The organism is Bartonella sp. AP11XZML (assembly GCF_042196445.1).
In the GTDB taxonomy this organism is placed as follows: Bacteria; Pseudomonadota; Alphaproteobacteria; order Rhizobiales; family Rhizobiaceae; genus Bartonella.
The window spans coordinates 57,672-115,342 of the sequence record NZ_JBHIQF010000077.1 but is presented as its reverse complement, the minus strand read 5'-3'; the positions used below and the strand labels follow the sequence as shown (position 1 = coordinate 115,342).

At 37.0% G+C, this 57,671-nt stretch carries 39 protein-coding genes (2 of these 39 cut by a window edge); 21 read left to right on the top strand and 18 right to left on the bottom strand.

Features of this window, described 5'->3' with window-relative positions:
- Both ACFIMG_RS07790 and ACFIMG_RS07785 read right to left on the bottom strand, forming a co-directional pair.
- Nucleotides 1-815, bottom strand: partial view of a translocation/assembly module TamB domain-containing protein gene (locus ACFIMG_RS07790; protein WP_375678834.1) — the 5' end (the start) only. It extends 3,844 nt beyond the left edge of the window; only the first 815 of its 4,659 coding nucleotides appear in the window; its start codon is at nucleotides 813-815; its stop codon lies beyond the left edge, outside the window.
- A complete protein-coding gene (locus ACFIMG_RS07785) occupies nucleotides 815-2,779 on the bottom strand; it encodes an autotransporter assembly complex family protein (RefSeq protein WP_375678835.1) in 1,965 nt (654 codons plus the stop codon). The genes ACFIMG_RS07790 and ACFIMG_RS07785 overlap by 1 nt, the downstream gene beginning before the upstream one ends.
- A gap of 408 nt (nucleotides 2,780-3,187) precedes the next feature.
- On the opposite strand from ACFIMG_RS07785, the gene ACFIMG_RS07780 reads away from it, so the two are divergent.
- Entirely contained in the window at nucleotides 3,188-4,720 is a 1,533-nt protein-coding gene (locus ACFIMG_RS07780; protein ID WP_375678836.1) for a YifB family Mg chelatase-like AAA ATPase, read from the top strand.
- Between the two features lie 11 nt (nucleotides 4,721-4,731).
- Here the strand turns inward: ACFIMG_RS07780 and ACFIMG_RS07775 are convergent, their stop codons facing one another.
- Nucleotides 4,732-5,637 carry a transporter substrate-binding domain-containing protein gene (locus ACFIMG_RS07775; RefSeq protein WP_375678837.1) on the bottom strand — a complete coding sequence of 302 codons (906 nt, stop codon included), beginning with the start codon at nucleotides 5,635-5,637 and terminating at the stop codon, nucleotides 4,732-4,734.
- 1,255 nt (nucleotides 5,638-6,892) lie between these two features.
- Between ACFIMG_RS07775 and gyrB the strand changes: the two genes are divergently transcribed.
- The 11 genes from gyrB (at nucleotide 6,893) to tsaE (ending at nucleotide 25,319) form a co-directional block, all read left to right on the top strand.
- The gene (gene gyrB / locus ACFIMG_RS07770; RefSeq protein ID WP_375678838.1) at nucleotides 6,893-9,325 is read left to right on the top strand and encodes a DNA topoisomerase (ATP-hydrolyzing) subunit B; all 2,433 of its coding nucleotides are present in this window, start codon (nucleotides 6,893-6,895) and stop codon (nucleotides 9,323-9,325) included.
- Nucleotides 9,326-9,443: 118 nt separating this feature from the next.
- Nucleotides 9,444-10,226 (top strand): bifunctional demethylmenaquinone methyltransferase/2-methoxy-6-polyprenyl-1,4-benzoquinol methylase UbiE, encoded by a 783-nt coding sequence (ubiE, locus tag ACFIMG_RS07765; protein WP_375678839.1) that lies wholly within the window; start codon nucleotides 9,444-9,446, stop codon nucleotides 10,224-10,226.
- A 2-nt stretch (nucleotides 10,227-10,228) separates the two neighbouring features.
- Nucleotides 10,229-11,815, top strand: coding sequence for a 2-polyprenylphenol 6-hydroxylase (gene ubiB / locus ACFIMG_RS07760; RefSeq protein ID WP_375678840.1), 1,587 nt, complete (start codon nucleotides 10,229-10,231; stop codon nucleotides 11,813-11,815).
- 67 nt (nucleotides 11,816-11,882) lie between these two features.
- Complete coding sequence (gene coaBC, locus ACFIMG_RS07755; protein WP_375678842.1) at nucleotides 11,883-13,304, top strand: bifunctional phosphopantothenoylcysteine decarboxylase/phosphopantothenate--cysteine ligase CoaBC; 1,422 nt, start codon at nucleotides 11,883-11,885, stop codon at nucleotides 13,302-13,304.
- 1,888 nt (nucleotides 13,305-15,192) lie between these two features.
- Nucleotides 15,193-15,912 (top strand): sulfate transporter family protein, encoded by a 720-nt coding sequence (locus ACFIMG_RS07750; protein ID WP_375678843.1) that lies wholly within the window; start codon nucleotides 15,193-15,195, stop codon nucleotides 15,910-15,912.
- A gap of 986 nt (nucleotides 15,913-16,898) precedes the next feature.
- The gene (gene accD, locus ACFIMG_RS07745) at nucleotides 16,899-17,819 is read left to right on the top strand and encodes an acetyl-CoA carboxylase, carboxyltransferase subunit beta (RefSeq protein WP_375611366.1); all 921 of its coding nucleotides are present in this window, start codon (nucleotides 16,899-16,901) and stop codon (nucleotides 17,817-17,819) included.
- A gap of 4 nt (nucleotides 17,820-17,823) precedes the next feature.
- Nucleotides 17,824-19,143 (top strand): bifunctional folylpolyglutamate synthase/dihydrofolate synthase, encoded by a 1,320-nt coding sequence (locus ACFIMG_RS07740; RefSeq protein WP_375675477.1) that lies wholly within the window; start codon nucleotides 17,824-17,826, stop codon nucleotides 19,141-19,143.
- Between the two features lie 44 nt (nucleotides 19,144-19,187).
- Nucleotides 19,188-20,186, top strand: coding sequence for a complex I NDUFA9 subunit family protein (locus ACFIMG_RS07735; protein WP_375678844.1), 999 nt, complete (start codon nucleotides 19,188-19,190; stop codon nucleotides 20,184-20,186).
- A 713-nt stretch (nucleotides 20,187-20,899) separates the two neighbouring features.
- The gene (gene ahcY / locus ACFIMG_RS07730; protein ID WP_375620877.1) at nucleotides 20,900-22,297 is read left to right on the top strand and encodes an adenosylhomocysteinase; all 1,398 of its coding nucleotides are present in this window, start codon (nucleotides 20,900-20,902) and stop codon (nucleotides 22,295-22,297) included.
- A gap of 34 nt (nucleotides 22,298-22,331) precedes the next feature.
- Nucleotides 22,332-24,797 carry an ATP-binding protein gene (locus tag ACFIMG_RS07725; protein WP_375678845.1) on the top strand — a complete coding sequence of 822 codons (2,466 nt, stop codon included), beginning with the start codon at nucleotides 22,332-22,334 and terminating at the stop codon, nucleotides 24,795-24,797.
- A 51-nt stretch (nucleotides 24,798-24,848) separates the two neighbouring features.
- Nucleotides 24,849-25,319 carry a tRNA (adenosine(37)-N6)-threonylcarbamoyltransferase complex ATPase subunit type 1 TsaE gene (tsaE, locus tag ACFIMG_RS07720; RefSeq protein ID WP_375617471.1) on the top strand — a complete coding sequence of 157 codons (471 nt, stop codon included), beginning with the start codon at nucleotides 24,849-24,851 and terminating at the stop codon, nucleotides 25,317-25,319.
- A 680-nt stretch (nucleotides 25,320-25,999) separates the two neighbouring features.
- Here tsaE and trxA read toward each other — a convergent pair.
- The 3 genes from trxA to addB form a co-directional block, all read right to left on the bottom strand.
- Nucleotides 26,000-26,323, bottom strand: a complete 324-nt coding sequence (gene trxA / locus ACFIMG_RS07715) for a thioredoxin (protein ID WP_375611361.1) — start codon at nucleotides 26,321-26,323, stop codon at nucleotides 26,000-26,002.
- Nucleotides 26,324-26,500: 177 nt separating this feature from the next.
- Nucleotides 26,501-29,977 (bottom strand): double-strand break repair helicase AddA, encoded by a 3,477-nt coding sequence (gene addA, locus ACFIMG_RS07710; protein ID WP_375678846.1) that lies wholly within the window; start codon nucleotides 29,975-29,977, stop codon nucleotides 26,501-26,503.
- A 2-nt stretch (nucleotides 29,978-29,979) separates the two neighbouring features.
- Nucleotides 29,980-33,099: a double-strand break repair protein AddB gene (gene addB, locus ACFIMG_RS07705; protein WP_375678847.1), complete on the bottom strand. Its 3,120-nt coding sequence runs from the start codon at nucleotides 33,097-33,099 to the stop codon at nucleotides 29,980-29,982.
- A 317-nt stretch (nucleotides 33,100-33,416) separates the two neighbouring features.
- Here addB and ACFIMG_RS07700 point away from each other — a divergent pair, with 317 nt between their 5' ends.
- The gene (locus tag ACFIMG_RS07700; RefSeq protein ID WP_375645451.1) at nucleotides 33,417-33,533 is read left to right on the top strand and encodes a type II toxin-antitoxin system RelE/ParE family toxin; all 117 of its coding nucleotides are present in this window, start codon (nucleotides 33,417-33,419) and stop codon (nucleotides 33,531-33,533) included.
- A gap of 542 nt (nucleotides 33,534-34,075) precedes the next feature.
- On the opposite strand, the gene ACFIMG_RS07695 is transcribed toward ACFIMG_RS07700, so the two are convergent.
- The 3 genes from ACFIMG_RS07695 to ACFIMG_RS07685 all read right to left on the bottom strand — a co-directional run bounded on the left by ACFIMG_RS07695 (nucleotide 34,076) and on the right by ACFIMG_RS07685 (nucleotide 38,920).
- Nucleotides 34,076-35,650: a peptide chain release factor 3 gene (locus ACFIMG_RS07695; protein ID WP_375678848.1), complete on the bottom strand. Its 1,575-nt coding sequence runs from the start codon at nucleotides 35,648-35,650 to the stop codon at nucleotides 34,076-34,078.
- Nucleotides 35,650-37,311: a lysine--tRNA ligase gene (locus ACFIMG_RS07690; RefSeq protein ID WP_375678849.1), complete on the bottom strand. Its 1,662-nt coding sequence runs from the start codon at nucleotides 37,309-37,311 to the stop codon at nucleotides 35,650-35,652. Before ACFIMG_RS07690 ends, ACFIMG_RS07695 begins: the two co-directional genes overlap by 1 nt.
- A 373-nt stretch (nucleotides 37,312-37,684) precedes the next feature.
- On the bottom strand, nucleotides 37,685-38,920 hold the full coding sequence (locus tag ACFIMG_RS07685; RefSeq protein ID WP_375678850.1) for an argininosuccinate synthase: 1,236 nt from the start codon (nucleotides 38,918-38,920) through the stop codon (nucleotides 37,685-37,687).
- A 170-nt stretch (nucleotides 38,921-39,090) separates the two neighbouring features.
- Here ACFIMG_RS07685 and ACFIMG_RS07680 point away from each other — a divergent pair, with 170 nt between their 5' ends.
- Nucleotides 39,091-39,732, top strand: coding sequence for a LysE family translocator (locus ACFIMG_RS07680; protein ID WP_375612781.1), 642 nt, complete (start codon nucleotides 39,091-39,093; stop codon nucleotides 39,730-39,732).
- A 790-nt stretch (nucleotides 39,733-40,522) separates the two neighbouring features.
- Here ACFIMG_RS07680 and rlmN read toward each other — a convergent pair.
- The 6 genes from rlmN to lptC form a co-directional block, all read right to left on the bottom strand.
- The gene (gene rlmN, locus ACFIMG_RS07675; RefSeq protein WP_375678851.1) at nucleotides 40,523-41,749 is read right to left on the bottom strand and encodes a 23S rRNA (adenine(2503)-C(2))-methyltransferase RlmN; all 1,227 of its coding nucleotides are present in this window, start codon (nucleotides 41,747-41,749) and stop codon (nucleotides 40,523-40,525) included.
- 41 nt (nucleotides 41,750-41,790) lie between these two features.
- Nucleotides 41,791-42,294 (bottom strand): invasion associated locus B family protein, encoded by a 504-nt coding sequence (locus ACFIMG_RS07670; RefSeq protein ID WP_375611465.1) that lies wholly within the window; start codon nucleotides 42,292-42,294, stop codon nucleotides 41,791-41,793.
- 1,822 nt (nucleotides 42,295-44,116) lie between these two features.
- Entirely contained in the window at nucleotides 44,117-44,581 is a 465-nt protein-coding gene (ptsN, locus tag ACFIMG_RS07665; protein WP_375606109.1) for a PTS IIA-like nitrogen regulatory protein PtsN, read from the bottom strand.
- A gap of 911 nt (nucleotides 44,582-45,492) precedes the next feature.
- Complete coding sequence (gene lptB, locus ACFIMG_RS07660; RefSeq protein WP_012754448.1) at nucleotides 45,493-46,287, bottom strand: LPS export ABC transporter ATP-binding protein; 795 nt, start codon at nucleotides 46,285-46,287, stop codon at nucleotides 45,493-45,495.
- Between the two features lie 6 nt (nucleotides 46,288-46,293).
- On the bottom strand, nucleotides 46,294-46,893 hold the full coding sequence (locus ACFIMG_RS07655) for an LptA/OstA family protein (protein ID WP_375612778.1): 600 nt from the start codon (nucleotides 46,891-46,893) through the stop codon (nucleotides 46,294-46,296).
- Between the two features lie 76 nt (nucleotides 46,894-46,969).
- Nucleotides 46,970-47,614 (bottom strand): LPS export ABC transporter periplasmic protein LptC, encoded by a 645-nt coding sequence (gene lptC / locus ACFIMG_RS07650; protein WP_375678852.1) that lies wholly within the window; start codon nucleotides 47,612-47,614, stop codon nucleotides 46,970-46,972.
- Between the two features lie 183 nt (nucleotides 47,615-47,797).
- Here lptC and ihfB point away from each other — a divergent pair, with 183 nt between their 5' ends.
- The 7 genes from ihfB (at nucleotide 47,798) to ACFIMG_RS07615 (ending at nucleotide 53,710) form a co-directional block, all read left to right on the top strand.
- Entirely contained in the window at nucleotides 47,798-48,076 is a 279-nt protein-coding gene (gene ihfB / locus ACFIMG_RS07645; RefSeq protein WP_273790186.1) for an integration host factor subunit beta, read from the top strand.
- A 7-nt stretch (nucleotides 48,077-48,083) separates the two neighbouring features.
- Nucleotides 48,084-48,380, top strand: coding sequence for a lipopolysaccharide assembly protein LapA domain-containing protein (locus ACFIMG_RS07640; RefSeq protein WP_273790185.1), 297 nt, complete (start codon nucleotides 48,084-48,086; stop codon nucleotides 48,378-48,380).
- A gap of 172 nt (nucleotides 48,381-48,552) precedes the next feature.
- Nucleotides 48,553-49,485, top strand: coding sequence for a class I SAM-dependent methyltransferase (locus ACFIMG_RS07635; protein ID WP_375678853.1), 933 nt, complete (start codon nucleotides 48,553-48,555; stop codon nucleotides 49,483-49,485).
- A gap of 2 nt (nucleotides 49,486-49,487) precedes the next feature.
- The gene (locus tag ACFIMG_RS07630; protein WP_375678854.1) at nucleotides 49,488-50,342 is read left to right on the top strand and encodes a TrmH family RNA methyltransferase; all 855 of its coding nucleotides are present in this window, start codon (nucleotides 49,488-49,490) and stop codon (nucleotides 50,340-50,342) included.
- Nucleotides 50,332-50,835, top strand: coding sequence for a signal peptidase II (lspA, locus tag ACFIMG_RS07625; RefSeq protein ID WP_375678855.1), 504 nt, complete (start codon nucleotides 50,332-50,334; stop codon nucleotides 50,833-50,835). Before ACFIMG_RS07630 ends, lspA begins: the two co-directional genes overlap by 11 nt.
- A gap of 1,125 nt (nucleotides 50,836-51,960) precedes the next feature.
- Nucleotides 51,961-52,734, top strand: coding sequence for a Bax inhibitor-1/YccA family protein (locus ACFIMG_RS07620; RefSeq protein ID WP_375678856.1), 774 nt, complete (start codon nucleotides 51,961-51,963; stop codon nucleotides 52,732-52,734).
- A 112-nt stretch (nucleotides 52,735-52,846) separates the two neighbouring features.
- On the top strand, nucleotides 52,847-53,710 hold the full coding sequence (locus ACFIMG_RS07615; RefSeq protein ID WP_375678857.1) for an endonuclease/exonuclease/phosphatase family protein: 864 nt from the start codon (nucleotides 52,847-52,849) through the stop codon (nucleotides 53,708-53,710).
- Between the two features lie 5 nt (nucleotides 53,711-53,715).
- On the opposite strand, the gene polA is transcribed toward ACFIMG_RS07615, so the two are convergent.
- The 3 genes from polA to coaE form a co-directional block, all read right to left on the bottom strand.
- Nucleotides 53,716-56,643 carry a DNA polymerase I gene (polA, locus tag ACFIMG_RS07610; RefSeq protein ID WP_375678858.1) on the bottom strand — a complete coding sequence of 976 codons (2,928 nt, stop codon included), beginning with the start codon at nucleotides 56,641-56,643 and terminating at the stop codon, nucleotides 53,716-53,718.
- A gap of 299 nt (nucleotides 56,644-56,942) precedes the next feature.
- Entirely contained in the window at nucleotides 56,943-57,650 is a 708-nt protein-coding gene (gene dnaQ, locus ACFIMG_RS07605) for a DNA polymerase III subunit epsilon (protein WP_375628525.1), read from the bottom strand.
- A 4-nt stretch (nucleotides 57,651-57,654) separates the two neighbouring features.
- On the bottom strand, nucleotides 57,655-57,671 hold the 3' portion of the coding sequence (gene coaE / locus ACFIMG_RS07600) for a dephospho-CoA kinase (protein WP_375678859.1). The gene runs 571 nt beyond the window's last position; only the last 17 of its 588 coding nucleotides appear in the window; the start codon falls outside the window, past its right edge; the stop codon is at nucleotides 57,655-57,657.

Genomic DNA, 57,671 nt, shown 5'->3' with positions numbered 1-57,671 from the left:
ACACTTGCAAGAATAACATTACCATCTAAAATAGAATGATGATCGGACTCTAAAGAAAGTTTGATAACCAAATCATCAAAAGTACCATCACCTTTCACGACGAGACTTAATGCTGGACGTTGTTCAATGTTAAAAATATTCGCCAAAATACCATTTTGTGGTTCGTTAGCAGAAATATCAATTTGAGCTGTACGATTACTATCAGATATCTTGGTGAGAACAGAAAAAGAACCCGGTGCATCTAAACGATGCGCCGCTATATCGACATCAAAATTACCACCAGCCAAGGTGAAATTGCCTTTTAAGGACATATCAGCAGAAAAACCAAAAAGATTCTGTTCAAATGTCACATGTTGAGCTGTAAGCGTATTGATAGAAAGAGCAAGCGGCAATTTTGGTAAAGAGAACTTACCCGTCTCAAGGAAAGAAACAAAAGAAGAATTGCCTTGCGGTTTGCGTAAAAATGTAACCTGTTCTGCAGAAAGCTGGTTAATATCCATCCGCCCTCTCAGCAACGCTAGACGATTCCAATCCATTTTAGCATTGGTAATTTTAAGCCAAACCCCTTTTTTATCACTGACAGTAATAGTATCAATTGATGTTTGAGAAGACAGTGTCCCTTGCATATTGTGTAAACGAACTTGACGATTAGGCGCTGAAAGCTTTCGTTCAATTAAAGAAACAAACCATGAGCGATCATCTGTTTTCATTTCGCTAGAGGGAAGAATGTCTCCTCTTTGCGCAAAAACAAAACCACCCACCCCAAAAAACAAAAATACAAAGAAGAAAGCTGATAAACGTACACCTTTTTTCATTAAAATGCTTGCCCTATACCCACATAAAAACCAATGCGAGGGTCACCCTTCTCTCTCTTTAAAGGAAAGGCTAAATCAACGCGTAAAGGACCAAGACCCGTCATATAACGTCCTCCTATACCGGCTCCCCATTTAATTTTTTGAGAAAAATCAAAATTCGCCTTTTCCCCTACTAAACCTCCATCAAGAAAACTGACAAACCCTATTTTATCATTTAAAGAAACACGCAATTCTGCTGACCCCTCAATAAGCGCCCGTCCACCAACAACCCCATCATTTTCTGTTTTGATACCAATATTACGGTAAGCATAACCACGAACAGAGCCCCCACCACCAGCAAAAAAAAGCGTATTTGCGGGTACTTGTGCTGTATCATTCCCAAGAATTGTACCAAGCTTTGCCCGCGCAGCAACAACAAAACGATCCCCTTCATCCAACGCCCAATAAGAACGACCTTCTGCTGTTACTTTTGCAACAAAGTTGCTAAAACGCATCTCATAAAAAGGCTCAATGAAAACTTCACCATATAAACCTTTTGTTGCATTAAACTTATTATTACGACTATCGTAAATCAAGCCGCTAGGGAAACCGATTGTTGTAAAATTACGGCTCCCAAAATAGATATCACGTGAATAACCATTTGAAACTTCTACAGCAGCCTGTCCCGATAGATTACCATTAAAAATATGCGTAATACCTAATTTTCCTTTGATGGCTTTTGTCGTATAATTTTCTAAAACATCTTGTTGTATTTTTAATTCTGACCTGAAATCTGTATCTGGCGTGAGTACACCGGGCTTTACAAATGTGCCACCGAAAAGATAATCAAAATTTTTAAAATTATATGATTGCTTTTTATTGCTACCAACACCACTTATTTTTGTTTCAATTTTAAGAGTCTCTGCATGACCAAAAAGATTGTTATGCATCCAATAAGTCTCAAAACCAGCACCGTCTAAAGTTGAATAGCTACCGCCTACACCAAAACGACGCGGTTTACGTTCTTGTACAACAAGTGCAAGTGGTAAACGTCCATCTAGATTAATAGTATCAGCCTCACGTATATTGATAGCACGAAAAACACCAAGGCGCGCAAGACGTTCATTTGCCTTAGCTAACGCATCAGAATCGTATATCTGCCCTGGTTTCAATCCGGTCATCCACGCGATATAAGCTGAATCTACACGTGGTTTCTTACTTATATTACGCACATTTAAAGGACCATAATAAGCCTTTTGTCCAGGAGCAACAACAATCCGTCCTTCAACACGCAACGCAGCATGATCAGCCACGACCTCACTCTTCATAATTTTAGCTTTAGCATAACCTTGTTGCCGCCATCCTTCTATCGCCCATTTTTCTGCTTTCAAAATGGTTTCAGATTTAGCAATAGCCCCAACTTTATAGCCCAATTCTTCAATTGTGGGCATTTTATGCGCTTTACGTTTTTCAAACGGAGCTACTTTATCAATATTGGCAATACTAAAAACATATTGTGGACCAGCATTAATTGTAATAACGATATTCGATTGTGCTGGAAGTTGAGTTACCGGACTTAAATCAGCGACTTCTAAACCATTAATTTTAATGCTAATAACACCACCATAGCGTCCATCAGCATAAAGAGCAGAAAGAATTGCTCGATAATCTGAACGCGCCTTGGCGAGCAAACCAGAAGAACTGGCGGATGCTTTCTCTTTATCAGCAACAAGAGAAGAAACAGATTTAACTATTTTTATACCTTCTAATGGTGCACCTGGCGGTGCAACAACATCAACTTTATAAAATTTCTCTGTACTTTTGGCATAATGTGAAGAAGAATTTGTTTTCTTTTGACCAAAAAGAGGGATGCCGAAAAAATCAAATGCAGCAAGTGGCTGTGGAAAAGAAAAAGTAAAACACAAGCCTATAAATACACAGCGCACAGTCCCTGATTTTAACAAAATTCTTGTCTGGTATACCATAAAATCAGATACCTTATAATACACTTTGCATCTACTACGCTTTAAATAATATAAAAATAAGAAAGGTAAATATAATTACTTTGCACATTTTACACGTTTTATCACATCAAATAACACTCTGCGATACATAACGTTATCCTCGCCTTATATTTTCATAAAATTTTGCACTGTTGTATAACACGAACAGCCTCATTCTTTTTTTCTTAACATATTTATTTAGCTTATTATAAATGTTTTATTGCGTCCCATATCATCATGGTTAAATTTGTACAAATGACTTTCCATGGGAATGCTAAAAAACTGCCCACGTATATAGTTCTCTCTATAAAAAAAGCTATAGAGATGCTTCTTGATTTTTATAAATAGATATGATTGTCTCTACCAAGTCTAAAGGGGGAAAATAAATAAATGATCGCACGTATTACAACTGTTGCTTTTCGCGGTCTAGAAGCAGTCCCTGTCGATGTACAGGTTATGATTTCGTCTGGTAAAATAGGAATGGCTATTGTTGGATTAGCTGATAAGGCAGTTGCAGAAAGCCGTGAACGTGTACAAGCAGCCCTCCACGCTTGTGGACTTTCTATGCCTACTAAACGAATTACGATTAATCTTGCACCAGCTGATTTGCCTAAAGAGGGATCGCATTATGATTTGCCAATCGCCGTAGGCTTAATGCTTGCTATGGGAATCCTCCCTCCCGAAGTAGCTCAAGACTATATCATTTTAGGAGAATTATCACTGGATGGTTCACTTACCGCCGTTAATGGTGTTTTACCAGCTGCCATGACAGCTTTATCACTCGATAAAGGACTGATTTGTCCCTTCCAATGTGGACCTGAAGCAGCATGGGCAAATGCAGAAATAAATATTCTTGCCCCAGAGACTCTGCTCACTATAGTCAACCATTTCAAAGGAACCCAAATTCAAAAACGTCCACAACCGCGCCAATATACTATCGAAACTGAACTTCCAGATCTTTGCGAAATCAAAGGACAAAAAACAGCCAAACGTGCCTTAGAAGTTTGTGCTGCTGGACGCCATAACCTTTTGTTTGTAGGTCCCCCTGGTGCTGGAAAATCTATGCTAGCGCAACGCTTACCTTCCATTTTGCCACCTCTTGATAGCCGTGAGCTTTTAGATGTCTCTCTGATTGCTTCTATTACAGGAGAAACGGTTCATAATACCATTTCACTTCATTGCCCCTTTCGTTCCCCACATCATTCTGCTTCCATGGCCGCAATGATTGGTGGAGGGCTTAAAGGACGACCGGGAGAGGTCTCCCTTGCTCATAATGGTGTGTTATTCCTTGATGAATTGCCTGAATTTTCTCCACAGGTTCTTGATTCTCTTCGTCAACCTTTAGAAAGTGGGGAGTCAGTTATCGCCCGCGCTAATCACCATATTAGCTATCCTGCTCGCTTCCAACTTATTGCCGCAATGAATCCTTGCCGTTGTGGTATGGCAGGCGAAAAAAACCATGTTTGCCCTAAAGGGATACGCTGTCAAATCGATTATCAGTCCCGTATTTCTGGTCCTCTGCTTGACCGAATTGATTTACGGATTGATGTCCCTGCTTTGACGGCTATGGACCTTATGCAACCAGAACAATCAGAAAAAAGCTGCGACGTTGCCAAACGCGTCGCACGGTGCCGTACCATTCAAGCTAAACGTTTTTCAACAATGGGGTTTGATCATATTAGTACCAATGGCGATTGCCCTGCCAAAATTATAGAACAGATTGCCATTCCTGATAAAAGTGCGACCATACTCTTACGAGATGTGAGTGAAAAAATGCACCTCTCCGCACGCGCTTATCATCGCATTCTCAAAGTTGCACGCACAATTGCTGATCTTGACGGATCAGATACTCTTTCACGCTATCATCTCGCAGAAGCTATTTCCTATCGACTAGGCGCAGAAAGATTAACAGCCCTTAATTAAAAAACTACTCATCAATAAAAACTTATTGGAAAATAACGCAAATAAAGTTCTGTAAGTTTACCATCCTCTTCTAGAGATTTCAGCGCATAATTGAGTATATCAACCAATTTTTCATTCTTTTTTGCAACAGCAAGCTGCATTCCTTGCCCCAATAACTGTGGCGCCATATATGCCCCCCCAACAAAATGGCAGCAATCAACAGATTTTTGTTTTTTGAACCATAATGATAAAGCAAATCCATCATCAAAAATAAGGTCAATTTTACGCTCTTGTAATGCTTTATAGAGCTCTTCTCTCTTTTTAAACCTTTGCCATTTGGCTTTAGGAAAATAATATTGAAAGAGTTTTTCGTGAACACTTTTAGACAAAACACCACTGGTTAAATGTATCAATTGATCGCTTATTGGCTCATCGAGATTTAAACGTCGAGAAGCAACAAATCGCGCTGGAAAGCGCAAATATGACTTTGTAAAAACAAGATCTTGCTGGGTTTTACTTGTTTCTTTTAAACCCGCAATAATGACTTCTGCACCACCATTTTTAACATGTTCTACAAGCTCTTTCCAAGGAATCACTTCTATTTCACAAAGCTTCTCTAATTTTAATTTTGAGCAAATAGCGCGCAATAAATCGATATTATAACCTGTAAGATACCCCGATTGATCAATAAAATTAAAAGGAGGAAAATCAAAAGTTGTTACAAAACGCAAACGAAAGATATCCGTTGTATCAGGTTGTACCAAGTGTTCATGCGAATCAAAAAAAGAAGGCAGCCTTTCAGCTTCTGCGTAAGAGGAAAATAGAACCCCCCCTGCTACAAATAAAATACGAATAAAAATATTGTATGGATTATTGAATAAAAAGTACTGTAAACGCAATTGAAGATGTTTCACATATATAGATTTTTTTATTTTCAAAATCTCTCCCCCATTTTTCAAAACTAAGATGCAACACTTCTTAACTATTATCTAACGCACTTCACCAAAATATCTGGCGTTTAATAAATAAAATTCTTGCTATTTTTGAAACCATTGAAAATGCTTAGATTCCTGATGTTAATTTTCCAAAATGAATATATAAAAAGTAATTTTAGAGAAAAGCGATTTAATTTTTTAATATAAGAAATAAGCTGTATATACTTTAGTGGTACACTTTATTTTATCAAAATATCCCGCGTACCTTAAAATATTAAGACCATTTCCTTGCGTATCACAACCTGGGAAGTATATAGATATATTGAAGAAAAGAGTAAAAATACCCCTCAAATGCCGAGGGTTTTCTCAACATTAAGGTTGCATCAACATTTAAGAGCTGAAAAATAAAATGATGATTCTGATTTGCACTTTATTGTCACGATGGGGAAAGATGGGGGACATAAATCTTGTAGTATTCACAGGGCATTTTGCGTTATACTATTCAAACATCGTTGTAAAATGAGTTTGGGAACATTGAGAGATGCTCCTTAAAAAAGCGCGTGAATAAACAGTACAATGGCGTTTTGTTTTGAATGAGCGATGCAACCTCACGAGAATGCAAGAAACAAAAGCGTAAGATAATTCGTCATTACCCTCATTATTCAAAAACATCACCGTAGACGTTTTTTTAAATTGTAAAGTTGAATATAAAAGATGATCGTGGAAACGTGTTTTTACATTTACGCATTTATATTTTCCTCAAATGAAGCTTTTTTCACATTTTAAAGATGACGCAAACCAATATACACAATATTTTCGCCTCAATCTAACATACAAAAGTTTGAACTGCTTAGAGAGCTCGCAACCATTGTTTTAAATATATGGTAGAATTAGGATTGAAAAATTGATTTATGGATAAAACAAGTGAGACCTTTATTAGTGTAACACAAAAATGCATAACTAATTCTGAAACATTACGCATATGCAAAAATAAACAAAGTAAATAGCATCGTTTATGAAACAGCTTTTTGTATAAGTCATAAGTGTTTATTCGCCTTATATCACCGCCCTAGTGTTTTACAGCATAACAGTACACTATCATTTTATCATTCTCTCCATTATATATCGACAGATATTGAATCTAGATCTGATATACGGTAAATGTTTAATGTGGTTATTCCATAAATAACTGATCAGAACATTGAGCTTTAAAAAAGCGGATAAAATATTGAAATTGAACACAGGAATGGACTAACTTATGAGTGATGAAATAACCTCACCGGCACAAAGCCATGACTATGATGCCGCTTCTATCAAAGTTCTCAAAGGTCTTGATGCTGTACGCAAACGTCCTGGGATGTATATCGGTGATACTGATGATGGATCGGGTTTACACCATATGGTCTATGAAGTTGTAGACAATGCTATCGATGAAGCTTTAGCCGGTCATGCTACTCTTGTAAACGTCACACTCCATGCTGATGGTTCTTGTTCTGTTCGTGATAATGGACGTGGAATTCCAACAGATATCCATCCAACAGAAGGTATTTCTGCCGCTGAAGTTATCATGACACAGCTTCATGCCGGCGGGAAATTTGATCAAAACTCTTATAAAGTTTCAGGTGGATTACACGGTGTTGGTGTCTCTGTTGTGAATGCACTCTCTGTTTGGCTTAAATTACAAATCAGACGGAATGGTAAAATTCATGAAATATCATTTACCCATGGGGTGGCCGATGCTCCATTAAAAGTTGTTGGAGATTGTGATCAAGAAAGTGGAACAGAAATTAGATTTTTACCAAGTTCTGAAACCTTTACTATGGTTGAGTTTGATTTTGAAACTTTAGAGCGTCGTTTACGGGAATTGGCCTTTCTAAATTCTGGGGTTCATATTCTTCTTGTTGACGAGCGTCATGCTGACATTCAATCAGTTGAATTGCATTATGAAGGCGGATTAATAGAGTTTGTTAAATATATTGATCAATCAAAAAAAGCGCTCCTAGACACGCCTATTTACATTGCAAGTGAAAAAGATGGTATGAGCGTTGATGTTGCCCTATGGTGGAATGATTCCTACCATGAAAAGGTCTTGTGTTTTACCAATAATATTCCTCAGCGTGACGGTGGAACCCATTTGATAGGTTTTAGAAGTGCTCTTACGCGACAAATTAATGGCTACGCTGAATCTTCAGGTATTGCCAAAAAAGAAAAAGTGAACCTAACTGGTGACGACTGCCGTGAAGGATTAACAGCTATTCTTTCTGTCAAAGTTCCTGATCCTAAATTTTCTTCACAAACAAAGGACAAATTGGTTTCTTCTGAAGTGCGCCCTATTGTTGAAAGTTTGGTCAATGAAGGGCTTTCGATATGGCTGGAAGAACATCCTAATGAAGCAAAGCTTCTCATTAGTAAAGTGGTAGAAGCTGCAACAGCACGTGAAGCAGCACGCAAAGCACGTGAACTCACAAGGCGAAAAGGAGCGCTTGATATCACTTCTCTACCAGGAAAGCTTGCCGATTGCCAAGAACGAGATCCTGCAAAATCAGAAATCTTTATTGTCGAGGGGGATTCGGCTGGCGGTTCAGCAAAAAGTGGGCGCTCACGTCAAAATCAAGCAATTTTACCCCTTCGTGGTAAAATCCTCAATGTTGAACGAGCACGTTTCGACCGCATGCTCTCATCTGATATGATTGGAACACTTATTACAGCTCTTGGAACGTCTATCGGTAAAGATGAATTTTCACCGGATAAATTACGTTATCATAAGATTATTATCATGACGGATGCGGACGTTGATGGAGCCCATATTCGTACTCTGTTGCTCACTTTCTTTTTTAGACAAATGCCCGAGTTGATTGAACGTGGACATCTTTATATTGCTCAGCCTCCTCTTTATAAAGTATCGCGTGGAAAATCTTCCCAATATATTAAAAATGAAGCAGCGTTTGAAGAATTCTTGATCGATACTGGATTAGAAGAAACAACACTTGAGCTTTCAACGGGAGAAGTTCGTGCAGGAGCTGATTTGTATCAACTCGCTAAAGATGCTCGTATATTACGTCAACTTTTAAATGGTCTTCATACCCGTTATGATCGCAATATTGTTGAGCAAGCAGCAATTGTTGGTGCTTTTAATCTCGAAGCCCTTGCAACACCAGAAAAAGCGCAAAAAATAGTAGATTCTGTAGCACACCGCCTTAATCTGATTGCTGATGATATGGAGCAAGGTTGGAGTGGACAATATACAGCAGATGGAAGTTTATGTTTTGAGCGTATTTTGCGTGGTGTTAAAGATGTTGTTACGCTTGATGTGGGACTTATAAATTCAACTGACGCACGCCAAATTGATCGCATTTCTCAAAATTTTATCGACATATATCATCCTCCTGTTCTTTTACGTCGCAAAGATAAAACAGAGCGTATTTTTGGTCCTATGAGCCTTTTAGAGAGCATTTTTACAAACGGTAAAAAAGGTGTTACTCTTCAACGTTATAAAGGTCTTGGGGAAATGAATGCTGAACAACTTTGGGAAACAACGCTTGATCCCAATGCACGTTCTCTTTTACAAGTAAAGATTAATGATGCAACCGATGCAGATTCACTTTTTTCTCGTCTCATGGGTGATGAAGTTGAACCTAGGCGTATTTTTATTCAAGACAATGCCTTAAGCGTTGCCAATCTTGATATCTAAAGGTACTCTTCTGTTTTTGGCTGTGTAAATATCGTAGTTTTATACGTTGTTTTTTCGTAGTTGAACATTCCCTCTCTATTTCATTTACGATAAAAGAAAAATAAGGAAGATCATATACATGGCAATTGAAACAGAACGTGTAGGAACCAAGGGTGGCATGGAGCACTCTTTTGGTTTTACAAGAGTAGATGAAACACAAAAACAATCCATGGTGGATGGTGTGTTTCATTCTGTTGCTGAAAATTATGACAAGATGAATGATATCTTATCCTTAGGGCTACACCGTGTGTGGAAAAATTCCATGATTGCTTGGCTTTCCCCACCAGCACTTTCTCATTGGAAAGTTCTTGATGTCGCTGGCGGTACAGGTGATATTGCTTTTCGTATTCTTAATGCTTCACGCCAAAAAGCCCATGCTACAGTACTTGATATTAATGGCTCAATGCTCAGCGTTGGCAAAAAACGCGCACAAAAAAATGGTCTTGCCCCTCTGATTGATTTTGTTGAAGCCAATGCAGAAAATCTACCTTTTGAAGATCAAAGCTTTGACGCTTACACGATTGCTTTTGGAATTCGCAATGTTCCTCATATTGATCAAGCTCTTAGAGAAGCTTTTCGTGTTTTAAAGCCCGGTGGACGTTTCTTATGTTTAGAATTTTCAAATGTCGAGATGCCTTGGCTCGATAAAATTTATGATCTTTGGTCTTTCCATGCTATCCCTAAGCTAGGTCAATTTATCGCAAATGATGGCGATGCTTATCGTTATTTGGTTGAATCTATCCGCAAATTTCCTAAGCAAGATGATTTTTCCCATATGATCAAGCATGCGGGGTTTTCGCGGGTATCGTACCGCAATCTCACCGGTGCGATTGCAGCGCTGCATTCAGGTTGGAAAATTTAAAAATGGTGCAAATTTTCCCTTACTTTCAATTGATGCGTGCAGGATGGGTTTTAACACGTGAAGGTGTTTTAAGTGCTCTTCCTCATGATGGTCTTCAAGGATTTCCAGCGCTATGTCATCGTATAGCGAGTGCATTAGCACGACGCAAAACAAAAAAGAAACAGCGATCTGAAAATATTTCATATGCCATTAATAAGCTTGGACCCTCTTACATAAAACTTGGTCAATTTCTTGCAACAAGGCCTGATATTGTCGGCCGTGATATTGCGGAAGATTTGTCACAGCTACAAGATCGCGTCCAAACATTTTCTTGCACTGCCGCTATTGCTCAAATTGAAAGTTCTCTTGGTCGCTCTATTGATGATTTATTCGTAAATTTTTATCCCCCCATTGCCGCCGCTTCTATTGCTCAAGTTCATCCAGCTGAATACAGTGATGAAACTGGCCATAAGAAAAAATGTGCTGTAAAAGTTATTCGTCCCAATATCAGAGCACGTTTTTCTAAAGATCTTAGAGGATTCTATCTCATTGCTCATTTACAAGAGCGCTATATCCCTGCCTCTCGAAGGCTTCGTCCTGTTTGTGTGGTGGATACTTTAGCACAAACAACACGACTTGAAATGGATTTACGCTTAGAAGCAGCAGCTATATCTGAAATGGCTGAAAATATTCAACATGATACAGGCTTTCGGGTTCCACGTATTGACTGGGAACGGACAGGACGTAATGTTCTTACAATGGAATGGATTGATGGTATAAGAATATCCGAAACTTCCAAACTCAAAGAAGCAGGATTTGATTTGAAGGCGCTTGCTATTACGCTTATTCAATCTTTTCTTCGTCATACATTGCGTGATGGTTTTTTTCACGCCGATATGCATCCTGGTAATTTATTTGTAGATGAAAAAGGATGTATTGTTGCTGTTGACCTAGGCATTACAGGAAGGCTTGGTAAAAAAGAAAAGCATTTCCTTGCTGAAATTCTTTATGGCTTTATTACCCGCGATTACCATCGGGTTGCACGCGCCCATTTTGAGGCAGGTTATGTTCCTTCACACCATAATATCGAAAGCTTTGCGCAAGCCAACCGCGCTATTGGCGAACCAATTCACGGACAATCAGCACAAAGCATTTCCATGGCTAAATTGCTCACTTTATTGTTTGAAGTCACTGAATTATTTGACATGCAAACGCGACCTGAACTTTTATTGTTGCAAAAAACGATGGTTGTTGTGGAAGGCGTTGCCCGCACATTAGACCCCACTTTTAATATGTGGAAAGCTTCTGAACCCGTTGTCAAAGAATGGATTAGTAAAAATTTAGGACCCGTAGGCGTTGCAAAAGACTTTAGTGAAGGAGCACAAGCTCTCCTTTCGCTGGCACGCAAAACACCACAATTGGTTCAAAATTTCCAACGTATAGAAGAAGATTTCAATCAAATGAGAAAAACAGGTTTTAATCTTTCTCCTGCTACCCTCAAACAACTTGCTGTGGAACAAAGTCATAGAAACCGTTATGGTCGTTATAGTCTTTTTATCATTGCACTTTGTTGCGCTTGTCTTACTTTTTACTTTTTTCATCTTTTCTAATCTCCTTAATATGCTAAAATATCAACAATGAAATCATTGCAATCATTTTATTTCTTGGAGGTATTTTATGGCCAGTATTACCATTCGTAACCTGTCTCCTGAAACCAAAGAAGCTTTACGCATACGCGCCGCGCAAAATGGTATTTCTATGGAAGAAGAAGTCCGACGCCTTTTAAGCAATCCCACTCCTCTCACCACACAACCCCTTCATACTAGCGCTGTTGAAATGCAATCATTGAAATCAAAATCTCTCCTTCTTATTATTGGTGGAAGTATTGCATCCTATAAAGCACTTGATTTGATTCGCCGTTTACAAGAACGTGGAGCACATTTAAAAGTTGTAATGACAAAAGCAGCGCAAAAGTTTATTACGCCTTTAGCCGCTGAAGCTTTAAGCGGTGGTACTGTATATACTGATTTATTTTCACGCGAAGAAGAACACGATATCGGACATATCCGTTTAGCACGTAATGCTGACCTTATTATTTTAGCCCCTGCTACAGCCAATCGCATTGCAAAAATAGCCAATGGCATAGGAGATGATCTGACTGATTGCATTCTTTTAGCGGCACGCTGTCCACTCTTAATTGCACCCGCCATGAATCCGTCCATGTGGGCGCATCCTGCCACTATTCGCAATGTTGCACAACTGCGCGCAGATGGCGTTCATATCATCGGACCAGAAATCGGAAATATGGCTGAACGTGACGAGATAGGATATGGACGCATGAGCGAACCTTTAACTATTGTTGCTACCATAGAGGCTCTTTTGAATGGGCATGAAAAACCTCTCTCTGACCGCCATTTCATCGTTACCTCTGGCCCTACCCATGAACCAATTGATCCAGTACGTTATCTTGCTAATAGGTCTTCAGGTAAACAAGGCCATGCCATCGCAACCGCTCTTGCGCATTTGGGTGCAAAAGTAACACTTATTTGTGGACCTGTTAATCTTGCAGACCCACAAGAAGTAAAAACCATTCATGTTGAAACAGCACAACAGATGTTACAAGCCGTTCAAACCGCATTGCCTGCTGATGGTGCTATCTTTGTTGCCGCTGTTTGTGACTGGCGCAGTCAAACGCAGTCTTTACACAAAATTAAAAAGAATGCTCATAAAATACCACCATCCCTTCATATGGTTGAAAATCCTGACATTTTAGCAACGATTGGACACGCTCCAAACCGCCCCTCATTGGTCATTGGTTTTGCTGCTGAAACATGTGATATCATTGCCAATGCGCAAAAAAAATGTGTTGAAAAAGGAGCTGATTTCATTCTTGCTAATGATATTTCTCTTCAACTAGATGGTACAAGTGTCATGGGTGCTGATACAAATCAAGTTTATCTCGTAAGTAGAAAAAAAGTTGAACAATGGCCCCATATGAGTAAACAACACGTAGCGCAAAAATTAGCAAACGTGATTGTATCATTTCTTGCCCCCAAAACACCTACTCCTCATGAGGAAAATATACCCCTTTGCAAATAAGAACTCTTCAAACGCGTTGATATTAAAACACCTTATAAAATAGAACTGACAATATGTGTCTATCCATCTCAATTAGTATATAATATTTCTGGTTTATAATGATAATATCGCATTGTTCATATTAAATTAGAATCCCAGATATCATAAGATTCTCTCATTCCCAATCTCTCTCATGTTGAATCAATAAAAATCATTTTCTTGCACGTTGTAAACAAGGATAACTGTATGAATACAAAACGTTTCAGAAAGAACTAAAAGCGCTTATAATGGACCGTCTCAAGAACCAAGGGCTTGTCTCGGACAACACTGAGGATGATGGTGCCAGCGTGCTCTTTTTATTAAGCGTAAAGTTAGTGATGCCCTATAAGTTTTATATTATTCACGAGAGCTTTACCCATATACCATTCACAAACGCTGTTGCGAAATGGGTGTGATGAGCCGTTGGGAAATGTTTTTTTAAAAAATCCTATCTCACCCTAGCCTTCATAAAAGCAGGATCTATTGCACCACTGTCTCGCCAGCTTATAAAAAAACAAGCTATCATTCACTTTGGCTACCATCAATTTTGACAAAGCTCTTGCACTGGATAAAATTTATAAAAAGCATTTTCTTTATTCAATGTTTTTATCCCCATATTGGTCATATTTATAATATGCAAATAAATGATTTTGATTGTTTCATGATGAGAGCAGCTAATGAGAAAATATGACAACTTTATTTTGAGCTCTTATTCGCTATGAAAAATAATGTATAAATCAATGATATTATAACATCTCAATGCAATTTGAAGCATATCTCACACTGACGCTTATAAAGAGTGTAGACAAAATTCACTGCACCACTGTCTATAAGTTTATGAAACTGAAGCCTTTATTATTTTCCTCAGTGATCGGTCTTTAAGATTAAATGTGTGTGTCCTCTCTTCAGAATACCAAGACCACAAAAACTAGAATTTTATCCATGATATCCTCACATTGTGATGTTTCATGAGAAGCATTTTTATTCCTTTATCGAAAGCTTTGTATCCATACATTGGTCTCGCCTATAATGTGTACGTAAATAATTTTTTGATGTTGAATAGAGTCTTTGAAATTAAAGAATATTTCTATATTTGGGATTTTATTCAAGTTGAAAATGATCAATTCTCTTCGATAAATTAGTGGTGTTATTATCTAAAAATTATTTGATACAATGCACCACTTGTATGAAAAGTGCTTCAATGAATGCTTACTTCATTGCACTTATAGCTTTTAAAATTCAAAATCTCATCATTTTTAAGCATCCGTGGTTTTTCCCTTTCTTTGCTTCTTCTCAAAAAACTGCTCTTCTATGGGATCGGACGGTCAATCGCCTAAGCTTATTTTTTCCACTTCTATCATATTAATCATTCTGTTGCCCAAAATTAGAATATCTACGGAGCTACTACGTTACCCCTATTCCATTGAACTCAATATTTTTTTGAAAGCGAGGGGCAAAAGCATGCCGCCAAATAGTAGAAAAGTACAGAATTTTAGGAATTGTGCAAAACAATTAAGCACTTAGATAAACGAAGTTAGATAACTCTACTGAATAAATAGAAGTAAACAACTTTTCTCCCAAATAGTTCTTATTCCTTAATTTTTTACATATATCATATAAACGGAATAATCTACACTATGTACAAAAATACTAAAAATTTCTTCTACAACAGCTACTTTTTAAATTCTTCTTTGTTTTTAAAAATCAAAATTTCTATTTATTCAAACTTTATTTTTAACAAAGAAACTTTAACCGTTTTTTATAATGTTCTTGAAAAAAATCTTGTAATTCAAAGAAAGAAAAAATTACACTGTACATACTTTAAATATATTTCTTGTTTTTTTTGCTTCTTTCCTTAGTTTATTAATCTATGATTTTTACTGCTGCTTATCGTGCTTTACAACGTCTTCTGACCTCGCAATATCGTATTATGATACTGAAAGCATTGGGGGTTACTTTTTTCATTCTCACCATTTTATGGTTATGTGTGCACCAACTTTTTGTGTCTTACTTTTGGCCCTGGATTGCTCAATTTCTTCCTGGACTTCCTAGTTGGGCGGGATGGATTGGTTTTAGCATGCTTATCATTTTTAATCTTGGTTTGGCTCTTTTGTTGGCTTTTTTGATTGCACCGATCTCAGCTATGATTGGTGGTTTTTTCATTGACTCTGCTGCTGAAATCATTGAAAAAGAGGATTACCCAAACGAGCCTATTGGACAAGCTTTGCCGTTTCAGCGTTCTCTTATCATTTCCTTTAAATTTGTTATTTTAAGCCTTCTTGGTAATGGAATTGCTTTTATTTTATTCTTCATACCAGGTATTAATTTAATTGCTTTTTATCTTATTAATGGTTATTTGCTCGGTCATGAATATTTCTTGTTTGCGGCTTACCGTTTTCGAACAGAACAAGATGCCCTTGCTTTTTTACATACTCATTACACAGCGGTTTTTGGCGCAGGATTATTGATAGCGCTTTTTGTTTCGATTCCAATTCTTAATTTAGCAACACCGCTTTTTGCAGCCGCCTTTATGACATATTTACACAAAATGCTTTCCCAAAAGACCATGGCACGCATTACACAAAAATAGTGTTCCTTGACTTTAAGGTTAATAAAACTTGCCAGCCAAAGAAAGCATAATATAAAATTTTATGCTTTATCTTTTATTAAAGCAATATATTGATTTATAATGATAACTTATCGTTTCACAACATGAGTGAAAAACCTAAATATTATGAGGGTTTCTCATTTTAATCCTATTCATATTGGATCAATTGAAATCGTTTGTTAATATGTCATAAATGGAGGTGGTGTGCGGATAAAAGTACTTTCAAAAAGGCGTGAAATATCTTTATATGAATCCTCTTAATGCAAACATTATCGTCGTATTGAAAACTGAAAAAGAATATGATGGTGCCGCTTTGTACCTTCTATTTCAGTAAAAACGGATAGCATAATGTTTTTTATACCATTCATGGAGAGTGTATACTCTTCATAAGAGAGTTTTGGAAATTATTGAAAGATATCTGTGTAAAACAAGCACGTAAATGAGTAATATAATGGTATTTTGAGCGTATTCTATTTTAATTGTAAAAAGCGTGCGCTTTAAAGAAACCTTTTGAAAAAAATCTTGCTCTGATGTTAGCGTTTCGCTAATATAGCGTTATTGTATTCATTATCTTTAATGGATTATTTTAGCCTTGTTAGCGCCTTATACTATAAGGTTTCTTTTCTTCAAAACTGTTGATACGAATGATTAATTGGATATTCATTTTTATTAAAAAATAAGGCGTTTGTTAACCATCGCAAGGAGTAAATTTTAACACCAAAGTAAAAAATACAAACATGTAAGTTCTTAAAACTTATGAGAAATTTATTATAGGGAATACTCTTCATGATGCATATGATTGTTATAATATGGGAAAAATTAAAAATTAAAAAACAAGCTATACGTACACTGATAAAAGTATTAAATAGACTCCTTTGTTCAACCGGTAAAGCAAATGTGACTGCTTAAGTTCTATATTCTTTCAAATCATGCAAAAGATGCACAATATTTAAAGGAAGGTTATAAAGATGAACTGGATTACAAATTATGTTCGTCCTAAAATTAACTCTATATTGGGGCGCCGTGAAATTCCAGAAAATCTATGGATTAAAGATCCTACCAGTGGTGAAATGGTCTTCCATAAAGATCTGGAAGCTAATCAATTTGTAGCTCCCAATTCTGGTCATCATATGCGTATCAGTGCTAAAAATCGTCTCATGCATTTTTTTGATGATGGTGTTTATACAGCTCTTGAAAATCCAAAAGTTGTAACAGATCCTTTAAAATTTCGTGACGAAAAACGCTATATTGACCGGTTAAAAGATTATCGTTCTAAACTTGGGGTTGATGACAATATTTTAAGTGCACGTGGTACGATTGAAGGCTTACCAATTATTGCAACTGTTCAAGATTTCGCCTTTATGGGTGGATCACTTGGTATGGCTTCAGGAGAAGCTATTATCAAAGCTTTTGATACTGCCATTGCTGAAAGGCGTCCGCTGGTTCTTTTTGCTGCTTCTGGTGGTGCACGCATGCAAGAAGGAACACTCTCGTTGATGCAAATGCCCCGTACAACAGTAGCAATTGAAATGTTGAAAGAAGCAAAGCTTCCCTATATTGTTGTGCTGACTAATCCAACCACCGGTGGTGTTACTGCTTCTTACGCCATGCTTGGTGATATTCACATTGCCGAGCCTGGCGCTATGATTGGTTTTGCTGGTCCACGTGTGATTCAACAAACTATACGCGAAACCCTACCAGAAGGTTTTCAAAGTAGTGAATATCTGCTTGAACATGGTATGATTGATATGGTTGTATCGCGTTTAGAAATGAAAACAACAATTGCGCGTATTTTACGCTTGATGATGAAACGCCCTGCTGTTTTTAACCCTTCCGATCCATCCCCAACAGACTCTCAAACATCGCTTTCTAGGACAAAAGCAGCTTAAGTTTATGCAACAAAGTCAAATACAAAGGGTGGTGGATGATTTACTAAAAAATTATCCGAAAAAATTTGATCTTTCTTTAGAGCGTATTGTTCACCTTTTAGAGCGTCTTGGTAACCCACATTTAAAACTTGCCCCTGTTATTCACATCGCTGGAACAAATGGCAAAGGATCTGCTTCAGCAATTTGCCGTGCTCTTTTGGAAAGTGCAGGATACCGCGTTCATGTTTATAGCTCACCTCATCTCGTCAACTGGAATGAACGCTGCCGGTTAGGTCAAAAAGGAGGTGGTCAACTTGTTACAGAAAACCAATTGGCTGAGACAATCCGTGAAATTATAAAAGTAAATCGTCAAGAGCCGATTACTATTTTTGAAATTTTTACAGCCGCTGCCTTTATGTTGTTTAGTATACATCCAGCTGATGTTGTCATTTTAGAAGTTGGATTGGGAGGACGTTTTGATGCTACCAATGTCGTTAACAAACCAGCTGTATCGCTTATTATGCCCATTGATTATGATCATGAGAGCTTTCTTGGAAATACAATTGCTCAAATCGCTTTTCAAAAAGGAGGGATTATCAAACCAAACGTTCCTGTAGTCATTGGGAAGCAAAATTATGAAGAAACTCTTGCTACTTTAATACCCCTTGCTAATAAAAATAAAGCATTTTATGCTCTCTTTGATCAAGATTATCAAAGTTATAAAGAACATGGACGTATGGTTTTTCAAAACAATCAAGGTCTCATGGATCTTCCCCTTCCTAACCTTATTGGAGACCACCAAGTTGCCAATGCTGGTGCATCTCTTGAAGCAGTTTATCAAGCGGGTTTTCAACTTTCAGAACAAACCATAAATGACGCTTTAAAAAATATTTATTGGCCCGCACGAATGCAGCATCTTACCCAAGGACTTTTGGTTGATCAACTATCTCCTGATATTGATTTATGGTTAGATGGTGGTCACAATCCTGCTGCAGGAAAAGTTATTGCGGCAGAACTTACACAATGGAGAAAAAAAACAGATCGCCCCATTATTATGATTGCTGGCATGCTTAATACCAAAGATGCTGTCGGTTATTTTCGTCCTTTAGCTAACCTTGTCGATAAAGTATATACGATACCGCTGCTTGACAATAATGCCAGTATCTCTCCAACAGACTTAGCTGAATCAGCCCAAAAAGTAGGAATCCCTGCTGCCCCAAAAGCGCACCTACAAGATGCTTTGCATAAAATTAAAATGGAATATAAAGAGGCTATTGTCCTTATTAGTGGTTCTCTTTATCTTGCGGGTGATATTTTGCGTGACAATAAAACACCACCGTGCTAGATAATTAGCTATTTTTAAAGCTTTGAAAGATAGACTTTTTAATCATGCAACTTGATTGTGCACTTTATCAACATCCTAAACTCATTACTGTTTTTGGCGGATCCGGTTTTGTAGGACGACATGTCGTTGAAACTTTGACTAAGCGGGGATATCGCGTTCGCATCGCTGTTCGTTGTCCACAAAAAGCTTATTATATGCTCCAAATAGGAGAAGTAGGACAAACCCAAATGCTTAAAACAGATATCAAGCATCGTGCCTCTGTTGCACGCGCATTGCTTGGAGCTGATGCGGCAGTGTTTTTACCCGGTAGCTTAAAACAAGCAAATCAATCGAATTTTAAAAACACACAAATTGATGGTGTTTACAATGTTGCTGAATTAACAGCAGAAACTGGTATTCCGCTCATCTATATGTCAACACTTGTGGCTAACGAGAATGCTTCATGTCTTTATGCACGTGTTAAGTTTATGGGTGAACAAATCATTCATAACAAGCATCTTCAAGCAATTATTATCCGTCCATCCGTTATCTTTGGACCAGAGGACTGTTTCTTTAACACCTTGGCAGATTTGTCACGTTTTTTACCAATTATGCCTCTTTTTGGAGGTGGGCAAAGCAAATTGCAACCCGTGTATGTTGGTGATGTTGCTGAGTTTATCGTGCGCGCTTTAGATGGACAGGTTGCTTGGGGAAAAAATTATGATCTTGGTGGTCCCCAGATTATCACCTTCCAAAATGCTCTTGAAAATATACTTAAAATCATTCGTCGTAAAAAAACAATCCTATCTATGCCTCTTTCTGTCGGTCTATTGATTGGAGGAATTTTGGGAACAATCGGTAAATTGCCTTTTGTACCAACACTCGTAACAGCCAATCAGATACGTTTTTTGCAAATGGATAACATTGTCTCTAAAGAAGCTATAGAGAATGGATATACGCTAGAAGGTGTGGGTATTACCCCCAGAGCAATGGCAGCATTCTTGCCAAGTTATCTCTGGCGATTTCGTCCACATGGTCAATTTTCCCAAAACCTACTCGTCTAGAATAAATTCTTCCAAAACTGAGTTAATTATTTGATTTATAATTCATAGCGCGTTGTTAGCGGTTTTAAAATCAGAGTGTTCAATAGAGTGATGTTTTTACATTTTAAATACTCTATTCAGTATCACAAAAAATGTTTAATCGTATATCTATAGTCTTTTGATAAAAATCGTTGAAAACAGGAGAAAAGCACTTCTTATAAACTGTCTTTATCCAAGAGCAGGTGCAACATTGGAATCCTAAAGAACCGATTCTGAACTGCCTATCCATAAACATGATAATCTATGGCTTTGCATTTATATTATTTTGCTAAAAAGCTTAATAATGAGATTAAAGTAATTCTTCCTTTTTCAACAACCGCATAAGTGTGTAGAATACGAGTATACTACTTTCGATATTATCCCATAAAAATCAATATAAAAACTGTAAAGCAATGCACCATTTTTATTATTTAAAAGGTATTCCCTCTGGAGACTTTTAAAAGCTTTAAAGTTACGTGAAAAGGATAGAATTTTGTTTATATAATAAAACTTATCATGAAGATCTCCTACTCCGTCAGCAACATCACTACTCAGATCCATAAATGCATATTTGTTGCACAAATTTATGGAGATTTTAAAAGAGCTTTTTCACATAAAGAAGTCCTCTTCTTGTCTTGCATTTTTTTTTAATTTCTCCTACCGTCTCGGAAAAACTTATTTTAAAGGAATGAAGAATGGCAGCTCAAGATTTTGTTGTCAAAGATATTGCACTTGCCGCTTATGGTCGTAAAGAACTTGATATTGCTGAAACAGAAATGCCTGGTTTGATGGCTTGTCGTAAGGAGTTTTCTTCCAGTCAACCTTTGCGCGGAGCGCGTATTTCTGGCTCATTGCACATGACAATTCAGACAGCTGTTTTAATTGAAACATTAAAAGCGATTGGCGCCGATATACGATGGAGCTCTAGCAATATTTTTTCTACGCAAGACCATGCAGCAGCAGCTATCGCCGCAACTGGCATTCCTGTATTTGCCATTAAAGGTGAAACATTGGAAGAATATTGGACTTATATAGATGCAATCTTCCAATGGCCAGATGGTAATCCTTCCAATCTTATTTTAGATGATGGAGCTGACGCCACAAACTATATTTTAATGGGAAGTCGTGCAGAACAAAATAAAGATATTTTATCGCATCCCAAAACAGAAGAAGAAGAAATTTTTTTCAAACAAATACAAAAGCGTATGGATGCAACGCCAGGTTTTTTTACACGACAGCGCGCAGCAATTAAAGGTGTAAGCGAAGAAACCACAACAGGTGTAAACCGTCTTTATCAGTTACAAAAAGAAGGACTTCTACCTTTTCCTGCTATTAATGTTAATGATAGCGTCACTAAATCAAAATTTGATAATAAATATGGATGTAAAGAATCATTGGTCGATGGTATTCGACGTGGAACAGATGTGATGATCGCTGGTAAAACTGCCATTGTCTGTGGTTATGGTGATGTAGGAAAAGGTTCAGCAGCATCTCTTTCTGGTGCTGGGGCTCGTGTTAAAGTAACAGAAATTGATCCTATCTGCGCTCTTCAAGCCGCTATGGATGGCTATGAAGTTGTTAATTTGGATGATGCTGCTTCCAGTGCTGATATTATCATCACGACAACAGGCAATAAAGATGTTGTTCGTTTAGATCATATGCGACAAGTAAAGGATATGTGTATTCTTGGAAATATTGGTCATTTTGATAACGAAATCCAAGTCGCTGCCCTTAGAAATTTGCCATGGACAAATATTAAACCACAAGTTGATATGATCACCTTTCCCGATGGAAAACGCATCATTTTGCTCTCTGAAGGGCGTTTGTTAAACCTCGGGAATGCGACTGGGCATCCTTCTTTTGTCATGTCAGCCTCGTTTACTAATCAAGTTTTAGCGCAAATTGAACTTTTTACCCGTTCAGAACACTATACAAATGAAGTCACTGTTTTGCCTAAACATCTTGATGAAAAGGTTGCACGTCTACATCTGGATCGGTTAGGAATAAAATTAAGTGTTTTATCAGAAGAACAAGCCGCTTATATTGGAGTCTCACCACAAGGACCTTATAAACCAAACCATTACCGTTACTAATACGTTTCCTTGGGTTAAAAAAGGGAAAGATGCCGTGCTCAGCTTTGGTGACTATAACCCCAAAGAAAAAACTCAAAAAGAGATCCGAATCTATACGTATATATTTTGCCTTTTTTTCTTTTTTTCTCCAACATGCGCTTTTGCTCAGTCATTGGAAGGTTATTTACCATTTTTCTTCACTTTGCCGAATGGTCCATGGCTGCTTTTAGCGCTGTGTGGAGGAATTTCTTGTGCTTCACTTCTCTCGTGTATAGCTGTTACCGTGCGTGCAAAAAAAACTGCACAGAAGCCTTTGAAGATAATTCAGGCAAATTTTTCTGAAAAACTTAAATATTATGAATGGCTTCTGGAAGAAACCGAGCAATTCCTTCTTATTTGGGAAAATCCAACAACTTTACCCCGTGTTGTTGGTGCTCTTTCTGCATTGCAAAAAATAGGAATCGATCAGAAAGATTTTCAGCGTTTTGAGCTCTGGGTTGAAGAAAATTCTCTGCGAGAACTTGATTATGTATTGACTCAACTACGTTGTAAATGTCACCCTTTTGATCTTTCTATCACCACCACAAACAATGTACCGCTACAAGTTACAGGAGTCATCGCAGGAACAGTCGCCATTGCTCGTTTTCAAGATATCTCAAAACAACAGAGAGAAAATTCTCGTTTACAGAAAGATATCGCCCGCCTTCTTACTGAATTGAGAATGCAGCGTAATCTTCTTGATCTTATTCAAGAGCCCGTATGGATAAAAGATTGTGAAGGAAAAGTTTGTTTTATCAATCGCGCCTTTAGAGAAATGACAGACTTTCGTGAAGACAGTGATGACGTGGGGGATCTTTTCAATGAAAATACACAACGCAAAACAGATGAAACAGAAACTATTTTTCAAGAACATGTTCATACGGTTATTGGTGGAGAACGGCACCGTTTTCATCTCACACGTATTACAACAGCTGAAGGGATGGCAGCTTTTGCACGTAATGACAGCGCATATGAAAATCTTGCTCATGAATTAAGATATGTTCTTCAAAGCCATTGTGAAACACTTGACCAAATTTCAACAGCTGTAGCCATTTTTGATACAAACCAAAAATTAAAATTCTGTAATCATGCTTTTAAAATTTTATGGCCGTTGGAGAGTTCTTTTTTAGAAAGTGAACCAAGCCATACATTGTTTCTTGAACGTTTACGTGAAAAGGGGCTCATTGCTGAACACCCTGATTGGCGCGCATGGAAAGAAGAACTTTTAAAAGCCTATTGGCAAACAGAATCGAACCAACAAATTTGGAATCTTCCAGATGGGCGTACGGTGCGTGTTGTCTCGAACCCTCATCCACAAGGAGGTGTCACTTGGCTTTACGAAAACCTTACAGAAAAAATTGATCTTGAGCGCCGTTATAATACACTTATTAAAATACAAGGTGAAACACTTGATAAACTTTCTGAAGGTGTGGTCGTTTTTGGTACTGATGGACGCCTTCGCTTATCGAATCCTGCCTTGTCGAAATTGTGGTCTCTTCCTTATAATTTACTGGTAGAAGGAACCCATATTACACAGTTACAAAGCCATTGTTCAGCCTTAACCTTGGGGCAAGAATGGAATCAATTTACCAAGTTCATTACCGGTTTTGCTGAAAAACGTGAAACATTTTCAGGTCGTATAGATCTTAAAAATGATATGATTATTGACTATACTCTGGTCCCTCTTCCTAATGGACAAACGATGCTTACTTTTGTGAATGTTACGGACACTGTCCATGTTGCGCGTGCTCTTCAAGAAAAAAATGAAGCATTAGAAAGTGCTGATCGTTTGCGTAATGAATTTGTCCAACATGTTTCTTATGAATTACGCACACCTCTCACCAATATTATTGGATTTTCCGATATTTTACGTGATCAAATTTTCGGCTCTATCAATGAACGTCAACAAGAATATCTTGAACACATTCATTCAGAATCAGGAACTCTTTTAAATATTGTTAACGATATTCTTGATCTTGCTACCCTTGATGCAGGCATTATGGAGTTGGACATAAAATCGGTTAACATTGCCGATGCTATGATACAAGCAGTAGCACGTGTAGAAGATCGCCTTAATGGACGTCATATTACGCTTTTACAACAAATTTTTCCTTCCTTAAATTCTATTTCTGCTGATGAAAAGCGCTTGCATCAAATTTTTGTGAATGTCCTGAGTAATGCTATTAATTTTGCAACAGAGGCGAGTACTATTGAATTTTGCGTTGATGAACAAGATGATAACATTGTCTTTAGCGTTCACAATCAGGGCTCTGACATCCCAGAAGATGTCCTTGATCGTATTTTTAAACGTTTTTCTTCCCATTCACACCATGGTGGGCGTGCGGGAGCGGGTCTTGGCCTTTCCCTTGTAAAAAGTTTCGTTGAACTACACGGTGGACATGTTGAAATTCTTACCGGTTCTGGAAAAGGAACAACAGTTAAATGTTTTTTCCCACTCTCCAAAGGAGATACGATTTTTTAATTTTAACCTTTATGATAACAAAAATTTTTCATCCATTTCATGGAACTTTTAATGAATTTTAGTTTTTTTCTTGAAAATGAAGAGGCAACAAAGCTTTTTGCACAAAATTTAGCTCTTTCTTTAAAGCCAGGAGATCTTGTAACGCTGCAAGGAGATCTTGGAACTGGAAAGTCAACCATTGCACGTACAATCATTCAAACACTTGCGAACGATAACACTATGGATGTTCCAAGCCCTACTTTTACTCTTGTGCAAAGCTATCAACTTCCAAAGTTTGAAATTATTCATGCTGATCTTTATCGCCTTTCTATGGCAGAAGAAATTGATGAATTAGGGCTTCATGAAGCTCGTGAGAAAAATATTTTACTTGTTGAATGGCCAGAAAGAAATACAGCTCTTTTAGAGCTTGCCACTTTTGCACTCACTTTACACTATAAAGAACATGGGCGTCATGTAACAGTTAGATCAGCGCAACATTCCATTGAATGTTTGCAACAGTCTTTCGCAATTCGTACATTTTAAAAAAACATGAACATCATCATTTTTTAATTTGATAATACCTCAGTACTACCTATGAAATCTGAGATGATGGACAACATAAAGAAGGCTTCATGGAGGCACCAACCATGGAAGATGAAACGAAATGCTGACTCTTTTATATAACAATGACATAAATTGCAAAGGACAGCCATTAATTTATAGGAATTCATCAATTTATTTTAGAGAATCTGATACCTACAATTTTGATTTTAGAGAATAGTATAAGAGAATTTTAAATTGAAGTGATAACCCTTTAGAAGAGCATTATATAACCTGTAGTGAATTGCTTGTTTCTTTCTGCTTAAAAACTGTGAGCTTCAGAAAAGTAATTTGCAAAGTTTTTGCTTAAAATCTCCCTTTATGTGTTGAAAACACTATCTATCTCAATAGTCTTATCTAAGAAGAAATACCTTTAATGAAATTATCATTCACCCAATATTTTTAACGCGCCTATAAGGAAAGAATTGCATATATTCTTCATACAAAGCAATTTTTTATAAAAAATGGTCAATTGAATCATGCATAAAAGCACGAATTCTTAAATTCATTTAAAATTTTGATTTTTATTGTCTTTTCATTATAATATAATGCAAAAAAGAATATTTTAAAAAAGTCAAAAGGAGAGACAAAATTTCTCTCCTTTATAGTGATTATACGTGGAATTAACTAAGCCCATCTTTTATCCATTCAGAAAGACGTCCTTTAGAGGTAGCGCCAACCATATTCGATGAAATATTTCCATTTTTAAACATTAGTAATGTAGGGATAGAACGTACTCCGTATTGGGTAGCCAGTTCCGGATTTTCATCAATATTTACCTTAGCAATTTTAACTTGATTTTGCATTTCTATTGAAATTTCATCCAAAATTGGAGCAATCACTTTGCAAGGGCCACACCATTCTGCCCAAAAATCAACCACAACAGGGGTGGAAGAGGTTAGAACTTCACTTTCGAAATTGTCCTTATCAACTTTTATACACGTCATTTATTTATCCTTTATATTCACCTTTTATAGATTGGTATAATAACAATTCATATCAAGTTATTGCAAAGATAAATTATTAAAGGACTTTTTTACACTAGGGATTGTGCGTTGTGTTTGTTTGAGCGATTTTATGAAAGTAAATAAAGTGTAAAAATGCTTTGCAGGGAAAAGACTAACTTATAAGGCAACTTCACTAAGAAATGCCTCAAGTTTTTCTGGAGGAAGTTTAAAAATTTTGGCTTCTTTACTGTAGATAAGCAGAGCCTGTATATCTTTATCGGGATGAATAGCTTGCAATAATTTTCGATAAAGAGCCATTTGCAACCAATGATGGGAAGCAATAGCAGCTTCATTTTCTGGCGGGGTTCCTGTTTTAAAATCTGCAAAGATAACGCTGTTTTGCGTGATGTAGAGACGGTCAATTTGACCAGAGATTGCTTGTTCTTTTCCACGAATTTTCACAATACCCATTAAGGAGACCTCAGCACGTGAATGCTCAGAGAAAAGGGGTTTGAGATAAACATGATCTAATATTTTCCAAATATGGCTAAGAGCATCTTCTCTTTGGCTCTCATGCCAATGAGAGGCTTTGATATTGAGATAGTTTCGAGCATAATCTCGACATTTTTGTGGGGGACAATCGGGCAAATACTGTAACAATCGGTGAACGAGATTACCATATTCAATGGAAAAAGCTCTGTTTGTGTTCATGGCTCCTAAAACAGGTGAAGTGGTAAGCTGTTTTGGATTTGAGGACAGCTCTGTATCAGCTTCAATGGAAAGGCTCGCCACTGACGGTTTTAACGGTTTTGGTAACACTGGTTCTGCTGGTACTTTATGAGAGAAAAAAGCAGGCAAAGGTGGTAAGGTTTGGCATTCAGCGGAAGGAACTTTTGAGTTTATAGAAGTAGAAGAAGCAGGTGTAATGCAATAACGCCAAGCTGCAATATCTTCCGAAGAATCTTTTATAGCAAGGGCATGCGGTTCGAGGGCTTTTTTTACGAGTTGTAACCATGTATAAGATGGCGTTTTCGGACCTTTATATCCACAAATAAACAAGCGATCTTCAGCGCGTGTCATTCCTACATAAAGAAGACGCCTATATTCTTCTTCTGCACGCTCTTTTAAATATGAAATTGCTTGTTTAGAGAGTTTTGTATTAAACTTTTCATTGGGGCGCCAAATAAAGGCTTGTTTTCCGTTCCATTGTGCATTGTTTAAAGGAACTTTAAGCAAGTGAGGCGCATGCTGAGGATGCCAAATCGCACTGCCAGGATCGACTAAAAACACAACAGCAGCCTCTAGTCCTTTTGCAGCATGAACAGTCATAATGCGAATTTCTTCATTACTTTGTTCAAATTCACGTTTAATTTCTGGTTCGCTTGCACTTAATGTTTCTAAAAAAGCTTGTAATCCTGGTAATCCTGTTTTTTGAATAGTGAGCGTATAATCCATAAAAGCATCGAGCACATCATTTGCTTCAGATCCTAAACGAGACAGAATTTTTTGTCGTCCCTTATCATTGTTCAAAATATGGCTATAAAACTCGAAAACTGGTATTTTATCCACTAAAGCGCGATAATGGTTCAGCTTTTCAAAAGCATCTTTAAAAGATATCTGCGATGATATATGCGCGCACAGACTTTGCCAAAGAGAGCCGGTGCGGTGTACGGCAAGCTGATAGAGTTCCTCTTCACTAAGAGCAAAAAGTGGGCTTTTTAAAACACAAGCAAGAGAAAGATCATCTTGTGGCTGTAAAACAAAACGCGCAAGCGCCATTAAATCACGGATACTAATATGTTTGGTAAGCTGTAAACGATCAGCCCCTGCTACGGGAATATTACGGTGTTTAAGAGCACGCGAAAGAGCTGAGACAAATTGATCACGTTTACGGACCAAGATCATAATATCACTTGCACGTATTAAGCGTCCTTTTGCTGGAAGCATTTCGCCTTTTTGTAACCAGTCAGCAATCGTTTCAGCAATTTTTTCTGCTAAACGGACTTCAGGTGTATCTAAATGATTAACAGTTGCATGCCAATCTTGAGGAAACTCACTCGTTTCTTTTGAAATGGCATCCCATATAATAACTTCACCCGGACTATGAACCCGAATAGCTTCATGCACCGTTTTTGTATTTTCTGCCGAAAGTCCTTTATAGTTTTCTGGTGTTTCAAAAACAAGATCAACGCTTTTAAGAACATCTGCTGTAGAGCGAAAAGAATAATGCAGTTGTATTTTTTCAAATTGCTGATTTGTTTGTTGCACTTTTTTTTGAATAATTCGTCCATTTGCAGCAAAATTTTCTGGAGCAGCGCCTTGAAAAGAATAAATAGATTGCTTTTCATCTCCAACAGCAAAAAGAGTGCGTATGTTTGTTCGTTGGCTATACCCTGAAAAAAATTCCTGTGCCAACAGTTGAATAATTTGCCATTGCTCAGGGTTGGTGTCTTGTGCTTCATCAAGTAGAATATGATCAAGTCCCTGATCAAGTTTATAGTGCACCCATTGGCTTGCACCTTTGCGCTGTAACAAATGAAGTGTACGCTCAATAAGGTCATCAAAGTCTAAGAAGCCATTGGACTTTTTTAGATTCTTATAAATTTTGAGATAAATAGTACAGAGCTGAAAAGCAGCCATATTGAGGGTGGCAACCTTTGCGCATTGATATTTTTCTAAAAGAACAGAAAGCTTGTTTTGTTTATCTTCAAGCATTTGTTGAATAAAAGGCCAAATTTCGTCTGATTTTTTATGAGATAAATGTGAAAAATTACGCGGCTCACCTTTTGTTGTAAAATAAACATCAGAAATAATATTGAGAATATTTGTCTCATCATGCACCTTTTCTAATTGGGAAAGTTTTGCCACCATATCCTTAAAGCTTTGATTACCATTGGTTTCACAATGCTTAAGAGCATAAAGAGGAAGGCGCGCTGTTTGTTTAATTTGTTCCAGCAGATATTGATTTGTTTCATTGGGCGCTAAGTTAAAAAGCGCGCGCAATTTTTCTTCTCCATTTTCAGATAAAAGAGAAGATAAAAAATCAGACAATTTATGTTGCTTTTCAACTGCTTCATAGAGCAATTGGTTAAAAGTATGTTCGCTAATAACTTGAAGTAACTGTTGCAAAGCAGGTTGTACATCACGACGGGCTAAAAGTTCGCGACGGGATTCTTGTTGTAATTTTTTTCGACCGATATCATCGGGAAGCTCAAAATGCCCTGCAATATTGGCTTCTAACATAAATTGATGCAAGAGAGATTCACAAAAAGCATGAATCGTTTGAATTTTTAAGCCACCAGGCGTTTCTAGGGCACGCGCAAAGAGTTGCCGTGCATAAGTTAGTTTTTGCGCATTAACAGGTTTTTTTTCAAACCGTGTTAAGGTTTCTTGCAGCTGTGCATCATCGAGCTCATTCCAACTAGAAAGCGTGCGAAAAATTCGTGATTGCATAACAGCAGCAGCAGCTCTTGTATAAGTAAGGCATAAAATACGTGCTGGAGGCGTACCGTTTAAAAGCAAACGGATAACACGTTCACTTAAAACGTGGGTTTTTCCAGATCCAGCATTTGCAGAAACCCACACGTTTTTTTGGGGATGTGTTGCTGTTGCTTGTGCATCAAGAGCGGCTTCAGGAATAGAAAAAAACGTCATGATTACTCTTCTTTATGAAAACCACTTGACCATTCCCACAACCGAGCCAAATGGTCGTAGTCACCTTCATATCGTTTTGACATGGGGACAGCATGTGAGAGATAGCCTTGTTGTGGATTTTGATAATAAGTTATGAGTGCGATAAGATTTTCCCATGCATTTTCAGCAAGATCAACAGCACTTAGATAAGTTTTTCCGTCTTTTTTCTTTAAAAGAATTGATTGGGATTTAATTTCACCTTTTTTGTTAAGGGGAATGTAAAATAAATTTGAGGGTGTAAAATCTTGAAAATCTGGGAAGCCCCCTTGTATGAGTAAAGCTGTTTCTAAAGCCAATTGCGGAAATAATAATTCACGAACTTGTTTTGATAAAGGAGGCGTTCCGGTTTTGAAATCTAGAATTTCAACCGTTTTATCTGGCAAAACATCAAGACGATCAGCACGTCCTGAAAGGGTTACCCCTGTTGTTCCTATAGGGATTTTTTGTGATACCACTTCCGAATATCGCTCTCGCAGTCCTAAACTTTGTTCCCATTGAATAAAGCGTGGAGCAAGATTTTCAAAACTATTCCACCAAATTACTTCAATATCGGGTGGAAAGTTGAATTTATCAAACTCTTTACGCCCAATAGCAAGCAGTACATTGAGTGCATTTGCAGCATTTGGATTTTTCATTTGTGTGCAAAAAGCTGCAAGAATAGCGTGATAAAGTGTTCCACGTTCTGAAGCGCTAGGATCATGAATAAGTTCTTTAAGTGGTTTGAGCCTTAAGATTTTTTTGGCATAAATAGCATAGGGATCATATCGCAATGTTTCTATTTCAGTGACTGAAAAATGGCGCGGGCGTATATCAAGAGGTGGAGAAGGGCAAGGACGTTCCACCTCAGAAGTTATGCTTGTATGATCAAGCATCTTTGCCCAATGGCGTAGTATTTCACCTCGTTCACGGATTTGTTCCCAAACCTGTTTTCCTACAACTGTTTCCATGCGTTGTAGCCAGCGTGATGGAATGGAAGGCGTATGATTAACGCGCAATGCGCGACTCATCACCACTTTATCCATTCCCATTGCCCATTGAAAATCATGCGCAGAAAGACCAATACGCTGTTCTGGTGGTTCCAAAGTTAACATCATTTTCATCGGTCGCGATAAAAAAGCATCATTTCGGGTTGATATCGGCCATGATCCTTCATTAAGACCACCAATGACCACTGTATCAACCGTTTGCAAGCGCGATTCCAAAGTACCCCAGATGAATAAACGTGGATGTCCTCCAGGCGAAGGTGCGACGGAACGGGTTGCTATTATGGCAGAAAACATAGCGGGCCATTCACAAAGATGAAATGTTAATCCCGATTGATCACTGACCAATTCACACAAAAAATTTGATAAGGCTTGTCCTGCTTCATGTTGATAAAGATGTGCAAGAGAATTATCCTCATTGCGACCAAAATTTTCAAAAATCTCAACAGTTGCTATTGCAGCCTCATTGATGGTGCATTCTTTCTCTTGTTTCATAAGAGATGTTAAAGGTTCAACAGCTGTCCTCAAAAGATGACAAAGGAAACGTGCTTCTTCACATTTCTGCTGATCAAGAGCGTTGATTTCAGAATTATTATGAAAGTATGTTTCAATCCATTTTTCAAGAAATTGATCACACTCGCAAAGCTTAATACGCCCTGTATTCCCTCGAAGAACAAAAAGTTCAAAATTTTCTGCCATTTCCCGTAAACGATGACGATTTTGTTGGAGTGTTGTAAGGGGATGTTTAAGAAGAGAAAGAAAAGCAATGGGATCATCAGGTTGCAATACATTTTCTAAGATAAGTCGTAAGAGAGTTACAGGCAATGTTTGTGCAAGTGGTATTCCGCCTGAATCATTTGCTTCAATTCCAAATCGCTGTAATTCCACGGCAACACGGCGTGCTAAATTACGGTCATTTGTAATAAGGGCTGCAGTTTTTTTGGGTTTTTCAATAGCTTTGCGTAAGGTAACAGCTATAGCGAGAGCTTCTTCACGTTCATTTATAGCTTCAATAAATGACCAATCTGCACAAAGATTTTCATAATCATCACGGACAATTTGTATCCATTTATCTGTTGTAGAAGCAGGTCGGAGTGCTTCTGATAAAAGAGCCATTCGTTTTTTCTTTGTTATACTTTGTTGGCCAATTTCGCAAACATGATGACGTTGACACTCCATGAGAGTTAGAAGTTTTTTTAAATGATATTGAGGATGGCTAAAAACATTTTCTGCAGGATCAAAAAAATCACAAGCTGTTTTTTCTTTATTGCTTGTGCTTAGTGCATTCCATTGTTCTTCATCCATATGAAGATCAAGGCCAGGAAGAACAACAGCCCCTTTGGGCAGAGAAGATATAACCTTTAAAAGATGAGAAACTGCGGGCATAGAACCTGACACACCAGCAGCAATGATAGGTTTATCAGGCTGCATGCATCGCAAAGTCTCTGCATGCATTGTGAGTACTTGATTACGCCATTCAGCGGGATTACTTCGTTGTCTTTCTTTCAAGATTTTTGGCCAATTTTGCGTAACAATAGTCAAGAAATCGAGCGTTATTTGCCACCATTCAGCGACCATATCAGGTGCAATATTTTTAAGTTCTGACCAATCTGCTCCTTCTGCTTCAATTTCATCCATCAAATGTGCTAAATCTTGCGCAAGCCAAATCGCATCAGCACTATGAGCCGGAATAAGTACATCTTCTGTACCAAACATGGCACGCAGATGCGCAGGCAAATTTTCACGCCATGGACGGATAAGGCGCGCTAAAAGTAAAAGACGTTCGCTTTCTCCAATAGGTGGATCGAGAGCGCTGGTATGATTTTCAACAAAAAGAAAACTGTCTTCATCGACATCTCCTAGAGCACGAATGGTTGGCAAAAATGTTGATTGTGTATCACTTCTTTCAACAAAGGCTAAACGCAAAGCGCGAGCAGCACGACGTGTCGGAACATAAATAAGGCTATCGGCAAGGGCTGTTTGAATATCTCCATTGGGAGCGAAATTATCAATAAGGCTACCAGAAAGTAGTGCATCAACAAAGTGAGGCAAAAAAGCAGTTCCCGGAGAAATAGAAAAGACATGCGGTTTATAGGTCATATGATCTCATATTTGGGATAACAAATTTCAGCTTATTGATTATTTGTATTATTTTGACTGTATACAATATTTATACAAGGAAAAACTGAAAAGCTATGTTTATAAAGCAGATTTTTTAGTTTAGATTTAAAAAATATCAAAATAAATCATATGTCTTAAGTCATCGCGAAAAATATATAAAATTTTTCTGATATTTTTCAACGTAGAATTGGCTACAGTTTATTCTCTAACTCAAATAGGTAATATAAAAATAAATATTAAAGTTTTAAAAGGTTCTAGAGGTACCAGTGCGCTGTAACTCTTTTAATAATAAATAAATTTACCGTATTTTTTATACAGTTCAATCTAAAAATATCCTTTACATACTCCATCACTTTCAGAAAAAAATAGATATCATGATATTGCAAAACTTAAAAAATCAGTTTCATAAATAATATTTTAGAATCCCATAAAAAGCTTGGAAAAAAAATATTTCCACATTTCACAGCGCAAACAGATTACTTTGAGGGAGAGAGTTTTGCGAAAGTTTATCGTGCAAGCCTCTATCTTGCTAGAATTACATCCCTTATGCAAAATAGAATGCCCAAAAATATCATTATGTTACAATTTTATATGTTTGTTTTTAAAGGGACATTTTCCATTGTACTTGATCTTACCTCGTCATGTCATCCCGTAAATAATATAAATGAATAGTATAACGTAAACTTCCGTGAATGGGATGAGATACATCACACACCACCATCATTACATCATAACGCTATAACCACCATCATCATTTTTACCCTCACCCAATATTTTGAAAGCTCTTGGCTATAGAGAAGATCTATAAGAGGTATTGTATTTCTTGCTTCAAGTGTTTTACGCACACACCAATCCTACTTATGATTTTTAAACAAATGATTTTGATTGTTCCCATATAAAAAACGATAAATTATCATTATAAATCAAATTATTGTAGAAAAGATTTTTCTTTATTTTAAGAGCGTACTTGATAATCTTTAAAAGCAGAAAATTTTATTTTAGGAGCTCTTTCTGCTTCATAATTTAATGAAAAATGGTTCTCCGCTAAAAAAACTGGATCACCTTCTAAATCATACGCAATAGCAGAGCGGTGATTGCTGAGAAACTTTTGCAACTCATCTTTGCTCTGCGCTGAAATCCAACGGCATAAATTAAAGCGTGCAGACTCAAAATTCACTGGCAAAGAATATTCTATTTTTAATCGCTCTTTTAAAACATCAATTTGCAAAGCACCAATAACACCAATGAGAGAAGGCGACCCATCATCAGGAATAAACAATTGCACAACCCCTTCTTCAGCCATTTGTTGCAAAGCTTCTTTGAGCTTTTTTGCTTTCATTGGATCGCCCAAACAAACACGACGCAAAATCTCTGGTGCAAAATTTGGTACTCCCTTAAAGAGGATATCTTCTCCTTCAGTCAAAGTATCGCCGATACGCAATGTTCCATGATTAGGGATTCCTACGATATCACCAGCATAGGCTTGATCAGCAATTTGGCGCGAACGCGCAAAGAAAAATTGTGGAGCCGAAAGTGTCATCGGTTTTCCTGTTCGGACCAACTTTGTTTTCATACCACGTTCAAGTGTTCCCGAGCATACCCGAAAAAATGCAATACGATCACGATGATTAGGATCCATATTCGCTTGAATTTTAAAAACAAATCCCGTCATTTTAGGTTCAGTTGCTATGATATTGCGCTGATCTGCACTTTGATCACGAGGACTTTGACCAAAATCAATAAGTGCATTGATCAAATCACGAACACCAAAATTTCGTAAAGCTGAACCAAAATAAACCGGAGTCATATGACCTTCACGGAAAGCTTGAAGATCAAAATTCTTGCAAACACTTTGAGCAAGTTCTACCCCTTCAATAAAAGTGGAACGTTGATATTCAGGGAGTAAATGGACAACCTCTCTGGGATTTGAAACTATTTGCTGTGTTATCTCATCATCTTTTTGACGAAAACGATTATGATGAAGGTCATAGGTACCAACAAAATCTTTACCCGTACCAATTGGCCATGTTATAGGCGCGGTATCAAGAGCAAGCTTTTCTTCAATTTCATCTAAAAGCTCTATAGGATCACGTGCCTCACGATCCATTTTATTGATAAAAGTAACAATAGGAATATCCCGCATCCGACATACTTCAAACAATTTTAATGTTCTAGGCTCAATCCCGCGGGCCCCATCCAATACCATGATAGCACTATCAACAGCTGTAAGCGTGCGATAAGTATCGTCTGCAAAATCTTCATGGCCTGGGGTATCTAGGAGATTAAAAATATGATTTTCATATTCAAACGTCATCACCGAAGTCACAACGGAAATACCACGATCACGCTCAATATTCATCCAATCAGAACGGGTTTGAATACGATCTTTTTTGGCTTTTACTTCTCCTGCAAGTTGAATAGCACCACCAAACAATAAAAGCTTTTCTGTTAATGTTGTTTTCCCCGCATCTGGGTGAGCAATAATTGCAAATGTACGGCGTCGCTTTACTTCCTGCACTCTTCGTTCCATTATTCCTCCACAGGACGTGCAAGTGTTTCAGCAATCAGTGCACGCATTTCATTAATCCCATAAAGCGCTATAAATGATCCCCATCGTGGACCTCGCTCTTGTCCAAGAAGGACTTCATACAACATTTGAAAAAAAACATTGGAAACACCAGGCCCACCTTCAGGGCTTTTTTTGCTATGATCTTGATAGCGTTCCGTTAACCTTGCAACATCAAGAAGCATATTTTGTAATATGTTGCCATCAACAGTTTCAGGTAAATGAGCTAATTTTTCATCAATTTGTGCTAATGTTGCTCGTTCGCTATCATCTGGTATACGAAATTTCTTGTTTGGTTTAACAAAAACATCAAAATATTTAATGGCAAACTTCACCAATTGATCAAGTTCTGGATAAGTTTGTGCATTTGCTTCTTTAGCGTAACGAGAAATAAAACCCCAAAGAACTTCTGCATTCTCCGCATTTGAAGCACTTACCAAATTTAAAAGCATCGCAAAGGATACAGGCAAATCAACCTGCGGTGGACAACCATTATGAATATGCCATACAGGATTACTGAGCCGTTCTTGCCAACTTTGACGACCATAAGCAGAAAGATGAGCATAATATTCATCCGCAGCTTTAGGAATAACATCAAAATAAAGCCTTTTTGCTGTTTTAGGTTTTGAAAACATATAAAGCCCTAAACTCTCTGTTGGGGCATATGTAAGCCATTCATCAATGGTTAAGCCATTTCCCTTGGATTTGGAAATTTTCTGCCCTTTCTCATCTAAAAAGAGCTCATAGTTGAATCCTTCTGGGGGCTTTCCACCTAATACTTTACAAATTTTAGAAGAAAGATTTGTGGAATCGATAAGGTCTTTTCCGGCCATTTCATAATCAATGCTAAGTGCTGTCCAACGCATTGCCCAATCTACCTTCCACTGACACTTAACTTTGCCCCCTGTAACCTCTGTTTCTATGGTTTCTCCTGTTTCAGGTTCAATATAAGTGACAGTCCCTTTTTCAACATTACGCGCAATCATCGGTACCTGTAATACTTTTCCAGAAAAGGGAGAAATCGGTAGAAAGAGTGAATAGGTCGCTTGCCGTTCTTCACCTAATGTTGGTAAAATAATTGCCATAACCTTGTCATAACAGGCAAGGATTTTCAAAAGTGTTTCATCAAAACGACCGGAATTGTAATAATCCGTAGCACTTGCAAATTCATAATCAAAACCAAAACGATCAAGGAAAGCCCGTAACCGCGCATTATTTGCCGCTCCAAAAGAAGAATAATCATCTCCAAAAGGGTCGGGTACACGGCTCAACGGTTGACCAAGATAATGTTCCATCCTCTCGCGATCAGGCACATTCTCAGGAACCTTGCGCAAACCATCCATATCATCAGAAAAACAAAGTAATTTTGTTTTTACTTTATTCTCCGTGAGAATATGAAATGCATGACGCACCATGGTTGTACGTGCAACTTCCCCAAAAGTTCCAATATGCGGTAAACCAGAAGGGCCATAACCTGTTTCAAATATCACACTGTCTGGATAACCCGTTTTTTCATACCGTTTGATAATCTTACGTGCTTCTTCAAATGGCCAAGTTCTCGATTGAGAAGCTGCATCTTTTAATTCAGGCGTAAGGTTGAGGGTATCACACTGATCACGCATCATTATTTATCCTAAAAATTACACTCTTTCAAAATAGGGTGTATGGTTCTTGAATTTATTCGTCAATAATAGCAAGCAAAAAGATGAAAATTTCTTTATACTCTTAAGTCACTATACAAAAACCGCCCTCGTTATAAACATATTTTGTTCTGATAAAAATCAAAAACATTCAATATTATAAAGCAAAATTGACCTGTTTTGATTATCGAAGCCTTCATTGCTATTATTATCATGGGTTTTGCTTATTATATTTATTAGCGCAGAAGATAAGCTTCTAGTATTGAACGAAAGAACGGTAAAAACCAACAGAAAAATGCTTAAACTAGGTATTTCATACAAAAGCACTAATCCATATTATACTTGTCACCGTAATTTTCTATTTCTTTTCTTTATCACCTTGATGACGCATTGCTAATGTACGCAAACGTAGAGCATTTAATTTAATAAAACCAGTTGCATCTCTTTGATCATAAACACCTTGATCATCCTCGAAAGTTACTAACTCACTGGAATAAAGTGATTTCTTACTTTGGCGCCCGTCAATAATTACATTCCCCTTATAAAGCTTTAACGTGACTTCACCTTCAACATGTTCTTGAGATAAATCAATAGCTGCCTGCAACATCTTACGTTCCGGCGAAAACCAAAATCCATAATAAATGAGTTCTGCATAACGTGGCATCAACTCATCTTTTAGATGAGCTGCGCCACGATCTAACGTTAAAGATTCTATAGCTCTGTGAGCCGTCAAAAGAATGGTTCCACCTGGTGTTTCATAAATACCCCGCGATTTCATACCCACAAAGCGATTTTCTACCAAATCTAACCGACCAATACCATTATCGCGCCCGTAATGATTTAATTCTGCAAGTAAAGTTGCAGGAGATAAATTTTTTCCATTGATTGAAACAGCATCGCCTTTTTTAAAGCCAAGAGTAATTCTGGTTGCTTGATCTGGAGCATCTTCCGGCGAAAGAGTACGCATATGGACATATTCAGGAGCAGGAAGTGCTGGATCTTCTAAAATCTTTCCTTCTGATGAAGAATGCAATAAATTTGCATCCACTGAAAAAGGCGCTTCACCTTGCTTATCCTTTTCTACAGGAATTTGATGAATACGAGCAAATTCAAAGAGATCTGTCCGACTCTTAAAATCCCAATCACGCCATGGAGCAATAATCTTTATATCAGGATTAAGCGCATAAGCGGAAAGCTCAAAGCGTACCTGATCATTGCCTTTTCCTGTTGCTCCATGAGCAATGGCATCTGCCCCTGTTTCCTCAGCAATTTCAATAAGGCGTTTTGAAATAAGTGGACGTGCAATTGATGTTCCTAAAAGATAAGTCCCCTCATAAACGGTATTGGCTCGAAACATCGGAAACACAAAATCACGCACAAATTCTTCGCGCAAATCTTCAATGTAGATCTCTTTAACACCTAGCATTTCAGCTTTACGACGAGCAAGTTCTAGCTCTTCTCCCTGCCCCAAATCTGCTGTAAAAGTTATAACTTCAACACCTAGCGCACTTTGCAACCATTTAAGAATAATTGACGTATCCAATCCACCTGAATAAGCCAAAACAACTTTTCTAATATTTTGCCACTTTTTCATTTTAACGTTCTATATGAGCTACTTTTTTATTTCTACCCAAAAATCAAAACGATGCAAGAAATATAAAAATAAATTCTTTTTAAGCAACATTAAAAAGACGCAAAAAGCGTAAATAAAGGCACCTCAAAGTATAAATAGTGAACACTGCTTAAAAATAAAAGGAGATTTACGTGTCATTTCTACCGGAGTGGTCTATTGTTGTACAATTTGCTTTAGCATCGTTGATTTTAGCACTTATTCCAGGACCAGATATGATGCTTTCTGTAGGACGAACCATTACACAAAGCAAAAAAGCTGGAATTATGTGCGCCTTGGGTAGTGCAACAGGGTTTGCCATTCAGGTTACGGCTGTAGCACTTGGCTTATCAGCGCTTATTTTTGCTGCCCCACATACTTTTGTTCTTCTGAAAATTGTTGGCGCCTTTTATCTTTTATGGTTTTCCTTTCAAGCTTTACGGAGAAACCCCACTTTTTCCTTTGAACAGACATCTTCTAAATCTCAAAGCGCTAAACGTAACTATCTTGCTGGTATTGGGATTAATCTTCTCAATCCTAAAGTTATACTCTTTAACGCGACATTCTTACCACAATTTATCAATGCGAATGATCCTATGGCAACACAAAAATTGCTCTTTTTAGGACTCTCTTATATCCCTATTTCTTTCCCCATTACAATTGCAATCGTTTTTACAGCGCATAAACTTACCAAAACTCTCAAAAAGAACCCTCTTTATATTCGCTTTCTCGACTGGCTTATTGCTGGTACTTTTACCAGCTTTGCCCTCCATCTCCTTGTGGTTACAAAACATTGATTTATAAGTGTAATGTATCGCTTTTAATTTAAATAAAAAAACAAATATTATAAGATTTTTTCATTTCAAACCTGTTTGTTTTGAATAAAACAATACCTTTCCTTTGTACATCACAAGAGAAGCTGGAGTTTTCGTATGGATAAAAACTATCTAAGAAAAGAATAAAAACACCTCTTATGAACCATCTCAAGTGCTAAAAGCTGTTATAACATTGGGAGCTAAAAAATAGAATGGTGGTACCAATTTACACCTTTATTAAACATAAAGGTGTAGGAGTACAATACATTTCACAGAAGCTTTTTGTTATACTCCTCACAAGCATTATCGTGATATGAAGAGTGCACTAAGAGATACTTAAAAAACATATCAATGGATAACTCAATGGTATTTATATTTTAGATCCTCTGTTTTGCTTGTGAAGCGTGATCTTATTTAAGAAAATAATAAACAAAAGCATGAGGCACTGCACAATCTCCACTTTTTAAAAGATATTACCGTAGATGCTTTTAAAAGACATAAAACCGAATTAACGAGTATGATAATAAGGTAGAAATTAGTTATAATCCTTAAGACCTCATATTCCCTCTAAATTAGGTTTCCTTCTTATTTCAGAGATTATGTAAACAGACTATAGACAATCTCTTACCCCATTTAGCATATAAACGCTGAAACTGTTCGTCTAGCACTTATCCATCTTAATCTCTGTCTCACATATGCCATCGCATGAAGTTTCGATATTAAATTACAAACAAAAAAGTATAGGCCTCGATATCGCTGAAAATTGCGTTACCTAATGACCAATGGCATTTTCAAGTCGTAAACGTTCAGATTTACGTAAGCGCTCTGAAGCTGATTTAAGCTGTCCACATGCAGCTAAAATATCGCGTCCACGCGGTATCCGAATAGGAGAAGCATAGCCCGCTTGATTAACGACATCAGCAAAACGCTCGATTTGCTCCCAATCAGAACATTGATAATTACTCCCTGGCCACGGATTAAAAGGGATTAAATTAATCTTAGCAGGAATCCCTTTCAATAACTGAATCAATCGCTTAGCATCATCTAAACTATCATTGATATCTTTCAGCATAACATATTCAAATGTGATTCGTTTTGCATTGGAAAGACCAGGATAATTACGGCAAGCCTCCATTAGTAAAGCAAGCGGATATTTTTTATTAATGGGAACAAGCATATCCCTTAGTGTATCGTGTACTGCGTGGAGTGAAATTGCTAACATAACACCAATTTCTTCTCCAGTTCGGATAATTCCAGGAACAACTCCACTAGTTGAAAGCGTAATTCGACGTTTTGATAAAGAAAGTCCATCGCCATCAGAGGCAATCAATAAAGCTTTTTTAACAGCTTCAAAATTATAAAGAGGTTCTCCCATTCCCATCATAACAATATTGGTAATTTTTCGTCCTTCAATGGGAACAATTGCTCCATCAGGGGTATTCTTATCAGGAAAATCACCCAAACAATCACGTGCAACCAATAATTGTGCCAAAATTTCTTCTGCGGTCAGATTACGAACAAGCATCTGCGTTCCCGTATGGCAAAAAGAGCAGGTTAACGTACACCCTACTTGCGATGAAAGACATAAAGTACCACGTCCTTCTTCAGGGATATAAACCGTTTCAATTTCAACAGGCCTTCCAGCTCCACGTGCAGGAAAACGTAAGAGCCATTTACGCGTACCATCTTTTGATATTTGTTCTCCAACAATTTCTGGGCGCGCAATGGAGAAATGACACTTAAGTGTTTCTTGCATTGCTTTAGAAATATTCAGCATCTCATCAAAATTTGAAACACCACGCACATAAAGCCAATGCCAAAGCTGACGCACACGCATACGCGTTTGATGCTCTGGTACACCAACTATCTTTAAAGCTTGCGCCATTTCATCTTGCGACAAACCAATTAAAGAGAGCTTAGAACTCTCCTTCACGACCACATTATCTGTTTTTCGTGCAAAACATGAACCAACTGGTCTAAGGTCATAGGAAATGGCCATTGCTTTCCAATTCACATCACTATTTTAGAGTTATCGAAACCTTAATGGCACTTTTGAGCTGCATTTAATGCAGCAGTGACCCCTTTTAAGGAATAAGTATAAGTGGTATGCGTTCCTCGTTTTGATATCGCTTGCACTGTCATATTGCTTCCAGCACGCATAGCAGAAACAAGCTGCTTTTCTAGCTCTGATGACGCCAGCCAAGCTGAGGAATCTTTCGTGAAAAAATCAAAGTCCTTACCTCCAATGGTCACTGTCACTCTCGACCCTTCTTGAAGGGTATAACCAGCCATAAACTGCGGTTCAAACGAAATAGGTGAATGAGAACGCTTGGTAACCAAGAAAAAGTTATCACCATGATTAACTGTCGTTGGAAGAGCCTTCAAAGGTACCGATAACACATAGCAAATCGTATTTTTGGGCGATTTATAAGAATAGGCTCCCCACGCTTCAAATTGATTTAAACGGCTTGGCGTTTGTGCATATGCCACTCCCGCTGTAACAAGAACCATTACAGATGCAGCAATAACAGTCTTTTCAAACATCTTCATTTAGCTCACTTCTTTAGTCTCTAACAAGATTTTCTTCATTGGAAAAATTCAACAAAAACTCCTCGATATTCATGTGTTATTGTCCTAATTCCTTCAATAAGCGAAATATTTTCACACTAATCAAAATAGATTTCTACGTTTCATTGTGACCTTTTAATCGTTACCAAAACATAAACTTCTTATTCAATAACCACATTAAAAAATAATATCTTCATTTTACGCTACTTATTTCGTTTTTGTATAAAAAACGATTTCTTTAAGCTATAGAACTTCAAAACGAGATGAAAATATACCATCACTCTGTTAAGAAATAAACCATACTCTTTATATCACAAGCAATCTGATGCAAAATTTTGAAAATACACCCCGGACTCCCCGCAAAAAAGCTTAATCGCCTTACGAATATCACTTCTCGACTTTATGCATTCAATATATTTATGTTCGCAAAATACTCCATCTTTTACTCATTATAGTGCATTCATATTTCGTATTCAATATCGTCCCGATAACACTTTTTCTCAATCTTCAAAAGACCTTGTAAAAATAATAAAATATTATCAAGATATTAATAATAAAACATAAAGAGTTTAGATTCTATCTCAATAATCACATACAACTTTGTTTCTTTTGATCTTATTTCCCTATATATTTCATCTCCAATTATTAATTTCTAAAATGATTTTAGTAGCTTATAATAGCTTAATCGTATTATTTTAATGTATTAGACGATATTTTTCTTTCTGTTATAAAAAACTTCTTAAGAATTCTTTGGGAAAGTCTCCTTATCTTATTTCTAAGTAATTTATAAAAAGAAATATAAAACTTTTTTCTATAGCAGTTCTAACATTACCGTTTTTTAAACAATATTTTAATCAATTAAAGACACTTAAATAAATCTTCCTATGCATAAAAACTCTTTCACCCAACCTAAAGGTATAATTTTCATTCTTACCGTACAAAATTGTTCTTTAGCATGAGCTCTATACAACAGCAGACATCTAAATCATATCTATAAAATAGTTGATCTCTCCACTTGTGAAGAAGAAAGCTGGCACCATAACACTATTTTCCAGCTCCCAATGTTTTGCTACAATTCTCGATACTTGAGACGATTCATAGGAAGCATTTTTACCCCTTTCTTGTACAGTTTTTATCCACACGCTAATTCCGTTTACAACATGCAAGGAAATGGTTTTGATTGATTCAACATAAACAAGTTTGGAATGAGAGAATTTTACAATATTCGGATCTCTCATCCAACATGCGAAATAGTGAATTATATTTAAAATCAATATCTTGCTATACTGAAGATACAATATATCTCTTATTTCTTCTTGAGCATTAAAATATTATCCCTAAACACTCAAACTCAACTTACAAAAAAATTCAATGCACAAATAAACTTTTCTGTTGATTTCTTTCCCGCTTTCAAAGGACGAACATTCCTAATCCAATCTGGACTGAAAAAGTTTGGATTCTTGTCGAGCGGTCTCCTCTTTTCTTCCCACTCATGTGATTCACTTAACTAAAGGCTCTACAGACAAGTCCTGCTTAAAAATATTTACCACGCACTCTAAAAGCACTTAATATATTAAGAAGACTTACAGAATTTATCTCACCATATCTCAAATGATAGTGTTTTTACAGTATAACAGGATAAAAGAATCCACGAACATAATAATTAGATGCTTTAATATACGAGAACAAGAAAGGAAAAGCCCTACATAACCTTTTGTTATTAGTCTTAAGATGCAAATTATATTATTTCCTACGCTCTGTAGTGCATACCTCGCAATTTATACGCTCATAATAACTTTTAAGCTGCATTTGATTCTGAAGTTTGAATCAATAAAGCATAAAGCGCATTGGCATTATGCGTACTGCGCAACTTTTGTACAACATCAGTGTGACGCAAAACACGTGCGATCTGTGATAAAGCTTTTAAGTGATCTGCACCAGCATTTTCAGGTGCTAAAAGGAGAAAAACGAGATCTATAGGTTCGTCGTCAAGAGCTTCAAAATCAACAGGACTTTCAAGACGTGCAAATATACCAATGATCCGATTAATATCAGGTAATTTTCCATGAGGAATCGCAATACCTCCACCCAAACCCGTTGAACCAAGCTTCTCGCGTTGTAAAACAACATCAAAAATCACATGCTCACTAAGACCTGTTAGCTTGGAAGCTTTTTCGGCTAAAATTTGCAGAACCTGTTTTTTCGAATTAGCATTAAGAGCCGGAATGATCGCTTCCGGTGCTATTAACTCACTCAAATTCATACTTTAATTTTCCTCTTACACGCTAAAATGCTCATCAATAAACCTATAAACGCTATAGATACTTAATGTTCTTTCACTTTTCGCAACATCGCATGTGTTTTTACTTTTCAATTTATAATGGGTGATAGCTCAATACATCTCATATCACTTCTAAAACAATAATAAATAGTATTCGGATCATCATTAACGGCATGAGAAACCAAACAAATGAAGTTGTTCATAAAGTTAATTTCCTTACGACTCTAGAAAAGTCCATTATTCATAAATTTATTAAACTTGTCATAAGAGTTGATGTATAATCCGCCATCAGAGTTTTTCTTTCTTTAAAAATGAGCCCTTAAATTAAGATGAAAAGCATACTGAGCAAAATGGACCTTTACTTTGAAAATTACTGTATAGCTTGAACATCGACTTATAACAAGAATATAAAGATTTTTAGAAATTTAATGATTATTTTAAAAGATTTATAGATTTAGCCTGATATCTGTAGCCAAGCTCCTATTTTCAAATAGACCATGTAAACCAATAAAATACGACAACTCCTATTGAATAACCGCAATATATAAACCGGTGCTCCCATCAAAATACCTAAAACAGCATCATCGATATATTATTTGATTCGACAGAGAAAAATATGATAAATATCTCTTACCTTTCAATAACACACGCATTTATTGAGCGCTTCGTTTATCACTCATTATCACGTTAATCTAGTGATATCTTTTTTATGATACAATTATGAGTAAGCTAAACTTATAAAACAACAAACTAACCTCTAATGATGAAGCCTTTTCCACCACTCAATAACAACATTAAGGTTATAGTCATAAAAGAAGTTTTGGCATAAATAAGGAAATTTTCAGTAATAATGTTTGGTTAAACTTAAATGGAAACTCGTGAAAGCTGTAAAATCAAAGAGAAAACTGATTTCCCAAATAAATTCTGCGTACATCAACGTTGTTGATAATATCGTTAGGACAACCGTGAACTAACACCCGCCCTGTATGAATAATATAAGCGCGATCGACAAGCCCTAATGTCTCACGCACATTATGATCCGTTATTAAAACACCAATGCCACGCCTCGTTAAATGACGAATAAGTTGTTGAATATCGAAAATAGCGATAGGATCAATTCCTGCAAATGGTTCATCAAGTAACATAAAATGGGGACGAGAAGCTAAAGCGCGCGCAATTTCAAGTCGCCGACGTTCACCTCCAGATAACGAAAGTGCAGACATTTTACGTAAATGATCAATTTTAAATTCATGTAAAAGGCTATCTAACTCTTCACGTTGTTTAAGGCGATCTTTTTCAACGACCTCTAAAACAGCTTTAATGTTATTTTCTACTGAAAGACCACGAAAAATAGACGCTTCCTGTGGAAGATATCCAATACCTAAACGCGCACGTCGATACATCGGAAGATGCGTAATATCAAATCCATCAATTTTAATGGATCCTCCATCAGATTTTATAAGCCCTGTCACCATATAAAAACAAGTTGTTTTACCTGCCCCATTGGGCCCTAAAATGCCAACGGCTTCTCCCGTACGAATACCAAAAGAAACACCATTAACAGTTCGTCTTCCTCGATAAACTTTAATCAAATTACTGGCAATCAAGGTCCCTTTTAAGGGATTTTTTGAAGCTTCACTTTCAAGATTATACCTATCGGTCTGTTTTTTTCTTTTGATTCCAAACATGAAATCTTAATGGCCATTCTTTTGATTTTGTTTTAAAATAATAGAAACACGACCTTTTTTCTTAGGCGTCTCACAACCTTCTAAAAAAGCCTTTCCGCTTTCCATATTTGCCGTTAGTTTGCACCCCGTTGCCACATTGTCACCATCAGTTAACACAACATGATTCCCTGTCAAACTCATCATTTTTGACTTTCCATCAAAAACACCTTTATCACCCGTAGCAACTTGCGTAGCAATTTTTATATAAACTTTTCCTAAAGCTTCCATTTTTTGTATACTCGACGAACCAAATAAAGAAACAGATGATGCCTTTGTATCTTCCTTGTTTTTATCAATTTCTTTATATGCTTTATCGTAGTAAACAACTAATTCTGCCGTTTTTAAAAGACGTTCACCTTGTACCACTGAAACATCACCCTTAAAAAGCGCTATCCCTTCTTTATCACGTATTTCCAAAGAATCTGCATGAAGTTCTACCGGTTCTTTATCGCTTGATAGACTTATTCCAAAATGAGCCACTTCAGCATATCCTAAAACTGCTCCTTCTCCTAACATTCCCATGCTAAAAGCTAACATCACACCTATCCATCTTTTGTACGATTTCATTATTTCAATTCTTCTGTTTGTATATACACATACTTCTCTTTATAAATATCCTTTAAAGATTTGTATTGATATTGCGTTATTGCTTTTGAAGCACTAAATGCACACCACCATGGAAATATATGTTTTTTCCTTTTTCTCGAATTTGTAAGGCGTTTGCGGCAAGATTCAAACCGGCTTGCTGAATATTAACACGTTGATCTGTTTTTAACTGTCCCTCGGATAAGTTAATACTAGCTGACATAAATCGTACCATCATCCCATCATTCGTCGTAATCGTGAATGGCTTATCCAACTGTAAAAAACCATTAATGTTATCGTAAACTCCCCCTTGTGCGACGAGAAAAACCTGTCGTTGTTGGCCCATAAATGCTCTAGCTGTAATGTTTTGCAACCCAATCATTCCAGCGTGTGTATGGTCTTGAAATGCCTTTTCTGCTTTAAGCCAATAAGGTTCATGAGCACGCGTATACCCTTCTAATTTTGGATTGAGCATCGTCAAATTCATCACGCCACTTTCTCCATTATTCAAAGGCATAGAATCAGAAGTAACGGGAACCAAGAAAAACGTAAACCAGCAAAAAACCAGCGCTGAAATCAACGCTAAGAGAGGTAAAAAAATTTTTAATATGCTAATGCGACGCGAATGACGGGATGCTTTTTTTAAAACATCTCCAAAAGATGATTGCGTTGAAAAGGCTTCATAATGATTGTGTACGGACATACTCTCCTGATCTCTTAAATCCTCCGCATTTTTAATCTGTATACCCTTTATAGAAGGTATTTTCAAATTTTGTTTCTTGCAATTTGTTTTTTCTTGATTTTATTTTGCTTTTATCCGTTTATATATTGTAATATGCATGGAGTGCACAATTACAAAATTTTTTTGTGTGAAAGTGAGGCTATTGTGGTAAAATCAGAGCTTGTACAAATTATCGCTCGTCATAACCCGCATCTTTTTCAACGGGATGTGGAGAATATTGTAAACGCTATTTTTGAGGAAATTGCAACAGCACTTGCAAATGGCAATCGCGTTGAACTTCGTGGATTTGGAGCTTTTTCTGTAAAAAGCCGTTCAGCCCGTAATGGACGTAATCCACGAACAGGTGAAGCCGTTTCTGTTGAAGAAAAGTGGATTCCTTTTTTTAAAACTGGCAAGGATTTACGCGACCGTCTTAATCAGTGAGAAACTTATGATAATTAAACGTATTCTTCTAACAAGTATCGGTGTGATTCTCGCAGCGGTTTTGATTGTTTTTATCGTGGCTAATCGTCAAATGGTTCCGTTAACCCTTGATCCTTTTCGAGCAAATCCTGAAAGTTTTACTTATCATGCTCCCCTCTTTATATGGCTCTTTATTTTCTTTGGTTTTGGTATTTTATTAGGAAATCTGATCAGTTGGTTTTCCTATCACAAATACAAAAAAGCTCTCAAAAAAAGTAAAGCCGAGATTGAAAAATTGAAAACATCTATCACAAATCTGGTGTAATGGTGTTTAAATGAAATCTTTTCTCTCTGTATTTTATATTCAGTACAGAGTTAAAAGTGCTCTTCTTCTTTTTTTATACATGTTTTAATTGACTTTAGCTTTTTTGCACTTTTACGAAACATTTAAGAGCTTTATAATATATTTTTATACCTCATATACCGTGATACAAAACATGCCCGCACAATGCTTTCAATTCTCCCATAACAATAGATATCCGCAGGAAAAGCTGCCCCTTATTTTAGAAACGGGTATAAGCGAAAACTATGCTCTCATTGATTCTGGTCATGGACAAAAATTAGAACGTTATGGAGCTCACCGCATTATTCGACCAGAAGGTCAAGCACTATGGAAACCCGCTTTACCACAAAAACAATGGGCTGATGTTGATGCTATTTTCACAGGAAACCTTGATGAAGAAGGGGTTGGGCGTTGGCATTTTCCTAAAAAGCCACTTGATGAAACATGGGCTCTTGCTTGGAATGGATTGTCTTTTCTAGGCCGTTTTACTTCCTTTCGTCATGTGGGGGTTTTTCCTGAACAAGATGCCCATTGGCGCTCTATGGAAGAACAAATTGTTAAAGCCGAACGCCCTATAAAATTGTTGAATCTTTTTGGCTATACAGGTATTGCCTCTTTGATTGGAGCACGAGCGGGTGCGAATGTTACCCATGTTGATGCTTCTAAAAAAGCCATTGCGTGGGCAAAAGCTAATCAAGAAAGAGCAGGATTACCAGATCATTCTATTCGCTGGATTTGCGATGATGCTATGAAATTTGTCGAGCGTGAACTGCGTCGTAAGAAAAGCTATGATATGATTCTTCTTGATCCCCCTGCTTATGGGCGTGGACCCCATGGTGAAATTTGGCAACTGTTTGATCATTTACCCGCTATGATCACAAATTGTCGTAAACTTCTCTCTGATAAACCGCTCTCTGTTGTCCTTACGGCTTATTCTATTCGTGCTTCCTTCTTTGCACTTCATGCTTTAATGCGTGATGCATTTGTAAATCTTGGTGGTACGGTCGAATCAGGAGAACTCATTTTGCGTGAAGAAGTTGCAGGACGTGCTCTTTCTACTTCTCTTTTTAGCCGTTGGATTGCTTGAATATGTGTAGACCCAAAACTGGTAGAGTGAAAGAAATTACCTCTCTTAGCAACCCCATCATAAAAAATCTTAAAGCACTTAGCCAAAAGAAAAACCGTAATAGAGAAGGTCTTTTCATGGCAGAAGGATTGAAATTGGTCATTGATGCTCTCAATCTTGGCTGGATAATACAGACGCTTATTTTTTCTAAAAGTGAAATCGGTAATGCTACTATCGAAAATACTGCCGCACGTGCTGTAGCCAACGGTGGTTTTGTTATTAAAGCCTCACAAAAGGTTATGGAATCACTTACCCGACGCGATAATCCACAAACAGTTATTGGTATTTTCAAGCAAAAATGGCACTCTTTTGAAATGATAAAAGGGCAGATTAAAGATGTTTACATCGCGCTTGATCGTGTACGTGATCCTGGAAACCTTGGTACCATTATTCGAACCGCTGATGCTGTAGGTGCTAAAGGTGTTATTTTAATTGGCGAGACAACAGACCCTTTCTCGCCTGAAACAGTACGTGCAACCATGGGATCTATTTTTTCTGTACCACTTTATCGTTTTGATGAAAACGGCTTTTTAAACTGGTCTTCTCACTTTAAAGGTATGATTGTTGGAACACACCTCAAAGGTTCTCTGGATTATCGCACACTTGACTTCAAAAATGGCCCTATTATCCTTTTAATGGGGAATGAAAAACAGGGATTATCAGATCTTCTTACGAATCGGTGTGATAAACTTACGCGTATTCCACAAAGCGGACGAGCAGACTCGCTTAATCTAGCTGTAGCAACAGCTGTTATGCTTTATGAAATCCGTCGCCCCTATTTAATACTGGAACCATGTGAGGAAAAACATGATTCGTAAATCACTCCCTTTTCTTCTCTTGGGCTTGGCTTTTACAGTAGTACTTGATCAAGCTGTTAAATACTGGGTTATGCACAATATGCCTTTAGGAACAGAAATTTCGCTTATTCCTTTTCTTTCCCTTTATCATGTGCGCAATTCTGGCATTGCATTTTCGTTTTTTTCTTCCTTTTCTCAGTGGGGAATCATCGCCATCACGATCATTGTGATTATCTTTCTTCTATGGTTATGGAAAAATACTGAATATAATAAGTCTTTAATGCGCTTTGGCCTTATTCTTATTATTGGGGGAGCCATCGGCAATCTCATTGATCGTATTCGCTTTCATCATGTCACTGATTATATACTTTTTCATATTGATGATATTTTTTATTTTGCTATTTTCAACCTTGCAGATAGTTTTATCACTCTCGGTGTTATTGCCATCCTTATTGAAGAATTGCGTACTTGGATGAAAGGAAGGCGTCATTCCAATAGTACATCTTCTCACTGATATGTTCATTGCCTTAGAAAACAGAGATCTTTGATCATCACAAGTCTGATTACGCATTGATTTCTCTTAATGAATTCTTGTTGCTCGTCATTTCACGTGTTTCTCTTCATGGGACGATAAGATCTTACTTTCTTTTCAACTTCACATTTCTACACTTAGTTAGTGCAAAAGAAATGAACTCAAATAGAAATCAATATTTTTTATCCATGTGTCCTACATCACAATTTTTGAGGAGACATTTCACAGCATTTGAAGTTCTGTTTATTTGATTAGAACAATTGCTTTTCGTATGTTTTTTAGTTTTTACAGATATCGCTTTTACAGAGCCTTTCTTAAGTGCTTCGTTTAAAAACTTTCCTTTTTTATTTTATATATTGTTTAATAAAAAACATTTTTTCAACTATTTTCAATGGTGTATTGTTAAAGCAACATATTGATTATAAATATAAATTACCATTTTTCATATTGAATAAAAGCCCTTACTATCCTAAATCTCTTTTATTTGGAATCTTTTCATATTGAATCCATTAAAACCATGTCTCTTGCAAGACACAAGCAAGTCAATAATCTTGATTGATTTAATATGAACAGATTTTCAACCAGAGAATCTTGCGATATTCGGAGTATCATTTAGCATTCAAAAAGACAATTTATCATTATACATCAATATATTATATAAAAATCCAATTCAATAGCTCTTATAACCGTGCAAAACAGATGCAATATTGGAGGTTGAAAATAGTGTGATGATACTTGCCGCTCTTCTCATAAACGCAAAAATAGTGAATATTTTATAAGGGATTGTATTACATAGTTTCTGTGAAAATAGAAAAGTTTTTAAGTATAGTCTTTTTATCTTGCAAAAATATGGCAAAAAATGGAAATATTTTTTATTAAAATGAACTATTTCCTTACCAATTTGTAAGGTTCCTTCTTCATATAAATCTCTTGTAATTTTTAAATAAATCTCCATAATAAGAGCATATATGCTGGAATTCTGTCAGTGATTCTCTAAGGGTTTTTGTATTTGCCCAATTAAGGCTTATACCAAGCTTATCTGTGTAATGACAGAGACACCTTTAAAGCCCTATACCTGACAGAACATATGCTAAAGGATTTTATATTATGGCTAATTTTAAAGATTTACGTTCGGCACCTGCTTCTCATGCCGATGCATCAATTGATCAGGGATTACGCGACTATATGTTGGGTGTCTACAATGCAATGGCCATTGGTTTGCTTATTACAGCTGCTGCCGCTTATGCAATTGTATCATTAGCAACGACAACAGATATGAGCCAAGCAGCAGCTCAAATCAATAGCAGTGTTTATCTAACACCATTTGGAGTAACATTTTATACATCGCCATTCTCTTATATTGTTATGTTTGCACCACTCATAGCAGTCTTATTTCTCAGTTTTAAAATTAATACATTGAGCACAAATGCTGCTCGTAGTCTCTTTTTTGGTTATGCTGCTCTGGTTGGTCTTTCACTGTCTTCAATCGTTTTGCGCTATACGACAGAAAGTGTTGTGCAAACCTTTGTCATTTCCGCCGCAACTTTTGGAGCTCTTTCACTTTATGGATACACAACAAAGCGTGATCTCACAGCAATCAGTTCATTCTTATTCATTGGATTGATCGGCTTGTTGCTTTCCATGATTGTGAACATTTTTCTTGGATCAAGCGCTTTGCAGTTTGCTATCTCTGTGATTGGTGTTTTTATCTTTGCTGGTTTAACAGCCTACGATACCCAGAGCATTAAGTTGATGTATTATGAAGGAGATGAAAGCGATACCAGAGGACGTAAAGTTATTATGGGCGCGTTGAATCTTTATCTTGATTTCATTAATATGTTTGTCTTCTTGCTACAGTTTCTTGGCTCAAACCGTGATTGATTGCAAAAATCATAACTTAATTAAAGAACCTTGTTTCTAAAAGAGACAAGGTTCTTTTGTTTTTAGTGTAAATCTTTACCCTCTGCTTCTTAGAAACTATTCTTTTCGCAAAATGACAAAAATCCCTTATAAGCAAAAATTCCCTTGGTTTACCGGTTTTATCCAACAAAAACTCCATAGCTCCTTTTTAAATACAATTCACAGCCGCTCTCATCATCAATCAAACATCATCAATCAAAATAGTAATTATGATCTGACCGTTGCTTCCTATAATGTGCATAAATGTGTAGGTGTTGATAAAATTTTTAATCCTACAAGAATTGTCCGTGTTATTACTGAATTACAAGTTGATATTCTTGCTCTTCAAGAAGCAGATAAACGTTTTGGGGAACGCATTGGTTTGATTAATCTTCAGCTATTAAAAGCTGAAACCGGTTTGATTCCTGTACCTCTTAATACTATGTCACCTCATGGCCATGGTTGGCATGGGAATGCTCTTTTTTTGCGAAAGGGATATGTACGTGATACTTTACAAGTCACTCTTCCTAGTATTGAACCACGTGGGGCTGTAGTTGTAGAGTTGGAAATGGAAGCAGGCCCTATTCGTATTATTGCGGCTCATTTTGGCTTATTACGTTACTCTCGTAAACAACAAACAAAAATGCTCCTTGAAATTTTCCAAAAACGCTCCCTTATGCCTACACTCCTTATAGGAGATTTTAATGAATGGCGGATGGGAAAAGGCTCATCTTTAAATCATTTTTCTCCCTATTTTGATAGCACTTTTGAAGTTGTACCAAGCTTTCCCTCTCGCTTTCCTTTTTTAGCCCTTGATAGAGTTTTTTCTTTTCCCCACCAATTGGTAACAAGTATTGAAAATCATCATTCACCGCTTGCACGCATTGCTTCAGATCATTTGCCTATCAAAGCCTATCTTAATCTTTCTAACGCAATCAACATTCTTAAAAATAAATAAAAAAATTAATGTGCCTCATCCCAATTTTGAGCCGTCATGACTTTTACTTCAAGCGGTACAGATAAAGATAGAACCGGTATTGTAGCATTTTCCATAACATTTTTAACAACAGTCATGGTTTTTTTACTTTCTTCTTCTGGTACTTCAAAAATCAGTTCATCATGCACTTGCAGCAACATTTTTGCTGATAGTTTTTCTTCTTTTAAAGCATCTTCCATATGTATCATAGCGCGGCGAATAATATCGGCCGCAGAACCTTGAATTGGAGCATTGATAGCTGCCCGCTCATTAAGAGAACGAATTTTTACATTCTTTGCTTTTATTTCTGGATAATGGATACGACGTCCAAAAATTGTTTCTACATAACCATTTTCACGTGCAAAGATTTTGGTCTTCTCCATATAATCTTTAATTCCTGGAAATCTTTCAAAATACAGTTGAATATAACGACCCGCTTCTTGGCGTGAAATTCCCAATTGATTGGCTAATCCAAAAGCTGAAATACCATAAATAATACCAAAATTAATCGCTTTTGCACGCCGTCGTATATCTGAATGCATTCCTTCTATCGCAACACCAAACATTTGTGATGCCGTTATAGCGTGAATATCATGCCCTTTAGCAAAAGCTTCTTTCAATGCTTTTATATCCGCAATATGTGCAAGAATGCGCAACTCAATCTGACTATAATCAGCAGAAAGTAACACACGTCCTTTGGGAGCAATAAAAGCTGTTCGGATTTTACGCCCTTCAGCAGTTCGCACTGGAATATTTTGCAAATTTGGCTCTGATGATGATAACCGACCTGTTGATGTTATTGCCAAAGAATAATTCGTGTGAACTCGCCCTGTTTTTGAAAAAATATAAGAAGGCAAGGCATCTGTATAGGTAGATTTTAGCTTTGCAAGTTGACGCCACTCAATAATTTTACGCGGTAAAATATGACCTTCAGCAGCCAACTCTTCTAAAGTCTGTGCAGAAGTTGACCATTGTCCACCCTTTGTTTTAGCGCCTCCAGGCAATCCCATTTTGCCAAAAAGGATATCCCCTAATTGCTTTGGCGAAGCAATATTAAACTTTTCATCAGCTTGTTTATGAATTTCCTCTTCTAGAATCAAAGCAGCTTGTGCCAACTCTCCGGAAAGACGCAATAAAATCTGCCTATCAATAAGAATCCCCCGTTCTTCCATTCTTGCAAGAACTTTTACAAGGGGTCGATCAAGACGCTCATAAATTTTTGTCATCCCACGAGCAACAAGTTGTGGTTTCAATACTTGCCAAAGGCGTAGCTTTATATCAGCATCTTCCGCCGCATAAAGGGTTGCTTGTTTTAAATCTACTTGTGCAAAAGAAGTAATTTTTTTTCCGTTATGCGTTAAATCTTTATAGGCAATTGGTTTATGCTCAAGCCAACGTTCAGACAAATCATCCATATTATGGGTTAAAGTTCCAGCATCAAAAGCATATGATAAAAGCATGGTGTCGTCAAAAGAGCTTATCATAATGTCGTATTGCTTCATCACCAACCAATCATATTTTATATTATGACCAATTTTTAACACCGCTGAATCTTCTAATATCGGTTTTAAAAGTGCTAAAGCTTTTCGGGCCTCAATCTGTGAGGCAATGCGCCCGCCCCTCAAAAGATCCTCTTCTCCTTCATCAAAATGTTCAAGAGGTATATAAGCTGCTTTTTCCGGCTGTAATGCGAGTGAAAAACCAACAAGCTTTGCTTGCATCGGATCAAGAGATGTTGTTTTAGTATCAAAAGCGAAAAAACCCTGCTCCTGTGCTTGTGATAACCACTCTTTTAAAATTTTCTCATCAAGAATTGTTGTATAAGCAGCTCTTGTAATTTTTTGAGTCAGCGCTTGATCTTTACGTTTTTGTGCAAAAACTTGTGGAGAATTTTCAGAAAAACTATGAAGAGATGCGTGCTCAGTATTCTTGATCTCAAAATCATGCCTGATTTCAGAATCATGCCTGGGGCTTAGTTTTTCCCATTCAACATCTATATCAAGTGCATCAATAACAGCTGCATCGCATGACGTTGCCTCTGCCACGCGACGCGTTAATGTTGAAAACTCCATCGCTTTCAAAAAAGCAATTAAACGTGGACCATCTTGTGGTTCCAAAACAAAATCATCTAAATCATTATCTATAGGAACATCTGTTTTAAGCCTGACAAGTTCACGAGACATTTTAACTTGTTCTCTATAAGCTTGAATGTTTTCACGCCGTTTTGTTTGTTTAATTTCTGTTACGCGTTGCAATAAAAGATCAAGAGAACCAAATTCATTTAACAACTGAGCTGCAGTTTTTGGACCAATGCCTGGAATACCCGGTACATTATCTGTTGAATCTCCAATTAATGCTTGTAAATCAATCATTTTTTCAGGCGCAACACCCCATTTTTCTATAACTTCTGAGATACCTATATGCTTATCTTTCATTCCATCATACAAAGATACATGCGTATTTACGAGTTGCATAAGATCCTTATCAGAAGAAATAATGGTTGTTTTTGCCCCAACCTTTGTTGCAAATTTTGCATAGGTAGCAATTAAATCATCCGCTTCAAAGCCTTCCTTTTCAATACAAGGCAAATTAAAAGCCTTCGTTGCTTGGCGTATTAGCGCGAATTGAGGAATTAGATCTTCAGGAGGTTCAGCGCGATTCGCTTTATATTCAGGATAAATTTGTTTCCGAAAAGTATCAGATGAATAATCAAAAATAACAGCAAAATGTGTTGGAACAACACCCGTAGCTGTATTACGAGCATCACAAAGTAATTTCCATAACATATTGCAAAAACCAGCTACTGCTCCTACAGGAAGTCCATCCTTTTTACGTTTTAAAGGCGGCAAAGCATAATAAGCACGAAAAATATAGCCTGATCCGTCAACCAAAAAAAGATGATCTGTTGCTTTCATGACAATTTTTTCTCCATTTCAGCTAAAAAAAACAAATTACCCTTATATTTTTTTTCACTTTGCCTCTAAAAAGCCATTTTTTCTCTTCATAAGACGTGAAGTCGTTGCACTTTATATTAAGTACCTAGAGCTTTTCTTTGCTGTTACAGGATTAATAGCTTTCATTTTGCTCCTCCTATGATAGCTGAGGTACGATGTAGCGACAGGGTCGTTGTGGTGTTCCCCTCCCCACAACGACCGTTTTTTTGACATCGATATTCTTTAATTTCAATCGTGACTCTTTTAGATAAAAGATGATGTTATTCATGAATTTTGAAGTTATTCCACAGAGCTTTTTCACCCATTTTGTAGATAAAATCAGCGTGTAACTTTTTTTCTTGCATACTCAATCTTGAAGGTAAAGCCTGCGGGCGAATTTTAACGGCATAAGATGTATCTTTATCGTTCTGGATATGTTCATCAACATCCCTTCTGTTATCAAAACCCAATACACCTTGCTTTCCACCGATGAGCTCAATATAAACATCGGCTAGAATCTCTGCATCAAGCAAAGCACCATGAAGAACACGATGGCTGTTATCAATTCCAAAACGTTTGCATAAAATATCAAGAGAATTAGGACCCATAGGAAATTTACGCCGCGCCATAGCCAATGTATCAAGAATATTATCAACACTGATAAGCGGTTTGTTGACGCGTTTTAATTCTGCATTAATAAAACCAATATCAAAACTCGCATTATGCGCAATCATTGTCGCATCTTTGATAAATTCCAAAAATTCATCAACAATATCACTAAAACTTTTCTCGTTTTTCAAGCGTTCATTGGTTAATCCGTGAATTGCTACAACTTCATCAGGAATAATAACGCCTTCAGGGTTTAAATAAACATGAAATTGGCGTCCTGTGAGATAACGATCAACCATTTCTACACAACCAATTTCGATTATGCGATCTTTCTCTTTATCTAAACCTGTTGTTTCTGTATCAAAAATAATTTCACGCATAATTTTAATTCTTTAGCAATT

Bases quoted from the DNA above. Each gene is read 5' to 3' on its own strand.
- ACFIMG_RS07780 (WP_375678836.1), top strand. From the start codon at position 3,188: ATGATCGCACGTATTACAACTGTTGCTTTTCGCGGTCTAGAAGCAGTC.
- coaBC (WP_375678842.1), top strand. From the start codon at position 11,883: ATGGCCAGTATTACCATTCGTAACCTGTCTCCTGAAACCAAAGAAGCT.
- ACFIMG_RS07640 (WP_273790185.1), top strand. From the start codon at position 48,084: ATGATAATTAAACGTATTCTTCTAACAAGTATCGGTGTGATTCTCGCA.
- ahcY (WP_375620877.1), top strand. From the start codon at position 20,900: ATGGCAGCTCAAGATTTTGTTGTCAAAGATATTGCACTTGCCGCTTAT.
- ACFIMG_RS07615 (WP_375678857.1), top strand. From the start codon at position 52,847: ATGACAAAAATCCCTTATAAGCAAAAATTCCCTTGGTTTACCGGTTTT.
- trxA (WP_375611361.1), bottom strand. From the start codon at position 26,323: ATGACGTGTATAAAAGTTGATAAGGACAATTTCGAAAGTGAAGTTCTA.
- tsaE (WP_375617471.1), top strand. From the start codon at position 24,849: ATGAATTTTAGTTTTTTTCTTGAAAATGAAGAGGCAACAAAGCTTTTT.
- addA (WP_375678846.1), bottom strand. From the start codon at position 29,977: ATGACGTTTTTTTCTATTCCTGAAGCCGCTCTTGATGCACAAGCAACA.
- ACFIMG_RS07695 (WP_375678848.1), bottom strand. From the start codon at position 35,650: ATGGAACGAAGAGTGCAGGAAGTAAAGCGACGCCGTACATTTGCAATT.
- rlmN (WP_375678851.1), bottom strand. From the start codon at position 41,749: ATGGCCATTTCCTATGACCTTAGACCAGTTGGTTCATGTTTTGCACGA.
- addB (WP_375678847.1), bottom strand. From the start codon at position 33,099: ATGACCTATAAACCGCATGTCTTTTCTATTTCTCCGGGAACTGCTTTT.
- ubiE (WP_375678839.1), top strand. From the start codon at position 9,444: ATGGCAATTGAAACAGAACGTGTAGGAACCAAGGGTGGCATGGAGCAC.
- ubiB (WP_375678840.1), top strand. From the start codon at position 10,229: ATGGTGCAAATTTTCCCTTACTTTCAATTGATGCGTGCAGGATGGGTT.
- accD (WP_375611366.1), top strand. From the start codon at position 16,899: ATGAACTGGATTACAAATTATGTTCGTCCTAAAATTAACTCTATATTG.
- ACFIMG_RS07740 (WP_375675477.1), top strand. From the start codon at position 17,824: ATGCAACAAAGTCAAATACAAAGGGTGGTGGATGATTTACTAAAAAAT.
- lptC (WP_375678852.1), bottom strand. From the start codon at position 47,614: ATGTCCGTACACAATCATTATGAAGCCTTTTCAACGCAATCATCTTTT.
- ACFIMG_RS07670 (WP_375611465.1), bottom strand. From the start codon at position 42,294: ATGTTTGAAAAGACTGTTATTGCTGCATCTGTAATGGTTCTTGTTACA.
- ACFIMG_RS07630 (WP_375678854.1), top strand. From the start codon at position 49,488: ATGTGTAGACCCAAAACTGGTAGAGTGAAAGAAATTACCTCTCTTAGC.
- ACFIMG_RS07735 (WP_375678844.1), top strand. From the start codon at position 19,188: ATGCAACTTGATTGTGCACTTTATCAACATCCTAAACTCATTACTGTT.
- ACFIMG_RS07785 (WP_375678835.1), bottom strand. From the start codon at position 2,779: ATGGTATACCAGACAAGAATTTTGTTAAAATCAGGGACTGTGCGCTGT.
- dnaQ (WP_375628525.1), bottom strand. From the start codon at position 57,650: ATGCGTGAAATTATTTTTGATACAGAAACAACAGGTTTAGATAAAGAG.
- ACFIMG_RS07690 (WP_375678849.1), bottom strand. From the start codon at position 37,311: ATGATGCGTGATCAGTGTGATACCCTCAACCTTACGCCTGAATTAAAA.
- ACFIMG_RS07685 (WP_375678850.1), bottom strand. From the start codon at position 38,920: ATGAAAAAGTGGCAAAATATTAGAAAAGTTGTTTTGGCTTATTCAGGT.
- lptB (WP_012754448.1), bottom strand. From the start codon at position 46,287: ATGTTTGGAATCAAAAGAAAAAAACAGACCGATAGGTATAATCTTGAA.
- ptsN (WP_375606109.1), bottom strand. From the start codon at position 44,581: ATGAATTTGAGTGAGTTAATAGCACCGGAAGCGATCATTCCGGCTCTT.
- ACFIMG_RS07655 (WP_375612778.1), bottom strand. From the start codon at position 46,893: ATGAAATCGTACAAAAGATGGATAGGTGTGATGTTAGCTTTTAGCATG.
- ACFIMG_RS07620 (WP_375678856.1), top strand. From the start codon at position 51,961: ATGGCTAATTTTAAAGATTTACGTTCGGCACCTGCTTCTCATGCCGAT.
- ACFIMG_RS07635 (WP_375678853.1), top strand. From the start codon at position 48,553: ATGCCCGCACAATGCTTTCAATTCTCCCATAACAATAGATATCCGCAG.
- ACFIMG_RS07750 (WP_375678843.1), top strand. From the start codon at position 15,193: ATGATTTTTACTGCTGCTTATCGTGCTTTACAACGTCTTCTGACCTCG.
- lspA (WP_375678855.1), top strand. From the start codon at position 50,332: ATGATTCGTAAATCACTCCCTTTTCTTCTCTTGGGCTTGGCTTTTACA.
- gyrB (WP_375678838.1), top strand. From the start codon at position 6,893: ATGAGTGATGAAATAACCTCACCGGCACAAAGCCATGACTATGATGCC.
- polA (WP_375678858.1), bottom strand. From the start codon at position 56,643: ATGAAAGCAACAGATCATCTTTTTTTGGTTGACGGATCAGGCTATATT.